Source organism: Arthrobacter sp. B0316-5-4, from assembly GCF_059090325.1.
The window spans coordinates 572,216-628,927 of record NZ_JBNHFN010000001.1; the positions used below are offsets into that span (position 1 = coordinate 572,216).

General features: G+C 63.7%; 53 protein-coding genes and 2 tRNA genes (2 of these 55 only partly in view). 21 read left to right on the forward strand and 34 right to left on the reverse strand.

Features of this window, described 5'->3' with window-relative positions; all coding sequences use genetic code 11:
- Positions 1 to 16, forward strand: partial view of a GNAT family N-acetyltransferase gene (locus AC5RU9_RS02655; protein ID WP_494015203.1) — the final stretch only. 734 nt of this gene lie to the left of the window's left edge; only the last 16 of its 750 coding nucleotides appear in the window; its start codon lies beyond the left edge, outside the window; its stop codon occupies positions 14 to 16.
- Between the two features lie 75 nt (positions 17 to 91).
- Here the strand turns inward: AC5RU9_RS02655 and AC5RU9_RS02660 are convergent, their stop codons facing one another.
- The 7 genes from AC5RU9_RS02660 to AC5RU9_RS02690 form a co-directional block, all read right to left on the reverse strand.
- Positions 92 to 1,612 (reverse strand): DHA2 family efflux MFS transporter permease subunit, encoded by a 1,521-nt coding sequence (locus AC5RU9_RS02660; protein ID WP_494015204.1) that lies wholly within the window; start codon positions 1,610 to 1,612, stop codon positions 92 to 94.
- On the reverse strand, positions 1,596 to 2,225 hold the full coding sequence (locus tag AC5RU9_RS02665) for a PadR family transcriptional regulator (protein ID WP_494015205.1): 630 nt from the start codon (positions 2,223 to 2,225) through the stop codon (positions 1,596 to 1,598). Before AC5RU9_RS02665 ends, AC5RU9_RS02660 begins: the two co-directional genes overlap by 17 nt.
- Before the next feature lie 104 nt (positions 2,226 to 2,329).
- The gene (locus AC5RU9_RS02670) at positions 2,330 to 2,743 is read right to left on the reverse strand and encodes an ankyrin repeat domain-containing protein (RefSeq protein WP_494015206.1); all 414 of its coding nucleotides are present in this window, start codon (positions 2,741 to 2,743) and stop codon (positions 2,330 to 2,332) included.
- The gene (ygfZ, locus tag AC5RU9_RS02675; protein ID WP_494015207.1) at positions 2,740 to 3,825 is read right to left on the reverse strand and encodes a CAF17-like 4Fe-4S cluster assembly/insertion protein YgfZ; all 1,086 of its coding nucleotides are present in this window, start codon (positions 3,823 to 3,825) and stop codon (positions 2,740 to 2,742) included. Before ygfZ ends, AC5RU9_RS02670 begins: the two co-directional genes overlap by 4 nt.
- Before the next feature lie 22 nt (positions 3,826 to 3,847).
- On the reverse strand, positions 3,848 to 4,570 hold the full coding sequence (locus AC5RU9_RS02680; protein ID WP_494015208.1) for a flavodoxin family protein: 723 nt from the start codon (positions 4,568 to 4,570) through the stop codon (positions 3,848 to 3,850).
- A 51-nt stretch (positions 4,571 to 4,621) separates the two neighbouring features.
- On the reverse strand, positions 4,622 to 5,221 hold the full coding sequence (locus AC5RU9_RS02685) for a nitrobindin family protein (RefSeq protein ID WP_494015209.1): 600 nt from the start codon (positions 5,219 to 5,221) through the stop codon (positions 4,622 to 4,624).
- Positions 5,222 to 5,387: 166 nt separating this feature from the next.
- Positions 5,388 to 6,122 (reverse strand): permease, encoded by a 735-nt coding sequence (locus AC5RU9_RS02690; RefSeq protein WP_494015210.1) that lies wholly within the window; start codon positions 6,120 to 6,122, stop codon positions 5,388 to 5,390.
- A gap of 261 nt (positions 6,123 to 6,383) precedes the next feature.
- On the opposite strand from AC5RU9_RS02690, the gene AC5RU9_RS02695 reads away from it, so the two are divergent.
- The 9 genes from AC5RU9_RS02695 to asd all read left to right on the forward strand — a co-directional run bounded on the left by AC5RU9_RS02695 (position 6,384) and on the right by asd (position 16,247).
- Positions 6,384 to 7,082 carry a winged helix-turn-helix transcriptional regulator gene (locus tag AC5RU9_RS02695; RefSeq protein ID WP_090817688.1) on the forward strand — a complete coding sequence of 233 codons (699 nt, stop codon included), beginning with the start codon at positions 6,384 to 6,386 and terminating at the stop codon, positions 7,080 to 7,082.
- A 239-nt stretch (positions 7,083 to 7,321) separates the two neighbouring features.
- Positions 7,322 to 8,293, forward strand: coding sequence for a mycothiol synthase (gene mshD, locus AC5RU9_RS02700; protein ID WP_494015211.1), 972 nt, complete (start codon positions 7,322 to 7,324; stop codon positions 8,291 to 8,293).
- 91 nt (positions 8,294 to 8,384) lie between these two features.
- A complete protein-coding gene (locus AC5RU9_RS02705) occupies positions 8,385 to 10,634 on the forward strand; it encodes an RNA degradosome polyphosphate kinase (protein WP_211712097.1) in 2,250 nt (749 codons plus the stop codon).
- An 8-nt stretch (positions 10,635 to 10,642) separates the two neighbouring features.
- Positions 10,643 to 11,611: an NUDIX hydrolase gene (locus AC5RU9_RS02710; RefSeq protein ID WP_494015468.1), complete on the forward strand. Its 969-nt coding sequence runs from the start codon at positions 10,643 to 10,645 to the stop codon at positions 11,609 to 11,611.
- 71 nt (positions 11,612 to 11,682) lie between these two features.
- Positions 11,683 to 13,359 (forward strand): hypothetical protein, encoded by a 1,677-nt coding sequence (locus AC5RU9_RS02715; protein WP_494015212.1) that lies wholly within the window; start codon positions 11,683 to 11,685, stop codon positions 13,357 to 13,359.
- Positions 13,356 to 14,159, forward strand: a complete 804-nt coding sequence (locus tag AC5RU9_RS02720) for a thymidylate synthase (protein WP_211712095.1) — start codon at positions 13,356 to 13,358, stop codon at positions 14,157 to 14,159. Before AC5RU9_RS02715 ends, AC5RU9_RS02720 begins: the two co-directional genes overlap by 4 nt.
- Positions 14,156 to 14,755, forward strand: a complete 600-nt coding sequence (locus tag AC5RU9_RS02725; protein ID WP_494015213.1) for a dihydrofolate reductase — start codon at positions 14,156 to 14,158, stop codon at positions 14,753 to 14,755. Before AC5RU9_RS02720 ends, AC5RU9_RS02725 begins: the two co-directional genes overlap by 4 nt.
- A gap of 10 nt (positions 14,756 to 14,765) precedes the next feature.
- A complete protein-coding gene (locus AC5RU9_RS02730) occupies positions 14,766 to 14,987 on the forward strand; it encodes an NF038396 family protein (RefSeq protein WP_211712093.1) in 222 nt (73 codons plus the stop codon).
- A 117-nt stretch (positions 14,988 to 15,104) separates the two neighbouring features.
- Positions 15,105 to 16,247, forward strand: coding sequence for an aspartate-semialdehyde dehydrogenase (asd, locus tag AC5RU9_RS02735; RefSeq protein WP_494015214.1), 1,143 nt, complete (start codon positions 15,105 to 15,107; stop codon positions 16,245 to 16,247).
- Between the two features lie 23 nt (positions 16,248 to 16,270).
- On the opposite strand, the gene AC5RU9_RS02740 is transcribed toward asd, so the two are convergent.
- Complete coding sequence (locus AC5RU9_RS02740; protein WP_494015215.1) at positions 16,271 to 17,269, reverse strand: DUF559 domain-containing protein; 999 nt, start codon at positions 17,267 to 17,269, stop codon at positions 16,271 to 16,273.
- 205 nt (positions 17,270 to 17,474) lie between these two features.
- The gene (locus AC5RU9_RS02745; RefSeq protein ID WP_494015216.1) at positions 17,475 to 18,599 is read right to left on the reverse strand and encodes a winged helix DNA-binding domain-containing protein; all 1,125 of its coding nucleotides are present in this window, start codon (positions 18,597 to 18,599) and stop codon (positions 17,475 to 17,477) included.
- 85 nt (positions 18,600 to 18,684) lie between these two features.
- On the opposite strand from AC5RU9_RS02745, the gene AC5RU9_RS02750 reads away from it, so the two are divergent.
- Positions 18,685 to 19,164: a hypothetical protein gene (locus AC5RU9_RS02750; RefSeq protein WP_235517162.1), complete on the forward strand. Its 480-nt coding sequence runs from the start codon at positions 18,685 to 18,687 to the stop codon at positions 19,162 to 19,164.
- 81 nt (positions 19,165 to 19,245) lie between these two features.
- Here the strand turns inward: AC5RU9_RS02750 and AC5RU9_RS02755 are convergent, their stop codons facing one another.
- From AC5RU9_RS02755 to AC5RU9_RS02785, 7 genes are read right to left on the reverse strand one after another with little or no spacing between them, the layout of a single operon-like run.
- Positions 19,246 to 20,313, reverse strand: coding sequence for a UDP-N-acetylmuramate dehydrogenase (locus tag AC5RU9_RS02755; protein WP_494015217.1), 1,068 nt, complete (start codon positions 20,311 to 20,313; stop codon positions 19,246 to 19,248).
- A gap of 9 nt (positions 20,314 to 20,322) precedes the next feature.
- Positions 20,323 to 21,606, reverse strand: a complete 1,284-nt coding sequence (locus tag AC5RU9_RS02760; protein ID WP_494015469.1) for an MFS transporter — start codon at positions 21,604 to 21,606, stop codon at positions 20,323 to 20,325.
- A 41-nt stretch (positions 21,607 to 21,647) separates the two neighbouring features.
- Positions 21,648 to 22,085 (reverse strand): MaoC family dehydratase, encoded by a 438-nt coding sequence (locus AC5RU9_RS02765; protein ID WP_494015218.1) that lies wholly within the window; start codon positions 22,083 to 22,085, stop codon positions 21,648 to 21,650.
- Between the two features lie 2 nt (positions 22,086 to 22,087).
- A complete protein-coding gene (locus tag AC5RU9_RS02770) occupies positions 22,088 to 22,537 on the reverse strand; it encodes an FAS1-like dehydratase domain-containing protein (RefSeq protein ID WP_416404920.1) in 450 nt (149 codons plus the stop codon).
- A 30-nt stretch (positions 22,538 to 22,567) separates the two neighbouring features.
- Positions 22,568 to 22,792: a DUF3188 domain-containing protein gene (locus AC5RU9_RS02775; protein WP_494015219.1), complete on the reverse strand. Its 225-nt coding sequence runs from the start codon at positions 22,790 to 22,792 to the stop codon at positions 22,568 to 22,570.
- 27 nt (positions 22,793 to 22,819) lie between these two features.
- Complete coding sequence (locus tag AC5RU9_RS02780) at positions 22,820 to 23,734, reverse strand: DUF2797 domain-containing protein (RefSeq protein WP_494015220.1); 915 nt, start codon at positions 23,732 to 23,734, stop codon at positions 22,820 to 22,822.
- A 2-nt stretch (positions 23,735 to 23,736) separates the two neighbouring features.
- The gene (locus tag AC5RU9_RS02785; protein WP_211712083.1) at positions 23,737 to 24,600 is read right to left on the reverse strand and encodes an HpcH/HpaI aldolase/citrate lyase family protein; all 864 of its coding nucleotides are present in this window, start codon (positions 24,598 to 24,600) and stop codon (positions 23,737 to 23,739) included.
- A gap of 375 nt (positions 24,601 to 24,975) precedes the next feature.
- Between AC5RU9_RS02785 and AC5RU9_RS02790 the strand changes: the two genes are divergently transcribed.
- From AC5RU9_RS02790 to AC5RU9_RS02805, 4 genes are all read left to right on the forward strand, one after another.
- Positions 24,976 to 26,010 carry an ABC transporter substrate-binding protein gene (locus tag AC5RU9_RS02790; RefSeq protein WP_494015221.1) on the forward strand — a complete coding sequence of 345 codons (1,035 nt, stop codon included), beginning with the start codon at positions 24,976 to 24,978 and terminating at the stop codon, positions 26,008 to 26,010.
- Positions 26,007 to 26,897, forward strand: a complete 891-nt coding sequence (locus tag AC5RU9_RS02795; protein ID WP_211712081.1) for an ABC transporter ATP-binding protein — start codon at positions 26,007 to 26,009, stop codon at positions 26,895 to 26,897. The genes AC5RU9_RS02790 and AC5RU9_RS02795 overlap by 4 nt, the downstream gene beginning before the upstream one ends.
- Positions 26,897 to 27,805: an ABC transporter permease gene (locus AC5RU9_RS02800; RefSeq protein ID WP_494015222.1), complete on the forward strand. Its 909-nt coding sequence runs from the start codon at positions 26,897 to 26,899 to the stop codon at positions 27,803 to 27,805. Before AC5RU9_RS02795 ends, AC5RU9_RS02800 begins: the two co-directional genes overlap by 1 nt.
- Positions 27,806 to 27,875: 70 nt before the next feature.
- Positions 27,876 to 28,805: a TauD/TfdA dioxygenase family protein gene (locus AC5RU9_RS02805; RefSeq protein WP_494015223.1), complete on the forward strand. Its 930-nt coding sequence runs from the start codon at positions 27,876 to 27,878 to the stop codon at positions 28,803 to 28,805.
- A 92-nt stretch (positions 28,806 to 28,897) separates the two neighbouring features.
- On the opposite strand, the gene AC5RU9_RS02810 is transcribed toward AC5RU9_RS02805, so the two are convergent.
- The 5 genes from AC5RU9_RS02810 to AC5RU9_RS02830 form a co-directional block, all read right to left on the reverse strand.
- The gene (locus AC5RU9_RS02810) at positions 28,898 to 29,857 is read right to left on the reverse strand and encodes an aldo/keto reductase (RefSeq protein ID WP_494015224.1); all 960 of its coding nucleotides are present in this window, start codon (positions 29,855 to 29,857) and stop codon (positions 28,898 to 28,900) included.
- Positions 29,858 to 29,873: 16 nt separating this feature from the next.
- Positions 29,874 to 31,628, reverse strand: a complete 1,755-nt coding sequence (locus tag AC5RU9_RS02815) for a glycoside hydrolase family 13 protein (protein WP_494015225.1) — start codon at positions 31,626 to 31,628, stop codon at positions 29,874 to 29,876.
- A 78-nt stretch (positions 31,629 to 31,706) separates the two neighbouring features.
- Positions 31,707 to 32,618 carry a carbohydrate ABC transporter permease gene (locus AC5RU9_RS02820; protein WP_494015226.1) on the reverse strand — a complete coding sequence of 304 codons (912 nt, stop codon included), beginning with the start codon at positions 32,616 to 32,618 and terminating at the stop codon, positions 31,707 to 31,709.
- Entirely contained in the window at positions 32,618 to 33,532 is a 915-nt protein-coding gene (locus AC5RU9_RS02825) for a carbohydrate ABC transporter permease (RefSeq protein WP_494015227.1), read from the reverse strand. The genes AC5RU9_RS02820 and AC5RU9_RS02825 overlap by 1 nt, the downstream gene beginning before the upstream one ends.
- Before the next feature lie 22 nt (positions 33,533 to 33,554).
- A complete protein-coding gene (locus AC5RU9_RS02830) occupies positions 33,555 to 34,829 on the reverse strand; it encodes an ABC transporter substrate-binding protein (RefSeq protein WP_494015228.1) in 1,275 nt (424 codons plus the stop codon).
- 230 nt (positions 34,830 to 35,059) lie between these two features.
- Between AC5RU9_RS02830 and AC5RU9_RS02835 the strand changes: the two genes are divergently transcribed.
- Complete coding sequence (locus AC5RU9_RS02835) at positions 35,060 to 36,277, forward strand: ROK family protein (RefSeq protein WP_494015229.1); 1,218 nt, start codon at positions 35,060 to 35,062, stop codon at positions 36,275 to 36,277.
- A gap of 34 nt (positions 36,278 to 36,311) precedes the next feature.
- Here AC5RU9_RS02835 and AC5RU9_RS02840 read toward each other — a convergent pair whose 3' ends face one another.
- The 9 genes from AC5RU9_RS02840 to AC5RU9_RS02880 all read right to left on the reverse strand — a co-directional run bounded on the left by AC5RU9_RS02840 (position 36,312) and on the right by AC5RU9_RS02880 (position 45,160).
- A complete protein-coding gene (locus tag AC5RU9_RS02840) occupies positions 36,312 to 37,880 on the reverse strand; it encodes a Na+/H+ antiporter (RefSeq protein ID WP_494015230.1) in 1,569 nt (522 codons plus the stop codon).
- A 95-nt stretch (positions 37,881 to 37,975) separates the two neighbouring features.
- Positions 37,976 to 38,632 (reverse strand): SDR family oxidoreductase, encoded by a 657-nt coding sequence (locus AC5RU9_RS02845; protein WP_494015231.1) that lies wholly within the window; start codon positions 38,630 to 38,632, stop codon positions 37,976 to 37,978.
- Between the two features lie 65 nt (positions 38,633 to 38,697).
- A tRNA-Met gene (locus AC5RU9_RS02850) sits at positions 38,698 to 38,771 on the reverse strand.
- Between the two features lie 61 nt (positions 38,772 to 38,832).
- Positions 38,833 to 38,904: transfer RNA gene (locus tag AC5RU9_RS02855), tRNA-Thr, on the reverse strand.
- A 118-nt stretch (positions 38,905 to 39,022) separates the two neighbouring features.
- A complete protein-coding gene (locus AC5RU9_RS02860) occupies positions 39,023 to 39,526 on the reverse strand; it encodes a LysM peptidoglycan-binding domain-containing protein (RefSeq protein WP_494015232.1) in 504 nt (167 codons plus the stop codon).
- A gap of 166 nt (positions 39,527 to 39,692) precedes the next feature.
- Entirely contained in the window at positions 39,693 to 41,867 is a 2,175-nt protein-coding gene (locus tag AC5RU9_RS02865) for a DEAD/DEAH box helicase (protein ID WP_211712071.1), read from the reverse strand.
- Between the two features lie 438 nt (positions 41,868 to 42,305).
- Entirely contained in the window at positions 42,306 to 42,959 is a 654-nt protein-coding gene (locus AC5RU9_RS02870) for an MOSC domain-containing protein (protein WP_494015233.1), read from the reverse strand.
- Between the two features lie 30 nt (positions 42,960 to 42,989).
- Entirely contained in the window at positions 42,990 to 43,664 is a 675-nt protein-coding gene (locus AC5RU9_RS02875) for a response regulator (protein WP_309992623.1), read from the reverse strand.
- Entirely contained in the window at positions 43,661 to 45,160 is a 1,500-nt protein-coding gene (locus AC5RU9_RS02880; protein ID WP_494015234.1) for a sensor histidine kinase, read from the reverse strand. Before AC5RU9_RS02880 ends, AC5RU9_RS02875 begins: the two co-directional genes overlap by 4 nt.
- A 151-nt stretch (positions 45,161 to 45,311) precedes the next feature.
- Between AC5RU9_RS02880 and AC5RU9_RS02885 the strand changes: the two genes are divergently transcribed.
- Genes AC5RU9_RS02885 through AC5RU9_RS02900 form a run of 4 tightly spaced genes read left to right on the forward strand, consistent with a single transcriptional unit; the run spans position 45,312 to position 49,967 of the window.
- Positions 45,312 to 46,043 (forward strand): Tat pathway signal protein, encoded by a 732-nt coding sequence (locus tag AC5RU9_RS02885; protein ID WP_494015235.1) that lies wholly within the window; start codon positions 45,312 to 45,314, stop codon positions 46,041 to 46,043.
- A gap of 2 nt (positions 46,044 to 46,045) precedes the next feature.
- Entirely contained in the window at positions 46,046 to 47,251 is a 1,206-nt protein-coding gene (locus AC5RU9_RS02890) for a glutathionylspermidine synthase family protein (protein WP_494015236.1), read from the forward strand.
- Positions 47,248 to 48,774, forward strand: a complete 1,527-nt coding sequence (locus AC5RU9_RS02895) for an APC family permease (protein WP_494015237.1) — start codon at positions 47,248 to 47,250, stop codon at positions 48,772 to 48,774. Before AC5RU9_RS02890 ends, AC5RU9_RS02895 begins: the two co-directional genes overlap by 4 nt.
- 17 nt (positions 48,775 to 48,791) lie before the next feature.
- Positions 48,792 to 49,967, forward strand: coding sequence for an acyl-CoA dehydrogenase family protein (locus tag AC5RU9_RS02900; protein ID WP_494015238.1), 1,176 nt, complete (start codon positions 48,792 to 48,794; stop codon positions 49,965 to 49,967).
- A gap of 75 nt (positions 49,968 to 50,042) precedes the next feature.
- Here the strand turns inward: AC5RU9_RS02900 and AC5RU9_RS02905 are convergent, their stop codons facing one another.
- Together AC5RU9_RS02905 and AC5RU9_RS02910 are read right to left on the reverse strand one after the other, a co-directional pair.
- Positions 50,043 to 51,392 carry an MFS transporter gene (locus AC5RU9_RS02905; RefSeq protein WP_494015239.1) on the reverse strand — a complete coding sequence of 450 codons (1,350 nt, stop codon included), beginning with the start codon at positions 51,390 to 51,392 and terminating at the stop codon, positions 50,043 to 50,045.
- Complete coding sequence (locus tag AC5RU9_RS02910; protein WP_494015240.1) at positions 51,389 to 51,919, reverse strand: winged helix-turn-helix transcriptional regulator; 531 nt, start codon at positions 51,917 to 51,919, stop codon at positions 51,389 to 51,391. The genes AC5RU9_RS02905 and AC5RU9_RS02910 overlap by 4 nt, the downstream gene beginning before the upstream one ends.
- Before the next feature lie 168 nt (positions 51,920 to 52,087).
- Here AC5RU9_RS02910 and AC5RU9_RS02915 point away from each other — a divergent pair, with 168 nt between their 5' ends.
- Positions 52,088 to 54,205, forward strand: a complete 2,118-nt coding sequence (locus tag AC5RU9_RS02915) for a phosphocholine-specific phospholipase C (RefSeq protein WP_494015241.1) — start codon at positions 52,088 to 52,090, stop codon at positions 54,203 to 54,205.
- Positions 54,206 to 54,281: 76 nt separating this feature from the next.
- Here AC5RU9_RS02915 and AC5RU9_RS02920 read toward each other — a convergent pair whose 3' ends face one another.
- The gene (locus AC5RU9_RS02920) at positions 54,282 to 55,445 is read right to left on the reverse strand and encodes a cystathionine gamma-synthase (protein ID WP_494015242.1); all 1,164 of its coding nucleotides are present in this window, start codon (positions 55,443 to 55,445) and stop codon (positions 54,282 to 54,284) included.
- 59 nt (positions 55,446 to 55,504) lie between these two features.
- Positions 55,505 to 56,712 carry the 3' portion of a cystathionine beta-synthase gene (locus tag AC5RU9_RS02925; RefSeq protein ID WP_494015243.1) on the reverse strand. Its footprint extends 178 nt past the window's final position, so the window shows 1,208 of its 1,386 coding nt (coding positions 179-1,386); the start codon falls outside the window, past its right edge; the stop codon is at positions 55,505 to 55,507.

Below are 56,712 nucleotides of genomic sequence, written 5' to 3' on the forward strand. Positions count from 1 at the left end.
CGTCCGACTCGGCTGACACCCCCGAGTTGTTGTACAGCTGACGCCCCTACGAAGGGCCCATAAGGACGTCAGCTGTACATGAACTCCACTACTAGCGCTGGAGTTCGGCGCTTGCTTCCTCAGTTTGCGCCGGAGCCTTGCCACCCCAGCCCGAAACTGACTTCGGCTTCCCAAAGAACAGCGCTACGACAGCGCCCAGCAGGATAGCAAAGGCGGGCAACAGGATGGACTGGCTCATCGCCGTCGAGAATCCCGCGTGAAGGGCTTCCGGCAGGACGCCACCCATGGACGCTTCACCAACCGGAGCACCGGCCGGCGCTGCCGGCAGCTCCGCGGCCAGGCGGGATTGGATCAAGGCAGCGATGGCGGCCGAACCCAGTACGGCACCGATCTGGCGCGTGGTGTTGAAGACACCCGAACCAGCGCCCGCCTGCCGCGGTTCCAGGTTGCGTGTGGTGGCGTTGGACACAGGGCCCCAGATAAAGCCATTGGCAACACCCTGCAAAGCGCTCGGCAAAAGGAACATCCAAATGGGGGTATCAGGTCCCAGCAGCGACGCTGTCCAGAACAGTGCACCCGACAAGCACACCAGGCCGAAGGCTGCGAACCAACGCGGATTCGCCCGGTCGATCAGCTTGCCCACGAACGGCGCCAAGGCACCTGAGATCACGGCCATGGGGATCATGAGGAGCGCCGACTGTGTAGGAGTCAGGCCGCGAACCGTCTGGTAGTAGAAAATGGTGGGCAACGGAAATGCCGTCACGGTGAAGCCAACGGCCATGATGGTGGTGTTGCCAAGCGAGAAATTCCGGTCCTTGAACAGGCCCAGCGGAAGCAACGGTTCGCCGCCGCGGCGCTCAAGGAGCCACTGCCAGGCGACAAAGAGGACCAGCACAACCAAGCCTGTGATGATGAGTCCCCACACCGAGATGAAACCGGAAACGGTTCCCCACTTGTAGGTTTGGCCTTCCTGAATGCCGAAGACCAGCAGGAACATGCCGACGGCGGACAGCAGCACTCCGACGACGTCGAACGTGTGGCTGTGCGTGGTCAGTTTCGGCACGAACCGGGTTACCAGGATGAACGCGACCAGTCCGATAGGAACGTTGACGAAGAAGATCCACTCCCAACCCAGGCTGTCCACCAGGACACCGCCGAGGATGGGGCCGACAAGGACTGCCATGCCTGCGGTAGCGCCCCACAGGCCCATGGCAGCACCCCGACGGTCCGGCGGGAAGATACGGGTGATCACGGCCATGGTCTGGGGTGTCATCATGGCAGCACCCAGGCCCTGGACCGCGCGGGCGGCGATCAGCATGGTGACATCGCCGGAGAGCCCACACCACAGGGAGGCTAGGGTGAAGACCACCAGGCCAATCAGGTAGAGGTTCTTGGGACCGAAACGGTCACCCAACCTGCCAGTGATCAGCAGGGGCACCGCATAGGCCAGCAAGTAGGCGCTGGTGACCCAGATGACGGCGTTGATGTCGGTATTGAGGCCCTCCATGATGCGCGGATTCGCGACCGACACGATGGTGGTGTCGATGAGGATCATGAAGAACCCTACGACGAGTGACCACAGCGCGGGCCACGGCTTAGCTACGTTTTCCAAGGGATTCCTTTGGCTTGTTTGAAAGTTCGGCAGGAGTTGGCCGGGGTTCGTCCCAGGGCAGTTGCCCGCTGCTCAACTCCTCGAGGAGACCGCGGATCCACGCGATCTCCGTTCGGCGCATGGCCTGTTGGTAGGTGATATCAATCCAGTACTTACGATCCAGTCCTTTGCCAGTCACGACGCCCTCGGCATGCACCAGGAAGTCGAGGTCGGCATGGAGCGCCACCAAGCGCTGCTCGAGCAATTCGGTCACCACCTGCGCCGGCAGGTGGTGGGCTTCAGCGATGGCGTGGGGAAAGAGCGGATATTCATTGACGGGAGTGGACAGCATGGCCTGCAGCCGGGAGTCCAGGGCCTCGTGGCCTGCGTCGGTAATGCGATACGTCGTCCGCTCTGGGCGGTTACCTTCCCGCTCGGTTCCGGTTGCCTCCACGAGTCCGTTTTCTTCGAGACGGCCTACCGAGTGGTACAGCGTACCCGGACGGACCTTAACCAGCCTGTCTTCATGGCGGGCCATGAGCAGTTGGTACATCTCGTACGGATGCATGGGCCCTTCGGCCAGAAGTGCCAGTGACGCCACACCGAGCGATGTCAGTTCTGCAGCTTTGGGCATACAGCGCCCTCCCTCATATATTCCACAACAACTATTCCACGTGGAATAGCCTGGCGCAAGAAAGCCCGGCCGCCATGGCGACCGGGCTGGCTTGGCAATCCGATTCAGCTCAGCAGCGCCAGGATTTCAGTTCGGGAAAACATCGCGGCAGCCTCGCGTGCGGTGGGTTGGCCGGCGTCGGGGTCCGCCCCCGCATCCAACAGGACCCGCGCGACGCTGGTGTAGCCCTTGAAGACAGCACCGGCAAGCGGGGTCTGGCCGCGGTCATTGGCCGCGTTGGCGTCCGCGCCGTGGTGGAGGATCAGCTGCACGGCTTCGTCGTGGCCGTGGTAGGCGGCCAGCATGAGGAGCGAATCCCCCGCAGCATTGGTCAGGTTCGCCGGAGCACCGGCGCCCAAATATCCCCGCAGCAAGTCCGTGTTGCCTTCACGGGCAGCATCGAACAGGGCATGGGCGAGGGCCAAAGCGTCGTCGTCTGCGCCGCCCTCAGTACCGGCGGCGTTGGTAGGTTGGCTCATCGGTGGGGTCCCTTCAGGAATCCGGTCTGGCGCCCGACAACCTGGCCGGCGTCGGGGGCGACAATCACTTCCTGGGCAGCGGCGTAAGGTTCGTCACCGTCCATCACTGTCAGGCTCTCTTCCGCCGACACTGAACGCTTGATGACAGCCAAAGCCACTGCTCCCATTTCAAAGTGCTGCGCCACAGATGTCAGGGTACCCACCTTGCGTTCCCCGGCAAATACAACACTGCCCACAGCCGGCAGCGTGTGCTGCGAACCATCCAGCTGCAGGAAGACGAGGCGCCGCGGCGGGTGCCCCAGGTTATGGACGCGCGCGATGGTCTCCTGGCCCTTGTAGCAGCCCTTGTTCAGATGAACGGATGTACGGAGGAGATCCAACTCGTGGGGAATGGTCTTCTCGTCCGTCTCGGCGCCAAGCCTCGGCCGCCACGCAGCAACACGGAGGGCATCCGCGGCCATCGCACCAGCCAAAGGCAGGCCATCCACAGCACGTTCCAGCTCGGCAAACGGAACAAGGTACTCGAACCAAGGCCGCTCAAGGCCCGGGTGGGACTCCTCCGCAACGATGCTGTAGGCGTAGCCACCGGGGCTGACATGCGGCCACGGGTCTTCCCACACCAGGTTCGACGACAACTGCTCAACAGGTTTGGTGGCGCCCACCACCGCCCACTGCTCTGAGACGTCCTGGATCTCGACGCGCAGCATGAACTTCATCTTGTTCAGCCATTCGGCCAAGGGAGCAGCTTCCGCCGCTTCGACGATCAGCCAGGTGGTCTCGCCGTCGTCAATGACCCGCGCATCAAATTCAATGCGGCCTTGCACGCTGAGGAGCAGCAACTCGCTCGCGACGCCGGGCTGCAGGTTGGTGAGCTGCTGCGAGGACAGCGTATTGAGCCAGCTGAGCCGGTCCGGGCCGGACACGGTCACCACGCCGCGGTGTGAAAGATCGACGACGGCGGTTCCGGTCGCCAGGGCGCGTTGCTCCCGGAGGGGCTCGCCGTAATGCGCCGCGACGCCGGCGTCGAGGCCGGTATCTTCGACCGCGCCAGGGCGCGACAACAGGGGGCTCTTGTAAGTCATATGTAGTAGAAGTCCTTGCGGCTTAGCGGTATTCCGGATTCTCGAAATCAAAACGGGTGCCGGCTTTCCACTCCGCAGGCAGGTTGCCATAGGCAGGGATTCCGCCGGCGTCCCGGAGGATCTTGGCCATGTGGAGCAGGTTCCAGGTCATGAACGTGGTGTTCCTGTTAGTGAAATCACTCTCGGGGCCACCCGATCCTTCGTCCAAATAGCTGGGGCCCGGCCCCACTGGACCGATCCAACCGGCGTCGGCCTGGGGCGGGATCGTGAAGCCGACGTGCTGGAGGCTGTACAACACATTCATGGAGCAGTGCTTGATGCCGTCCTCGTTGCCGGTGATCAGGCAACCGCCCACTTTCGGGTAGAACGCCCACTGGCCCTGGCTGTTCAACTCGCCGGAATGGGCATACAACCGTTCGATCAGCTTCTTGGTCTGCGACGAATTGTCGCCCAGCCAGATAGGGCCCGCAATCACCACAATGTCGGCGTCCCGCACCGCTGGGTAGAGGTCTGGCCATTCGTCGGTCGCCCAACCATGTTCACGCATGTCCGGGTAGACGCCGCTGGCGATGTCGTGGTCGACAGTGCGGATGAGCGTCGTGGAAACGCCCTGCTTTTCCGTGATGGCGCGGCTGATCTTAATCAGGCCATCGGTATTGCTCAGCTGCGGCGAGGGCTTAAGGGTGCCGTTGAAGAAGACGGCCTTCAGGCCCTCGTAGCCCTGGGGCTTGAGGTTGGTGTTCACTATCTGCTCCTTTTGCTGGTTGCTATGCGGAACGTACAGTGAGACCTCTTGTCAGGGAACCCTGTTGAGGAAAGCCGAGGCGTGCGCTTCGAGGGCCTTGCCACTGGCAGCGACATCCCAGCGCCACAGGAGGTTGCCGTCAACCAGGCCGAAGATCCGGGTAGCTGCGCTGTACTCCTTGGAGTGGCTCCCGCGCATCACCATGTCGGTGCTGAGCTGGATCTGGGGACCCTTGATCTGGCCATAGTAGAGCTCGGTGATGCCGCCGGGATGCGCAATCGACACGGAGATGTCGAAGCCGCCATCTTCGTTCCGGCGTTCTTCCACCTCGTCCGCGGTCTTGAGCACGGGGACGATATCGGCCGGGATCAGTCCCGGGCCGCCGTCGCCCTCTTCAAGCTTCCGCTCCAAAGCCCAGAAGCCCGTCTCAACCGTCAACGGGCGCAGCTTTGCGCCGGCGTCATCACTGAGCCAGGTTTCGGCCCTGTACTGCAAGTACGGAAGGCCGTTATGGGTGAAGGAGACATGCTGGACGAAATGCTCGGAATCCTCGTCACCACTGCCCAGCCGTCCGCGGCCTTCCCACTCACCAATGAGCCAGGAAAGCGGGACGAGTTCAGGCGTCAGGTCAGTTGGGATCTCAATAGGCACAACGGCAACCTTGCTTGGACTGCAGAACCAAAGGTCCTACTTCTGGCCCTGGAACAGACGGTAAACGACAAAACCGGCAAACCATGCCATCGCGACACTTGCCAGGCCGAGGAGAACGAGGAAGAAGATTTCAAATGCGAGTACAGACATGATGCCATCCTAACCGTTAGTAGATGAGAAGTTTGTCGATGAAGTACGCCAAGGCGCCCACAGCCCACACGGGTGCCACACCCATGCCCACCGCAGCAGCAATGTTAAGCCTGCCGCGCCTGAGCGTGGTCATCCTCCGGAAGCACACCAGCACCGATCCGACGACGACACCCACCAAAGCTGCGGGAAGTACTGCGATATCAGAGAAGACAAGCCCAGCCAGGGGACCCATCAGCCCAGCCATGACCACGCCCAGCGGGGCCACGATGCGGTCGGGCCAACGGATGATTCCCACGAGCAGGGCAACCGCAGCGCTCAGTCCCGCCACCAGGACCATTTCCTTGACGCCGTTGAAACGGGCACCCGCGATCCAGCCTGCGCCGAGGCAGTTCAACAGGACACCAGCGCAACAGCCAAGAGTGGATTCGAGCCGCTGGGCCTGGCCCGTGCCGCGGACAAGCTGGACGACGAACACTGCCATGACGCCCAGAGCCACGAAAGCGGGCGTGCCATCCAGGAAACCCGGTGCCGGCATGTAAGCCGCGGCCACCGCCGAGCCCGCACCCGATAGCCCAATGACGGCGGCCAGCGTCTTCTTGGCCGGAACCGCAAGGAAATGCGGCCACCCAATACCCACGGCCGCGGAAGCCGCGATACCCACGCCCACCATGGCCTCCCGGGAAACGAAGGTGCTGGCCACGATGGCTGCGAGCGCCACGAGTCCGAATACCCCGATGCTCCAAGACTTCACTGTGTGCCGACCTCAATCCGATGCGCCTTACGACCTCTCGACAATCCTGCCTTAACCCAGCCCAATATGTCGTAATTCCGCCCCCTGCCCGTCACGAATCCCTGTCTGGCGGGGCCCAGGTGGGTATACTCAGACTTCAACGGCGCACAGTGTATGCCTTGATCCCGTTACAACGGGCAGAGGTGGCCTGCGTGCTGTGACCGACCGGTGAGACTCCGGTTTCGACGCCCGATGATGCGCGTAAAGCCCATTGGAGGAACTATGTCGCACATCCTGCTCCTAACGAACAGCACCGGCTCTTCGGTGGACATTCTGCCTGCCTTGGAACTGCTGAACCACCGCGTGCACATCCTCCCGGCCGAACCCACGGCCCTCCTGGAAACTGATCCCACGGACATCGTCTTCCTGGACGCCCGCAAAGACCTGGTAGGTGCCCGCTCACTTACCCAGTTGCTCAAGGCGACCGGCCTTAGCGCACCCCTGATGTTGATCCTCACCGAAGGCGGCATGGCTGCCGTCTCTTCGGCGTGGGCTGTTGACGACATTGTGCTGGACTCCGCCGGGCCCGCCGAGGTCGAAGCGCGCATCCGACTTGCCATGGCGCGTGCTGTCACCGGCGAAGAGGAAACCCAGACCGAAATCCGGGCAGCCGGCGTCGTTATTGATGAGGCGAGCTACACGGCGCGCGTCAATGGCCAGCCGCTCAACCTGACCTTTAAAGAGTTCGAACTCCTCAAGTACCTGGCACAGCACCCAGGGCGTGTGTTTACCCGCCAGCAACTGCTGACCGAAGTCTGGGGCTACGACTACTACGGAGGCACCCGGACCGTGGACGTCCACATCCGACGCCTTCGCGCCAAGTTGGGCGTGGACCATGAAAACCTGATCAGCACCGTCCGCAACGTCGGCTACCGGCTGACGTTGGTTCGCCTTCCCGACGACGAACTCTCCGAGGCCTGAGCAAGTTTGGTGTAGGACCTGATGCACAAAAGAGGCCGGAATCCCTGCGGATTCCGGCCTCTTCTTTGTTTTGTTGTGGAGGACATACGGGTCGAACGTATCGAGGCCACCCCACTGGTGGATCCCCCTCGCGTTGACTGCTGCGGACTGGCCGCAAAGCCGAACGAGATACCGAGACTATCCCTGTTTTGCAGGGACTTCAAATCCCGGTGCTTGCCCGGGGCGTATAGCCTTGCATCATGAGTCACGCGCACCCGGAGAACTGGCCCGTACTGATCATCAACGGCGCCTTGGACGCCGAACTCCTCAAGGACTTCACCACCCTTGCTGCTGCCGCGGAGGAATCCGATGGGAACCCTCCCCTCTCCGAGCAGACCCTGGTGATGTTGCGCGGCGCCGACTCGGGGGAATCGTCCGTCCTGTCCTTTGCCGTGTATGCCCCGGACGAGGATTCCGATCCGGCGACCGGTGAAGATCTGGCGGGGATCGCCGTCGTGGTTGAAGACCCCGACGCAAGCGGCGTGCTGGAGCTGGCGGTCCACCCGAGCTACCGCAACCAAGGCGTTGCAGGCCGGCTCCTGGCCGCACTCCAAGAAAAGCGGAGCCTGGATGGGCTCAGTGCCTGGTCCCACGGAAACCATGAAGCCGCTGCGGAGCTTGCCACCCGTTTCGGATACGGTCCGGTGCGCGAACTGTGGAAGATGAGGCTGATGTCCTCCGCTTCTGCCCTGCCCGACGCCGGCCTTCCGGACGGTATTTCGCTGCGCGCCTTCGTTCCCGGCCAGGACGAGCAGGCATGGCTGGCCGCCAACCGGGCGGCGTTCTCGCACCACCCCGAGCAGGGTTCGATGACCCTGGCGGACCTTGAGGCCCGCAAGTCCGAAGACTGGTTCGATCCCCAAGGCTTCCTGCTGGCGGTCAACTCCGAAGGTGAGCTGCTGGGCTTCCACTGGACCAAAGTCCATCCCCGGCAGGGACCGCACCCGGCCATCGGTGAGGTGTACGTGGTGGGGGTTACCCCGGCAGCCCAGGGTCTGGGCCTCGGCAAGGCCCTTACCGTGGCCGGAATCACCTACCTGCAGGACAAAGGCTTGCACGCTGTGATGCTCTATGTGGACGCCGACAATGAGGCAGCGGTAGCCCTGTACCAGAAGCTCGGCTTCGTTCGGTGGGACACCGATGTGATGTATGGTCCGGTCGCCAAAGATTAACCTGGCGCGAATGCCGGGGACATCTTGGATTCGGGCATCGAAATTGCTTGTAATGTGGGAGGAAACCCCGTCCTGAGCTTAGGAGAAACCCATGCAGCCGGACCCCGTCGGCACCGCCGGATCCACCTCGAAGGGCGCTACGTTGCCTCCGCGCTTCGGATCATCGGAGGTCCCGGCCTCGCGAGCCACCCAAGACCGCATCGACATTCCTGAGTTCGCGCCGAGCCTGGAGCCTGAAGGGGACATCTCCCCGGACCGTTTCCTTGATCGCGAGCTGAGCTGGCTGGCGTTCAACTCCCGGGTTCTGGAACTTGCCGAAGATCCGGACCTTTACTTGCTGGAACGCGTCAATTTCCTCTCCATTTTTGCCTCCAACCTTGACGAGTTCTTCATGGTGCGCGTCGCTGGGCTCAAACGGCGTATCGCCACCGGGCTTGCTGTCCCGTCCCCCGCCGGACTGAGCCCCATCGAGGTACTGGAGCAGATCGGCGACGAGGCCCACAAGCTGCAGGAACGACACGCGCGGGTCTTTGCTGAACAGATCCGCCCCGCCCTGGCCTACGAGCACATCCACATCATGCACTGGAATGAGTTGGATGAAGACGCCAGGCACCGGATCAGCATCATGTTCCAGGAGAAGGTCTTCCCCATCCTGACCCCGCTGGCCGTGGACCCCGCCCACCCGTTCCCGTACATCTCCGGGCTTTCTCTGAACCTGGCCGTGATCGTAAGCAACCCGATCAGCGACAAGGAACTCTTCGCCCGAGTGAAGGTCCCGGACCAGCTCCCCCGGCTGATCTCCGTGGACGGGCCCCGTGCCGGCGCCATCCCCGGACGAGTGGCCCGCTTCATCGCCCTCGAAGAAGTTATCGCCGTGCACCTGGACAAGCTCTTCCCGGGCATGGAAGTCCTGGAGCACCACACCTTCCGCGTCACCCGCAACGAGGACCTCGAAGTAGAAGAGGACGACGCCGAGAACCTCCTCCAGGCCCTGGAGAAAGAACTGTTGCGCCGACGTTTCGGTCCTCCCGTGCGCCTGGAAGTCACCACGGACATCAACCCGAACATCAAGGCGCTGCTCATCCGTGAGCTTGGCGTCGAGGAGTCCGAGGTCTACTCCGTGCCGGCGCCCTTGGACCTGCGGGGGCTGTCCGCGATCAGCGGCATCGACCGCGCGGACCTTCACTACCCCAAGCACGTGCCACACACGTCGCGGTACCTGAACGAATCGGAAACGTCCAAGGCAGCCAACGTCTTTGCCGCGATGCGCCGCAGGGACATCCTGCTGCACCACCCGTACGACTCGTTCTCCACCTCGGTCCAGGCCTTCCTGGAGCAGGCTGCGGCGGACCCCAAGGTGCAGGCCATCAAGCAGACCCTGTACCGGACGTCCGGCGACTCCCCCATCGTGGACGCCCTGATCGATGCAGCAGAGGCCGGCAAGCAGGTCCTGGCCCTCGTTGAGATCAAGGCCCGCTTTGACGAGCAAGCCAACATCTCCTGGGCACGCAAGCTGGAACAAGCAGGCGTTCACGTGGTCTACGGCATCGTTGGGCTGAAGACACACTGCAAGTTGTCCTTGGTTGTCCGCCAGGAAGTGGACGGCCTGCGCCGCTACTGCCACATCGGAACCGGTAACTACCACCCGCGCACTGCCCGGTACTACGAGGACCTCGGACTTCTCACTGCCAACGAACAAGTGGGCGAGGACCTGTCCAAGCTGTTCAACCAGCTCTCCGGCTATGCGCCCAAGTCAACGTTCAAGAGGCTGCTGGTGGCGCCCCGCTCGGTGCGCGCCGGGCTGGTGGAGCGAATTGAAACCGAAATCCGGAATGCTCGTGCGGGGATTCCCGGACTGGTGCAGATCAAGGTCAACTCGATGGTGGACGAAGCCATCATCGACGCGCTGTACCGCGCCTCGCAGGCTGGCGTGAAGGTCGACGTCGTCGTTCGCGGTATCTGCTCGTTGCGCCCCGGGGTCCCGGGACTCAGCGAGAACATCACCGTCCGCTCCATCCTGGGACGCTTCCTGGAGCACTCCCGCGTTTTCGCTTTCGGTAACGGCGGCGAGCCTGTGGTGTACATCGGTTCGGCCGACATGATGCACCGCAACCTGGACCGCCGTGTGGAGGCCCTGGTGCAGTTGGCCAGCAAGGAAGACACAGCAACGGTCATGGACCTGATGCGCCGCTACGTTGACGACGGAACAGCGAGCTGGCACCTGGACAACCAAGGCCACTGGACGCGCTATCACCAGGACCCGGACGGCAAACCACTGCTGGACATGCAGTCATGGCTCCTGGAATCGCGTTCACGGCAGCGCGCATCGGCACGGCGGTAGAGAAGCAGTTGAACAGCGATACCCCCGTGGCCGATCAAACAGACCACCCTGGCGAGTCCGTGGCCGTCGTTGCGGCCGGAGCCATCCCCTGGCGGGTCAACAAGGGTGCCCTTGAGGTGCTCCTGATCCACCGGCCACGCTACGACGATTGGTCCTGGCCCAAAGGCAAGCTCGACGCCGGCGAAACGGTTCCCGAATGCGCCGCCCGTGAAGTATGGGAAGAGATTGGGCTCCAGGCCCCGCTCGGCATCCCGCTCCCACCTATCCACTACCATGTGGCTGCCGGGCTGAAGGTGGTCCGATACTGGGCCGTCAAAGTCAACGGTGCTCAGTTGCGCCCGGACGGCAAGGAAGTGGACAGCGTCATGTGGTGCAGCCCCGACCGGGCGGCCACGTTCCTGAGCAACCCGACCGACGTCGAGCCGCTGGAATACCTCGAAAAGGCCCACGTCCGTGGCGAGCTGGACACGTGGCCCCTGATCCTGATCCGCCATGCCAAGGCAAAGCCCCGGTCCTCGTGGACCAAGGCCGAAGGTGACAGGCCCCTGGCGGCAACCGGCCAGCGGCAAGCTGTGGCAGTGCAGCGCCTCCTCGGAGTGTGGAAGCCACAGCGCGTCGTCACCAGCCCATGGGTGCGGTGCGTCGCCACCATCGCGCCCTACGCCAAAGCCAGTGGGGCGAAGGTGAAGCTGGTGGAAGCCCTCACGGAACACCACCATCAGCGCTCCCCCAAAAAGACTGCTGCCGCTGTTGAGGCGTTGTTCGACAAGCAGGTACCCATCGCGGTGTGCACGCACAGACCCGCGTTGCCCACGGCGTTGAAACAGTTGGGTCAGCACATGCCTTCGAGTTTGCGGGCCGTCCTGCCGACCGCGGACCCCTACCTGGCTCCCGGTGAGGTCATCGTGTGCCAGGTCGCGCGGGGCGCCGACCGGAAGATCGTCTCCGTGGAACAGGTCAAACCCTTCGACGACTGACGTATGACTTGACCCCCGACTCTTTGTGGCGAATCGTAGGAACTTCGTTTCAAAGACTTGGGGGTCTTGTTTTGGTTGCAGTGCCCACGCTGTTCTTCCTGGGACCGGTTATCGGCGCTGCCGTGGTGTACCTGTTCCTGCGGATGCAGGTCTGGTCCAGGCCCGATGCCCAGTCCGTGGCCTCGCACGGGCTGTGGGTGGGAATCATCGGCTGGATGGCCAGCTCACTCCAAGGGGCCATGAACGCGGGGATCCTGCACGGGAATCCAACGTTGTCCTCTGCTCCGGCAACCGCTGAAGAGATCGGGACCGCCCTGGGATGGCCCATCCTCGCCTGCCTCGGCGTCCACGCCCTGGGCCAACTCAGCTATCCAAGATCCAAGGGAGAGCGCAGGTTCGCCAAACTGCCGGTCTGCGGGGTCCGGGACTTCGTCCCCCGGAAACTCGCCTGGACCACGGCGGCAATATTCGCGTTCGCGGCCTTGGTCATTGCGTGGATCGCCACACTCCCTGGTTACACTCCGGTGGCCCCTTCAGGTACCCCGCCGGAGCCCCAGAACGTCAATACCGGGTACTACGGCCAAGGACAGGACGGCAGGATTCCTGGCTGGGAGCTGGCCATGTGGCTCGGAGGCGCACTGCTGGTCCTCGCCGCCGGAACCGGGCTATTGCTGTTGGTGATCGCGCGTCGCCGTCAACTGGAGACACTCGACGTCGACGACGACCGGACGCTCCGTGGCATCGCAGCCAACCGGCTTCTACGCACCGTGGCAACCATTGCGGCCGGCCTAGCGAGCATCGCCGGGAATTTCGCGGCACAACCAGAGCCCGGGGCCGCCTGGCAATCGTCATGGTTCAATGCCCTGGGCTTCGTCAATATGGCCGTACTGCTGGTGATGTTGTGGTGGCAGGTTCCGTCCATGCCCTCGCTCGTCTCCGCGGGTCAGTCCACCAGCGTCCGGGCCCTCCGCGCTGATCCCGGAACTCACGGAGCCGCCAGGCTCACCATCAACATCGGGGTTGCACTCGGCACACTTGGAGGGCTGGCGGGAATCGGCGGTGTGGCTGCAATGTACGCCTTGACCCAGCCCCAGAATGCGTGGGTGGCGCCCCTCGCACTGGGGCTGGTGACCGCGTTCCTTCTGGCAACCATCTGGGGAGGAGACCTGCTGATAGGAGGAAATTACGGCACCCAGGAGGCACCTGTCAGGTGGCCGCTTCGTCCCGTGTCCCGCGGGTTGTCGTATTACGCCTCGGCCAGCGCACTTGTATTTCTTGCCTCCATCACCTTCACGGTGGCCATTTTCGACGGACAGCCACTCGGTGAGGCGGCATGGCCAGCTGCCTTAACCGCCACCTTGGTGGTCGCTGCGGTAGGTGCCTTGGCCATCCTCGCTGCCCGCCGACGTCGTGGTATCCCCGAAGGCGACGGCGACGCCGGCTTGGACGCCGCCTTGAGGGCAATCTCAATGTATCGGATCGTCAGGACGTTGAGCGCCTATTGCCTGGGGCAAACTGCCCTTCTCCTCATGACTTCAGGAAGTATCTGGTACCAGCTGTTCCTGCCCGCCCCGGGGGTTTACCCGCTCGGGCCAAGCCCTGCCGTCACCGTCGGAATGGTCCTGGCAGCGATAGCGGTCATCACCGCCATCACCCCTGTACGCGGGCTCATTCGCACTATTCCCCGCGACCGACATGCCAGCACCATGACCGGCAACCCGCCCCGGCAAAGTAAGCTGGACCCGTGAGTATCCCCACCCCCTATGAAGACCTTCTGCGCGACGTCATGGCCAACGGCACGCACAAGTCGGACCGCACCGGAACCGGGACGCGCAGCGTTTTTGGCCGTCAGTTGAGGTTCGATCTTGCCGAGAGCTTCCCGCTCATCACCACCAAGCGGGTCCACTTCAAGTCCGTGGCAGTGGAGCTCCTGTGGTTCCTGCGCGGCGACTCGAACGTCAAGTGGATGCAGGACCAAGGCGTCTCCATCTGGGACGAATGGGCGGATCAGGACGGCGAACTCGGGCCGGTGTACGGAGTCCAGTGGCGCAGCTGGCCAACCCCCGACGGTGGACACATCGACCAGATTTCGGAGGTCATGAAGGGCCTTGCCAGCAACCCGGATTCACGACGACACATCGTCTCCGCCTGGAACGTTTCCGAGCTCAAGGACATGGCCTTGCCCCCATGCCATGCGTTCTTCCAGTTCTACGTGGCCGACGGAAAGTTGTCCTGCCAGCTGTACCAGCGTTCGGCGGACACGTTCCTGGGGGTCCCCTTCAACATTGCCTCGTACGCCCTGCTGACGCGCATGGTCGCGCAGCAGTTGGGACTTGAACCCGGCGAATTCGTTTGGACGGGAGGGGACGTCCACGTCTACGACAACCACGTGGACCAGGTTGCCGAGCAGCTAAGCCGCGAACCGTACGAATACCCGCAGCTGAAGATCCTCCGCAAACCCGACTCAATCTTCGACTACACCCTGGATGACTTCGAGGTCGTGGACTACCGCCACCACCCCACCATCAAGGCACCGATCGCCGTATGAGTACTCCTTCCGCCGACGTTCCCGCGCAGCTCCCGGGCGTCATCTTCACCCAGGAAACAGCTGCCGCGATGACCGGGATCGGGATGATCTGGGCCCAGACCAAGGCTGGCGTGATCGGCAAGGACGGCAGCATGCCGTGGCACCTGCCGGAGGACCTGAAGCACTTCAGCCAGCTCACCACCGGCCACCCCGTCATCATGGGCCGCAAGACCTGGGAATCATTCCCCGCGAAGTACCGCCCCCTGCCCGGGCGCACCAACATCGTGGTGACCCGGAACGCTGAGTGGGCCTCCACGCCCGAGGCCGAGGGGGCACTGGTGGTCTCCTCGCTCGACGAGGCCCTCCTGGAATCCCAGTTCGCGCCCGGCGGCCAGAAAGTATGGATCATCGGAGGCGCGCAGATTTTCGAGCAATCCATGAACCTCGCCAACCTTGCCGTGGTCACTATCATCGATGCCGACTTCGACGGCGACACTTTCGCGCCCGAACTCGGTAACGACTGGACCTTTGACACCATGGCGCCGGCCGAGGGCTGGCTCACCGCCAAAAATGGCACAAACTACCGGTTCACCTCGTGGCGCCGGAACGAACGCTAGGAACGACTGCATGCTAAAGAAACCCGAAACCCTGTTCGTGCTGGGGTACATGCTGCTGCCGCTCTTTGCCCTGATCTCCGCCATCGTGGGCCTGACCATGATCCTGGGCGGCAACAAGATCGTGGGCATCATCATCCTGGTGATCGTGACCCAGGTATTCACATTTGGCTCATTCTTCGCCGTGCGGGCACGCAAAGCCGCGCTGGTGCAAGAGCACAAAGCCGGCAGCTAGCGTTTCCAGCAGTCCGCGTTGGGGTGGGGCAGCCGCTGGGCCGGGTGCCGTCGTCGTGCGTCGCTGCCGTGACGTAACCAACAGCGGCAGTTCGCTCCGAAAGTTTAGACTGGGTGAATGACTACAGCAGCTAATCCGTCCGTTGGACTGGTCGGTTGGCGTGGCATGGTCGGCTCCGTCCTGATGCAGCGCATGCAGGAAGAGAACGACTTTGCCAACATCAACCCGGTATTTTTCTCCACCTCGAACGCAGGAGGTGCCGCCCCTTCCTTCGCTGACGGGGCAGGCAAGCTCGAGGATGCGTTCGATATTGAGACGCTGGCCAAGCTGCCGATTATTGTCACCGCCCAGGGTGGGGACTACACCAAGCAGGTCCACGGCGAACTCCGCAGCCGTGGCTGGGACGGCCTCTGGATCGATGCTGCCTCCACTTTGCGCATGAACGACGATTCCATCATCGTGTTGGATCCCATCAACCGCGACGTCATTGACGCAGGCCTTTCCGGTGGCGTGAAGGACTTCATCGGCGGAAACTGTACGGTTTCCTGCATGCTGATGGGCCTCGGCGGCCTCTTCAAGAACAACCTCGTGGAGTGGGGTACGTCCATGACGTACCAGGCAGCTTCCGGTGGCGGTGCCCGCCACATGCGTGAGCTCCTGAACCAGTTCGGCACCCTCAATAACGAGGTCAGCAGCGAACTGGAGGATCCTGCCTCGGCCATCCTCGAGATCGACCACAAGGTCCTCGCGGCACAGCGCACCGGCGTTGACGCCACCCAGTTTGGCGTCCCGTTGGCTGGCTCCCTGATTCCCTGGATCGATGCCGACCTCGGCAATGGCCAGTCCAAGGAAGAGTGGAAAGCCGGAGTGGAAACCAACAAGATCCTCGGCACCGGAAACGGCACCGCAGGCAAGGACCACATCGCCATGGACGGTCTCTGTGTCCGCATTGGTGCCATGCGCTCCCACTCGCAGGCCCTGACGCTCAAGTTGCGTGAAGACCTGTCCGTCACCGAGATTGAGAACCTCCTCGCCAAGGACAACGAGTGGGCCAGGGTTGTTCCCAACACCAAGGAAGCTTCCATGGCGGACCTGACCCCAGTGGCCGCGTCCGGCACGCTGGACATCCCTGTGGGCCGTATCCGCAAGCTCGAAATGGGCCCGGAGTACATCAGCGCCTTCACTGTAGGCGACCAGCTCCTGTGGGGTGCGGCCGAACCGCTCCGCCGCATGCTCAACATCGCGACGGGCAAGCTCTAGGTTCCGCCCGCTCACACACTCCGCTAACCCGCTGTTCCGTTGCTGCCCTGCAACGGAACAGCGGGTTTTCGACTTCCTGCCTTAGCCAAGGCCGTTTTGAGTAGGCGCTCAACTTCCCAGGGCCTGCTGAGGTCTTCCCACTCGATCCTGATGACATTCCATCCCATCGCCATAAGGGCTTTCTCCCGCCGCCGCTCCTGAAAAATGACGTCCTCGGTTGGGGCGTAGTCGAAGTACTTGGCTCGACCATCGAACTCGAGGATGAGCTTGTGGTCCCACCAACCGAAGTCTCCCGTGTAGGTTCCGATTGGCGTGGTGACCTCTACCTGAAGGTCTGCACCAACGATGCCGAGCCGGTCCAGGAGCACGCGGGTGCGGGTCTCCCCCACTGATTCGGATCTGCCATCCATTGCCTCCAGGATCCGCCACAACCGTCGGGCACCCCGCGTGATCGCTCCGGTACTGAGATAATCGCGCATCACGCGCGGATCAGCACCCTTTCGAAGAGCTTGGTCCGCGATGACCAAAGCCCTCTCAAAGTCCAAGGTCCGCGCACAGTCCACCACGGTGCGCTCAAGGCTGGTGACCGGGATGGGCCGTTGCCAGGGGGCCAGCACCTCGACGATCTCAGCCCCAGGCAGCGGGCCTCCGTGCGCCTCAAGGTCGCCACCGGAGCTCCCTTGGGCCGGGGAAAACGGTGTGGTGACGTGAACGCGGGAACCACTGTCCCAAGGGGAGCATCCGTGCAACCGTGCGGCACTGGCATGACTATAGACACTGGTTGTACGCGCGCCGCGATGATGCGCCTCGATCCTCATCAAGTCCTGCTCCCATGGCTTCCGCCGATGCCAATCCTGGGCCCTGACGTAAGCCCCACGCCTAAGCCTGATGAGTTTCCCGGAGCGGACGCCAGCTGTCAGCACCCGATCACTAAAGCCCAGCCCGGACAAGTCTGCTGTTGTAGCCACCGAGGTGCCGGGCCAGAGGCGCGAGATGTGGTCGTCAAGTTTCTTTGTTTGCATCTGTCCATCGTCCGGGGCACGGGGATGCCTCACTAGGGTTCAGTTCCCGTATGTGGACAACCCGGATCAGCTCATCGGAGTCGGGGTGCCGAGGAATGCGCCGGCACCCCGCTGCCCCACTCAAAGCCGTTGCCAACCCGCACCCACGTCGCCGGCCAACCACGGAATAGCGAGCCAACCACGGACCACCCGTGCCGGCCGGCCCTCAGCTCGCCATGAACTTCAGGTATGCCCGTCCCTGGGCCTGGAACGAGCGCTCGGCGGCGGGTCCAAGCGCTCCTGCAAACGGTTCCGGAACCACGCTGACGGCCTTGCCGGAGACCGAGCGGGCCCACGTCCCCACCACTTCGCCGCCGGAAACTATGATGCGCTTGAAGACGCCGTTATTCCCGGGCACCACGCGTTCGGCGTACTCCGGGGCGAGGACCAGGCTTCGGTCTTGGTACCCGAGAAGGTATTCGTCGAATCCGGGCAGTGCCAGCAGCGAGCGGGAGCCGGGAACGCCGTCGTCGAGCATTGCGGCCGCTTCGGGTGACAGCCAATAGCTGGCGCCGCGGAACTGAATCTCGACCAGGCGGTCCCGCACGGATGCCAGGGCAGCGCGGGCCTCGGTGAGCGGCACTTGGCTCCACCATGCGAAGTCCCTGATGGTCGCTGGACCGTGGCCCCGGAAGTAGCGGAAGAGGAGCTCTGCAATCCCTTCGTCACGGCCCAGGTCCCTGGACTTCGGAATCCAGTCGTCGAAGGGCACAAACAGTTGCTGGACACCGGCTTTACCGGCCGAGGCCGCCATGGGCCCTTGTACGAGCCATGCTTCACGGCACAGACTTCCCAAGAGGTGGATGCCGCGCTGGGACTTGGTGAGTTGGCCGGCTTCCTCAAAAGCCTGGAACAGCTGCTCGCGGGTAGCCCCGGCGGTGCCCTCGCCTGTTCTGAGGACCTCGACGGTTTTGTACGCTATGTCGCGGCAGTGGCTGATGTCGTCGGCGGTGATGGCCAGTTCGCGGTGGCGGCCCGCCACAATGGTTGCCAGCCGACCGCTGGTGATACCCAGGATCCAGCGCAAGTCTTCGGGTGCCAGCAGGTGTAGGGTGCCGCGCATGGGCCAGGAGCGAACCACCGTCCCGGCGTCGAGTGCTGCGCGGACGTCCGAGGCCGCAACACCGGGCACCCGTTGCCCAACAGCCCAGAAAGCCATCCCGAGGTCCTGGGCTTGCATGGCCGTCATCCAGCGGACGGCATCGGCGATGCCGGGGAAGCCGCCGGCCAGAAGGCCCTGGCTGGCGAGCCGGAGCCGGCCCATGACGCGGGGAGTCAGCGGTGTAGGCATGCTTCATCCTAAGAGCGCACGCGGGCACAGGGAACCTTGCCGCGCCTCCCAGCCGTCACCCAGCAGGGGAACCTAGGATAAGTTCATGCTTTTTGGTGACCTCGCTCCGTTTGTGCGGCCGATGAGCCGGTGGTTGGCTACCGCCGGCTGGTTCTGCACGCTCGTTGGACTTGGTGCCGGGCTGATCGTGGCCGTCGGGACCGGGGTCAGCCTTTCCCCATCAATGCAGGCCATCCAAACCGTCAGCCTGGTCGCAACGGCTACGGCCGCGCTCCTCATTGGAACAGCTGCGGCCAGCCAGCCCGTGTCCGATCGTGATGATGACGCGCCCGAGCCGTGGTTCTACCCGGCCGCGGCCGCGCAAGTCCGCAGCTTCCTGCTCGGGTCCGTCGTCATGCTCCTGGGCTTGGTGGGCTTCGCTGCGGCCGGGCTGTTCATGCCGAGTGGTCCCTCGCCGCAGAGCATCGCGTTTAGCCAGATATTCCTTCTGGGCTCCATCAGTTGCGGGTTGACGTTCTTGCTGCTCAACAAGGTTTTGCCGATCGCCGAACGGCGAACGCGCTAGGAAACGCCAAGGGGCGGGACCCCGGGAGTATTCGGCATCCATAGAGCCGAGAGCCAACCCCTCGCGAACCCAATACGCGCCTTAGAGGGACACACCGATCAACAGCGGTTCCGGGTGCAGTTCAATACCAAAACGCTCGACGACGCCGGCCCGCACCTCGCGCGCGATGGCCACCATATCCGCGGCTGAGGCTGAACCACGGTTGGTGATAGCCAGCGTGTGCTTGGTGGACAGAGACGCCCGGCCTCCGGAAACGCTGCCCTCTTCGAGCCCGAAGCCCTTGCCGAACCCGGCTTGGTCGATCAGCCAGGCAGCGGAGAGCTTCACCAGCCCATCGGTTCCCGCGGGGTACTGCGGTGCGTTGGCGGGCAGCCCTGCCGCACGCTCCGCCGGCACGATCGGGTTGGTGAAGAAGGAGCCCGTGGAGTAGGTATCCCGGTCCTCTTTGTCCAGGACCATCCCCTTGGACGCCCGGAGCCGGAGGACTTCACGACGGACATCGTTGGAGTAGGCGCGCTTGCCTGCCTCCACACCCAGCACCCGGGCCAGCTCGGCATAGCGGATAGGGGCACTCATCCGGCCCAGCGGCAACTGGAACTCGACCGTCAGGACCACGTAGCGCGGCGACCCGTCGACGGTGGTTTGCTTCAGGATTGAGTCGCGGTATCCGAATTTGAGCTCGGAGTTGGTGAAGGTCTGCACGGCGTTGCGTCCACGGTCCCACGTCCGCACGGCCGCAATGGTTTGCGATACGTCAGCGCCGTAAGCTCCCACGTTTTGCACGGGCGTGGCTCCCGTGGCACCTGGAATACCGGAGAGTGCTTCCAGGCCGGACCAGGCGTGAAGCACGGCGTGCTGCACCAGGGCGTCCCAGTTGTGGCCGGCCTGCACCACGACGGACACGCCACCGCAGCTGTCCTCGGAGTTCACTGTGAACCCTTCGGATGCGATCTTCAGGACTGTGCCGGGGTAGCCGTCGTCCGAGATCAGGAGGTTGGATCCACCGCCGATGATCAGGAGTTTCTCGCCCGCTGCGTCAGCCGACCGTACGGCGTCGATGATTTCGGCCTCGGTGCGGGCCTCCACAAAGTTCCCTGCGGGGCCGCCGACAGCGGCTGTGGTCAATTCGGAAAGCAGCGTCTGGGTCACCAATCAAGCCTAACGGGCTTCGTTGGGCTGCATGGACTTCGCTGTGGTTTGGCCAGCGAGCGGAGCCAGGAAGAAGCTGACCACCAGCATCACAAGTGGCGCCAAGAGGGAATGGAGGATGCCAAAGTGTTCGGCAAGCAGGCCCAAGAGCGGCGGTCCGCACAGAAATGCCCCGTACCCGATGGTGGAGACCACGGAAACGCGGGCGGCTGCGTGCACGGGGTCGTCGGCAGCAGCTGACATCCCCACCGGGAACCCCAGCGAGGCGCCAAGGCCCCAAACGGCCAGCGCCACGAACGCGAGCCACGGCACAGGCGAAAAGACAAAAAGTGCCAGACCCACGACGGCGGTGGCCGAGCACCAGCGCATCACCACTACCCGCCCAAAGCGGTCAAGGATGGCGGTGCCGGCGAAGCGTCCAATGGTCATGAACGTGACGAACAGGCCGTAGCCAACCGCTCCTGCCGCATCTGACTGGCCGTAGCCGTCGGCGAGTGCCAGAGCCACCCAGTCTCCCGCGGCGCCTTCGGCCAGGGCCAGGCCGAGGACCAGTACGCCGATCAGCAACGTTCGTCGGTCACGCCAGGCAAGGGCCACGAGCCGTTTGTTGTCCAGTGGTGCAGCGGGGGTGCCGGTTTCCGCGGACCCCGGGGTGATGATGGGCAACGGACCTGTCGAGGGGTCCTGGAAGGTATCGGTTTCCTCCGAGAGGTGAGGGCGGGCCGGCGCCGCGGTCTTCTCCGCCCGGAAGAAGAATCCTGCGGTCACCACGGAGCCAGTCACCACGACACCCGCGATCAGGAAATGCCAGAAGACGGCAAGGTGCACGGCGGCGGCCCACGCACCAAACCCCGCAGCCGCGACAGTACCCAGGCTGAAGGCGCCGTGGAGGTGCGGCATGACGTGCCGTCCCAGTGCCCGCTCCATGGCTGCGCCTTCGACGTTGGACGCCGTGTTCCAGCTGGCTGTTCCCAGGCCCAGCACCACTAAACCTGTGGCCACAACGACGGGGTTCGCGGCGATGGAGGCCCCCACACCAATAGTGACCAGCCCTGCCCCCACCATGCAGCTCCCGATCCAGCTGGTGAGTTTGGGGCCGAGCCGCAGCACGATGAGTCCGGAAGCGGAGATCGAAACGAACGACGCCACAGTCATGCACATGAGCAGGAGCCCGATGCCACCGGGTGTCAGGTCCAAGCCGTCACGGATCGCCGGGAGCCGAGACACCCAGGTTGCGAACGCAACACCGCTGGCCGCATAGGACGTCAGAACAGCGACGCGCCACTGGAGCATCTGGGTCGCAGTGGCGCGTTGCTTGGAATCGTTCGGTTGGTTCAAGAGACTTTCACGACCGCCTGAGACTTCATGAGGACTTTCTGTCCGGCGGCGACAACAGTGAGGTCGATACGGGCGGTGCGGGCATCGGCGTCGAGGGCTCCCACCACGCCGGTCACGTCGATGACGGCGCCGGCATTGTCCGTGCCGGTGGTGTCCGTGACCAGGACAGGTTTGGTGAAGCGGGTCTGGTAATCGACGACGGCGGCCGGGTCGCCCGCCCAGTCGCTCACCAGCTGCACTGCGGCTCCCATGGTGAACATGCCGTGCGCAATGACTCCAGGCAGCTCAACCGAGGTAGCGAAGGCTTCGTTCCAGTGGATGGGGTTGAAGTCGCCTGAAGCCCCGGCGTACTTGACCAGGTCCTGGCGGGTGACGTCGATGCTGCGGGTGCCGATTTCCTGGCCAACCGCGAGGTCTTCGAATGTGGGGCTCATGATTACTGTCCCTCTCCGCGGACCAGGATGGATGAGGTGGTGGTGGCGACCTTTTCGCCCGCCTCGGTGGAAATTTCGGAGCGTGTGGTGATCATGGCTCCACCGCCCATGGCCCGGACGCCGTCGACATGCAGTTCGGCGACGAGGCGGTCACCGGCGACTATGGCGCGGTGGTGCGTGAAACGCTGGTCGGCGTGGACCACCCGGGAAAAGTCGATGCCGGACTCGGGGTCCTGCACGAGCTGCGCGTCAGCGCGCTGGGCGACAATGATGGCGAACGTTGGCGGGGCTACGAGGTCGCTGTGTCCGAGGGCTTTTGCCGCGTCCACGTCAAAGTGCGCGGGGTTGGTAGCCTTCACGGCTTGGGCAAATTCGCGAATCTTTTCGCGCCCGACGTCGTATACCTCTGCGGCAGGGTAGCTTCGGCCCTGCAGGTCCGGATTGATACTCATGATCCAACCCTATCGGCCCGCAGGGTTGGTTTACTTCCTGTAGTCCTTGCGGATTTTCTGGCCGCGGACCACAAGCCCCGCGACGTGCAGGAGCAAGCCGACGCCGATCAGCGGAAGCGATGCCAATGCCAGTCCCTGGTTGCCGGAGGTGTTGCCCACGATGCTCAGGATAATTCCGACGGCGATCAGGCCCATGGCGCCAAAGACCAGCACTTTGTAGGCCGTAGGGGCGGTGGCCCAGAATTGTTCAAGCACCGTCCAAGTCTACCGGCGCAGTGGGGGCTAGAAGAGCGAGTCCTGCAGGGCCGGGATCTCCGTCGTGTGCGGCCCGAACTCCACTTTGCGGCCCTTCAGCGCGCCAAGGTCTGCCACGAAACTGCCCTCTACCTCATTCCCGGAAGCGTCGGGCAGGCCGACCAAGGCGATCGCTCCGGACAGCGAGCGGACCCGCAAACCGTGCCCGCCGCCGTCGAACGTTGCAGGGTAAGGGTGGCGAAGGCCGGTGCGCGCGGTGCAGAGGGTATCGGCCAGCGCGGGCCTGTCCCACTCTTCCTCCACAACCGCGTAACCGGTCATGGCCAGGCCGCCCAACAGTTCCCGCACGCTCCCGGCATGCTGGCGGTTCACAGCGGCAAGTTCGACGCCGGTACGCGGCTCCACCAGTCCGGTCGCCTTGGCTGCCGAGCGGACTTGTTGGACGAGGCCGAGTTCGCGGGTTACAAGGTCCTCGAGGATGCGAACGATGCGGCCGTCCTCCGCGTGTGCCACGTAGAAGGCGTGCACGGCGCCCTGTTCAGCCAGGCGGTTCCACTTGCGTGGCGCGGAAGCCGTCCCCACCTTGGTGGCACCGTTCGCGAAGGTGGCCACGTAGAGCCAGTGCGGTTGCATGAGGTACGCCCGCAGTCCGGACGGGACGGAGCCGCCGCGGTGGAAGTCATGCATCAACCGCGAATCGTCCCGGGCAAAGCAGGCCCCGCATTGTTTGCCCCGCTCGGCCGGCGAACCACTGGGGCATGGAACGTGCGTGCGGTCGCCGGGTCCGTGAACCTTGGTATGGCCAAGGCACCACAAACCGGGGGCAACGCGAAGGCCCAGGGACGCACCCTGGGCCAACGCCACGTCAGAAAATTCCCCCTGCGGCGACATCAGCCTCAGCACAGGCACGGATGAGTCCCATGAGACTCCGTGGACCAGCATGCCTACAGGGAAGGCTGGACTCCGAAAGCCACTGCGAGCTTCATGATCTTCTCGGCGCGACCCAAACGCGGAAGGTCGGAACCATCGCGGATCACACGGCCGTTGGCTTCGAAGTCGTTCATGAAGTCAGTGGCCCAGGCGACGTCCGACGGCGTGGGGCTGATGACTTCATTGATAACCGTGGTCTGGTCGATGGCCAGGCAGAGCTTGCCGGTCATGCCCATGGTCACGGTGATGCCGGTCTGCTCGCGCAGGATGGGGTGGTTGGTACCCACGGTAGGTCCATCGATAGGGCCGGGCAGGTTACCGACGCGGCTGGCGACAACCAGCTTGGCACGCGGGTAGGCCATGGCCTCCGGCGTGGCCGCCATGCCGGTGTCGCGGCGGAAGTCGCCGGAACCGAAAGCGAGGCGGAAAGCGCCCTGCGCACGGGCGATGTGGTTGGCTTCCTCGATGCCGAGGGCCGATTCGACCAGCGCCACGACGGGCGTCTTGCCGTCCATGCGGTGGTAGGACTCGGTGACCTGGTCGGCGGACTCGGTCTTGGCGAGCATAACGCCTAAAAGTCCGGGCGTGCCGCGCAGGCCCGCGAGGTCATCGGCCCAGAACGGGCTGGTGGCGTCATTGATGCGGACCCAGGCCTGGCCACCGGCGGTCAGCCAGTTCACCACGTTCTCGCGGGCGGCATCCTTCTGGGAAGGGTCCACGGCATCTTCAATGTCAAGGATGATCGCGTCTGCCCGCGAGCCCGCAGATTCATCAAAAAGCTCCGTTTTCATGGCATTGACAAGAAGCCAGGAACGGGCGATATCGGCGGGAATGTTGCGGGTAGGCCGAATGGACTCGGCGGCGATGCTAGACGTCATGTATCTACCGTATCCGTCCAGCGTGCCGCAAGGCGAAGAATTCCGCCCGGTTGTGAGGATCAATACGAACTAAACCCCATATGACTGTGGGGTCCCGCAGTATGAACGCCCGACGACGGTACCCGCCAGTCGTAAAGGTCCCACCGGACGCTGTTGTTCACAGGGCTCAACGCGGCGTCTTGTGTCCCCCGGTTGCCGGGAATTGCCCTGGATTTCCTCCCGTGTCGGGCTGTTTCGCAGCGTTTCCAGGCGTTACCCGATCGCTTCCCACACGCCGTCGAAATGGGCTTTCATCGTTCCCAAGCCGTTGCACGGGTTTTCAAACTCCCGCAGCGGCCGACCACCCAACACCCCCATCATCTGAAAGTAGCTCCCATGAAACTGCATCTGCCCCTCCTGAGCGTCGCGGCCGCCGTCGTACTAGCGCTGACGGTGTCCGGCTGCGGCGGTGCAGCCGAAGCCGGACAAGCCAACCAAGCAGGCAACGAAGTCAAGGAACTCCGCTACCAGGGCTCAGCGAACAACGTGACCTTCCCCGAACTTGCTGCGGACCTGGGCTACCTGGGCGACCTGAAATTGAACTGGGTGGGCAACACCACCAGTGGGCCCCAGGACATCCAGTCCGCTGCGACCAACCAGACCGACTTCGGCGGCGCGTTTTCCGGCGCGGTGGTCAAACTCATCGAAGCCGGAGCCCCAGTCAAAGGCGTAGTCAATTACTACGGCTCGGACGAGAAGACGTTCAGCGGCTATTACGTCAAGGCGGACAGCACCATCAAGGAGCCCCGGGACCTGATCGGCAAGAAGATCGCCGTGAACACCCTGGGCGCCCACCACGAAGCAGTCATCAACACGTGGCTTACCAAGAATGGACTGAGCGCGGACGAGATCAAGCAGGTCCAGCTTGTCCCGTTGGCACCGAACGACACCGAGGAAGCCATCCGCCGCGGCCAGGTTGATGCCGGAACACTCGGCGGTGTACTGCAGGACAGGGCCATCGAAGCAGGCGGACTCCGCTCCCTGTTCAGCGATGTTCAGCTGTTTGGAAACTTTGCAGGTGGCCAGATCGTGCTCCGCAACGACTTCATCGAAAAGAACCCGAACACCACCCGCACCTTCACCACAGGCGTGGCCAAGGCGATCAAGTGGGCCGCTGAGACGCCGCGTGAGGAAGTCATTGCGCGGTTTACGAAGATCATCGAGGGCCGCGGCCGCAATGAGAGCACGGCCAACCTGAAGTTCTGGAAGAGCCCCGGAGTCCCCGACGCCGGCGTGATCAAGGACGAGGACTTCAGCCGCTGGGAGGCCTGGCTCAGCTCGGCCGGCATCGTCAAGGACAAGCTCACCCCCTCCAAGTACTACACCAACGAGTTCAACGAGCTCGCTGGCGACAAGAAGGGATCGTCATGACCTCGAAAATCAGTCTTCGGAACGTCACCAAGGAATTTACGGTCCGGGCCACCAAGACCACCGCCGCCACCCGGCTCACCGCGATCGATTCTTTGAGCCTGGACGTCCGTGACGGCGAGTTCCTCACCCTGGTTGGTCCCAGCGGTTCGGGCAAGACCACCCTGCTGGACCTTCTCGCCGGGTTGTCCACCCCGACCTCCGGAGAGGTACTGGTGGACGGCAAGCCCGTCACCGGGCCGGGCAAGGACCGTGCCGTGGTGTTCCAGCAGTACGCGTTGTTTCCGTGGCGGACGGCCTCGGCGAACGTCTCGATCGGCCTTGAAGGCGTAGGCCCTGATGGCAAGAAGCTGAACCGCCGGGAACGTGCGGCAAAAGCCAGCGAATATCTGGCACTGGTGGGGCTCGCCGGATTCGAGGACCGCTACCCGCATGAACTCTCCGGCGGCATGAAGCAGCGCGTGGCCATCGCCCGCAGCCTGGCGTACGAGCCGGACGTGCTGCTCATGGACGAACCGTTCGCAGCACTGGATGCCCAAACGCGCGAGCAGCTGCAGGACGAACTGCTCCGGATCTGGAAGGCCACAGGCAAGACGATCGTGTTTATTACCCACGGCATCGACGAGGCCGTGTATCTCGGCGAGCGCGTTGCCGTGCTGAGCGCGCGACCGGGGCGGCTCAAGGAGATCGTGGACATCAACATCCCCGACCGCGACGGCGACGAGGACATCCGCTCCCACCCCGCCTTCGTGGAGCACCGCCATCAGGTCTGGACACTCCTGCACGACGAAGTCCGCAGAGCCCAGGACGCCGGGCACCGCAAGATCCTGCCGGACGGCAGCGCACCGGATGAACCTGCGACCACCATCACTGAAAGGAGCGCGGCCTGATGACCACCACGCTGACACATCCGGATACCGCAACCTCCGCACCCGGCCAGACAACCGCCGTCGAACCTTCCGTGACGGCAGCCGCCGGGGAGAGTACGACGCCGGCACCCCGCAAAGCGCGCCGCGTCGCCGCTGTGCTTGGTTCAGCCGTGTGGAAGTCCGCCGCAATCCTGGCGTTCCTGGCGCTGTGGGAGCTGGGGCCGACGTACTTGGCCAGTCCCTCCACACGGGTGTTCCTGCCGCCGCTGCATGAAGTGCTCCTGGCCTGGGGCAAGCTCTTCGAATCCGGCACTATCCAGGGTCACATCGCGGCCAGCCTCACGCGCTCGGTAGCGGGCTTCGGTGCAGCGCTGGTGGCGGGTGTCTCGCTGGGTTTGCTCATTGCCTGGTACGGGCGGCTGAACTCAGTCCTGAACCCGCTGTTGGAGCTGTTCCGCAACACGGCCGCACTGGCGCTCCTACCGGTGTTTACGTTGCTGCTGGGCATCGGCGAGGAATCCAAGATCAGCATCGTGGCCTACGCGGCGTTCTTCCCGGTGCTGCTGAACACCATTGCCGGTGTAAAGACCGTGGACCCGCTCCTGATCAGGGCTGCGCGTTCGTTGGGGCTCAATAGCTTCCGGCTTTTCCAGAAGGTCATCCTGCCCTCCGCCGTGCCCACGATCTTCACGGGTATCCGCATGGCCGGTACCGCATCCATCCTGGTGCTGATCGCCGCCGAAATGGTCGGCGCGAAGGCTGGTCTGGGCTACCTGATTGTCAATGCGCAGAGCAGCTTCCTGATCCCGGACATGTATGCGGGCATCCTCACGGTGTCCTTGCTGGGGCTCGGTGTGAACTTCCTGCTGGTGGCCCTTGAACGGCACTTCTCCCGCTGGCGGACCGCTGTCGGTGCGGCCGCTTCCTGAGTTTTTACCCGTGGCATCCCAGCCACACCCATCACTGAAATCACTGAAATCACTGAAAGAAGGAAAACAAATGACCGTCATTACCGAAACCAAACTCGAGTTCGCCAAGCTCGGCTCCCGCATCGGCGCCGAAATCCGTGGGCTGGACATCAGCGGAGACCTGAGCCAGGAAACCGTTGCGCAGATCAGGGCAGCACTCAACGAACACAAGGCATTGGTGTTCCGCGAAGCAAACATCCTCACCGACGAGGCCCAGGTGAAGTTCGCTTCGCATTTCGGGCCACTCACCAAGGCTCACCCGACCGTTGCCTCGGTGGAAGGGGAGGAGAACGTCCTGCCCGTTGACAGCGAAAACGGCTCAGCCAACAACTGGCACACGGACGTCACGTTCGTGGTCAATCCGCCGCAGGCATCCACGCTGCGCAGCATCGACCTTCCGGCCTACGGTGGGGAGACCCTGATCGCGTCCTCGGCCGGCGCCTACCGGGACCTCCCGGAGGAGCTGCGCAACTTTGCGGAAACCCTGTGGGCCATCCACACGAACGACTACGACTACTCGGTGCCAAAGAACCTGGAGCACTCCAACGCCGAGGAACGTCGCAAGGAGTTCACGCGGCTGAAGTTCGAGACCGCGCACCCCGTGGTCCGCGTCCATCCCCTGACCGGCGAGCGCGGATTGTTCATTGGGGGCTTCGCGCAGCGGCTGCGGATCGTGGGCCTGTCCAACACCGAGTCCAAGGACATCATCCGCCTCCTCCAGGCGTATGTGACCCGTCCGGAGAACGTGGTCCGCGTGAACTGGGAGCCTAACCAGGTGGTCCTGTTCGACAACCGCATTACCCAGCACTACGCCCCGGACAACTACGACGGCCAGCCGCGCAAGCTCAACCGTGTGACCATCGCCGGGGACATCCCGGTCAGCATCGATGGAAAGCCCAGCCAGGCGATCCAGGGTGACTCCAGCACGTACTCCGTGGTGGCACCCGTGACGACCTCGTAGGGGGTCGCATGTGTTGCTGTCCTGACCCAACTGAGTCGCAGTTAAGCGCGTTTTCAGCTCTCATAACGCGCACAACTGCGACTCAGTTGGGTTTAAGGGATGTTGTTTCCCCGCGCTGCGACCCACAGGCCGTACCACTGGGCACGTGTCATGTTCTTCGCGACAATTGCGGCGTCGGCGCACGCCGTGATCCGTGCGACGTTGGTTGTGCCCACGACGGGCGAGATACCTGCCGGGTGCTTCATGAGCCAACCCAGCAGCACAGCTTCCGGCGTGGACCCCTGAGCCTCCGCCAGCTGTTCCAGCATTGCCGCGGTGGCCGACTCCGCAGCTGAGAGTTCGCCGGACTTGGCTCCGGTGTACCGGCCCTGGGCCATGGACCCGTAAGCCTGAAGCTCCACCCCGTGGGCCGTGCAGTACTCCACGGTCCCGTGCGGGAAGCTGTAACCCGCGCCCTCCGCATGGTTGACCAACACGGTGCTCTCCACCCAGTCCCGCCGGAGCAGGCTCATTTCCAACTGGTTCGCCACGATGGGTGTCTCCAACTGGTCTTGGAGGAATGCGATCTGGGCGCCGGACATGTTGGACACCCCCAGCTGCCGTACCTTGCCTTCGGCCATCAACTGCCCGACGGCGGCCGCCACCTCATGCGGGTCCATCAGGGGATCGGGCCGGTGCAGGAGCAACAGGTCCACGTAATCCGTTTGGAGCCGTTTCAGGCTCCCGTTGACCCGTTCAAGGATGGCTTCCCGGCTGAGGTCGTAGTGCGTATCCAACCCGCGCTCCCCCAGCCTGATCCCGCACTTGGTCTGCAACTTGACGTTCCCGCGCAGACCCTGCGAACGGGCGAGGACCTCGCCAAAGACGGCCTCGGACTTGCCGCTGCGGTAGATGTCCGCATGATCGAACAGCTCAACGCCAATCCCGCGTGCGGCGTCAATCACCGCAGCGGCCTGATCGATTTCCGTCGCTCCGTAGGACGTGCCGTCCCATGGACCGCCAAGTCCCATGCAGCCGTAGATGAGGCGTCCCCGCCCGTTCGCAAATGCCATAGCGTCAGTACTCCGCCTACGCCTTGCTGACAACCCAGGCGGTGGTGTCGGAAGGCAGTTTGCCCTCTTCCAATGGTCCGCTGGAGACCACCACCTCGCCCTCCGGCAGGTCAACGGGCTCACTGCCGAAGTTGGTCAGCGTGTGCCACCCGCCGGGACGGCTGAAGTGCAGCACGTCCGGGTTGCCGGTCTCCACCCATTCAAGTTCCTCATCGGCCTGGAGTTCGCTCCGCAGGTGCAGCGCCTTCCGGTACAGCTCAAGCGTGGAACCTTCGACGCCGTCCTGCTTGGCGACTGCGTACTCCGCAAACCACGCAGGCTGCGGGAGGTGTGCGCCGCCGGAGCCGAACCCAAACGACGGGCCCTCCGCTGTCCACGGCAACGGAACACGGCATCCATCGCGGCCGATTTCCACTCCCGGGTTGCGGAAGAACGACGGGTCCTGACGCTCGGAATCGGGAATCTCCGTCACTTCGCGCAAGCCCAGCTCTTCACCCTGGTACAGGTACGCGGAGCCCGGAAGCGCGAGCAACAAGAGCGTAGCGGCGCGGGCGCGACGCAAGCCAAGTTCGACGTCGAGCTCCTCAGCGGGTGCGCCGGCAAGCAGCCATCCTTTGCCGTCCTGGCCCTTGGGTTCGCCACCGGTGATGTCCTGCGCTGCATTGGTTCCCTGTGCCACCGAACCGCCCTTCGGCAGCCCATAGCGGGTGGCGTGGCGAACGACGTCGTGGTTGGAGAAGACCCAGGTGGAGGACGCTCCGGATTCCTTGGCGGCAACCAGGTTGTCCGTGATGATCTTCTTGAAGGATGCGGCGTCGAAGTCGGACTGCAGCAGGTCAAAGTTGAACGCCTGCCCGAGTCCCTCCGGGCTGGCGTAACGGGCACGGCGTGACTCGTGGACCCAGGCTTCGGCAACAGCAGTCCGCGGCGGGTTGTACTCGTTGAAAAGCTTGCGCCACTCTGCGTAAACCTCGTGCACCTCGTCGCGGTCCCAGAAGGGGTGCGATCCGTCGGTGAAGCCATCAGTTCCATGTGCCTTGGCCTCGAGGTCGGCCTTCATGGGCAGCGGCTCGGAAAGGTCCTTGGCCATGCCGTGGGCAACATCGATACGGAAACCGTCCACGCCGCGGTCGGACCAGAAGCGGAGGGTCTTCAGGAAGTCCTCGCGGATCTCCGGGTTCTCCCAGTTGAAGTCCGGCTGCTCCTTGGCGAAGATGTGCAGGTACCACTGGCCAGGCGTGCCGTCCGGTTCGGTGATGCGCTCCCAGATGGGCCCGCCAAAGACGGAATCCCAGTCCGACGGAGGAAGCTCACCGTTTTCGCCCTTGCCGTCACGGAAAATGTAGCGCTCGCGGGCGGCTGAGCCCTTCGGGGATGCCAGCGCCTCCTTGAACCATTCGTGGCGGTCAGAAGAGTGGTTGGGCACGATGTCCACCACGATCTTGATCCCAGCGGCGTGCAGGGCTGCGGCCATCTCGTCGAAGTCTTCCAGCGTCCCCAGCTTGGGGTCCACGTTGCGGTAGTCATCCACGTCGTAGCCGCCGTCGGCAAGGGCCGAAGGATAGAACGGGCTGAGCCAGACCGCATCGATTCCCAGTTCCTTCAGGTACGGGACCTTGGCTGTGATGCCCTTGATGTCTCCCAGCCCGTCCCCGTTCGCGTCGTGGAAGCTGCGGGGATAGATCTGGTAGACCGCTGCTTGGCGCCACCAGTTCGGATCAGCCATGCGTCCGGCGTCGGTACGGTGTGCCTGCGTAGTGGGGGTGCTCACGAAACTCCTTTGATTTAGATTCTAAATTTAGATCCCGGACCAGTATGAAACGCCGGACGCGGGAAGGTCAACAGTGGTTCAGCCCTTGACTGCGCCCTGGGTGACGCCCGCCATGACCCACCTCTGGGTGAAGAGATAAGCGACGATCGCGGGCGCCATGGCCATGAGGTAGGACGCGAAAGACACGTGGTAGTTGTTGCTGAATTGGGTCTGGAACAGGTTTTGCCGCACCGGGAGGGTTTGCAGGCCCGGATCGGAAATGATCAGCGACGGCATCATGAAGTCGTTCCACGCATAGAGGAAGGCAAAGATTCCGACCGTTGCGCTCATCGGGGCCAGAAGCGGGAAGATCAGCTTCCAGAACGTTTGCCATCTCGTTGCCCCATCGATCCGGGCGCTCTCTTCCAACTCCATGGGGATCGACCTGAGGAATGCGGTGAAGAGCAACACGCTGAAGCTCAGCTGGAACATGGTGGCGAGCAGGATCACGCCGAACGGGTTGTCCAGTCCCAGCCGGCCGGTGAGCTGGATCTGCGGCAGTGCCACCACGGGGAACGGGATGAACATGGCCGCCAGCAGGTAGAAGAACGAGTACCGGAACAGTTTGCGCTCCCAGTTACGCACGATCGCGTACGAAGCGAAGGCGGCCAGGATGATCGTAGCCACCACCGTGCCTGCGGTGACCAGCAGCGACATGGCGGCGCCCACGGGGAAGTTTGTCAACGTCCAGGCCTGGACGGAGCCGTCAAGGCTGAATGGTGCCGGGAACGAGAAGGCGTTGCCGTCCACCGCCTGCCCTTGGGTCTTGAAAGCCATGGAAACCGTGACGTACAGGGGTAGCAGAACAGTGACCGCACACAGCAGGAGGATGGCGGTCCCCGGCCAGTTGGCCCGCTCCCGCTTCGCTCTGGCAACGGGCCGGGAACTTCCGACGGCGGTACCTGGCTTGGCTTGCCGGGCTTCAGTTTGGATGGTGGCTTGTTCGGTCATCAGAGAGCATTCCGTCCGCGGGTCAACGAGAGCTGTACAAGGGAAATCAGGATGGCTACAACGAAGAAGATCGTTGCGTTGGCCATCTGGTAGGCGTAGTCGCCGCCGTTGAAGCCGGCGATAACGGTCATTGCGATGCTTCGGGTGGAGGTTCCCGGGCCGCCGTTCGTCAGCCCGACAATGATGTCGTAGGCGTTCAGGAAGCCCTTGAACCCGAGAATGATGTTGATGACCACATATCCGGCCACCAGCGGAAGGGTGATCTTCACCAGCTGCTGGAACTTGCTGGCGCCGTCGATGTCCGCAGCCTCGTAGACGTCCCCCGGAACAGCGACGAGGCCCGCGATATAGATGAGCAGCGCGCCGGGGACTGCCTGCCACGCGGTGACCAGGACAATGGCGATCCAAGCGAGGTCCGGGTTGGCCAACAGGCTGCTTTCCAGCCACGGAATCCCTGCTGCCGCCCCGGCTGCCGGCAGCGAGTTGGAGAACAGGAAGTTGAACACGTAGGCGATGATGATGCCGGAAACCACCATGGGGATGACAAAAACGGTGCGCAGCGCGGTCTTCATCCGGATCCGCGATGTCAGTCCCACGGCCAGGAGGAAGGCGACCACGTTGACTGCGATCACCGTAACGAGGGAGAACCCGAAGGTGAAAAGGTAGCTCTGCAGGATCGCGGGGTCACCAAATATCGCAAGGTAATTGGTAAGGCCTACGAATTCCCAATCACCGATGCCGATGGAATCCGTGAAGCTGAAGAAAATACCAATGATGGCCGGGATGGTGATGGCCAGGGTGAACAGGAGAAGGCTGGGTACCAGGAAGAAGTAGAAGATAGGTTCAACGGGTCGCCTGCTGCGTTGCCGGGGACGGTCCCTGCCGGAGGTGATTTTGTTGGTGAGGATGGACATTTCTTAGCTCCCGGGTCCGGCACTACTGGCGAAACGCCAGGCGCGCCCAATCTGCGTCGAGGGTTCGGAGGGTGGATTCAGGTCCTGCGCCGAAGACGAGCGCCTGGGTGTAGTTCATGATGGGGATGGTCTTTGGCACCAAGACCGAGGGACCTTGGTACACCTTTCCCTGCTCGTAGTAACCGGCCATGCCCGCGATCCGCGGGTCCGGAACCACCGCGGAGTCCTTGGTTGGGGTGAACCCAAGCTGGGACTTGTTGTAGGCGTCCATCACTTCCGGCTTGTACAGGTACTCAAGGAAGCCGCGTGCAGCGTCCTTGTGCTTGGATGCCTCAGGAATCCAGGCGGCGAGGTCCACGTTGACGCGGACGCGCAAGTCCTCCGGGTTCTCGGTCATTGGCAGGGGGAAAGTTGCCAGTTGGAGGTCGGGGGCGGTCTTGGCCAGTTCGCTGAAGGCCCACGGCCCCTGCAGGTACATGGCGGCCTTGCCTTGCGAAAACGCGAGGTTTCCGTCGCCATAGGCCCTGCTCGCTGCGTCTTTGTTGACGTAGTCCTTGGTCAACTGCAGCATCCTGGCAACCGGCTGGTCGAAGTCCTTCTGGAATGACACCGGGGAATCCGGACCGACTTCCGTCCCTTCATCGGCCAGCTTCTTGAAGAAGTCGATGGTGTCCACTTGGCCCCCAACGGAGTAGTCGAACCACCCCTGGGCTATCGTCCAGTCGTCCTTCCACGTGGCATAGAACGGCGTCACTCCAGCGGCTTTCAGTTTCTCGCAGGCAGCGATCAGCTGGCTCCAGGTCGTAGGCACACTGATGTTGTTGGCAGCGAAGATGTCCTTGTTGTAGATCACGGAGGAGGCCATCACCGAATAGGGAAGGGCGCTGGTACGGTCCGGGTACTTCCCGTACTGGTCCATCAGCGGTTGGAGGTCTTCCCGGATGCGGGAGGCAGCGTTGGTTCCGGACAGATCGCTCAGCGCACCACGCTGGACGAAACGGGACGATTCCATGTTGTAGTTGGCCAAAGCAATGTCCGGTGGATTGCCCCGCACGAAGCTTGCGGACACGACGTCGACGCCGGACGTGTCCATGACAACTTCTGCCTTGTCCTGCGAAGCGTTGTAGTCGGCAACGAGTTTGCTCATGAAGCCGATTGCCTCGCGTTTACTGAACGTAAACCGGATTGTTTCCTTGCCCGGTTCACCCGTGCACCCCGAGAGGAGGCCTGCCAGCAGGGCCAGCCCCAGCCCCATCGCTGCCAGGCGTCTCTTGCGTGTCGATTGTGCAGACACCATAGTCCTTTCATCCTGCGGACCCCGGCGGCCGCGTCACCATCCGGGGAGTCATTTACCCCGTCCAAGAGTTTAGATAGGAGATAAATTTATAACCTATCGCTAGTATTGAGTGATGGCCACCACACGGTCAAGACTTCGAAGGAAATGTGTCGGTATCTAAATTTATGCACTAAATTTAGATAGACCGCTGTCTCAGTTCCTGCAAGCGGTCGGGAAAGCGAGGAAGCAGCATGCTGACCGGTACCGCTCCGTCAACACAGCTGGTCCGCCGGGTCAACGCCAGCGCCATGCTCAAGGCAATGCGTGGCGCAGGAGTCGTTACGGGCACCGAACTGATGGCCTCCACCGAACTTTCGCGCGCCACCGTCATCTCCATCTGCGACGAACTGGTTCGCCTGGGATGGCTTCAGGAACTCGAAAATCAACGGGTGGCCGGAGACTACGTGAAAGGCCGCCCGGCGCGCCGCTTCGTCTTCGACAACAGCGCAGCCCACGTGCTGGGCATCGACATCGGCGCCACCAAGATCACCGCCATAGTGGCGGACATGGCCGGCACACCCCTGTCCCAGGTCACCATGCCCTTCCGGACCTACAACGTGCCCGCTGATGAACGCGCCGATGTACTGGACCGGATCGCGGCAGATGCCATGCTCAAGGCAGGTATCACGGCAGACTCCGTCCTCGCCGTATCCGTCGGCGTTGCTGCCCCGGTAAACCGCCAAGGCGAGGTCCTCACGGTCCAGGAATTCTGGCGCTCCTTCGATGTCCGCCGGATAGTTTCCGAACGGCATGGCTGGCATGTGCTCCTGGAAAACGACGCCAACCTGGCCGCCCTCGCCGAACGGTGGCAGGGAACAGCCCAAGGAGTGGACAATCTGGTGGTCATGCTTGCCGGCGACCGCCTGGGCTCTGGCATCCTCGAGTCAGGACGCCTGCTCCACGGCCAACTGGGCGGCTTCGGCGAACTCGGCTACCTCGACAACGTAGACGGCGTTGGCGACACGTACGGGATTGCCCACTACGCTGCCCTGTGGGGACGCGAAGCCCTCAAGGACGACGCCGCCTCGGCCCTTGGAACACTCTGTGGTGGCGACCCCGCAGCACTGACCGCCGGGATGGTCTTCACAGCGGCAGCCGACGGCGATCCCGCCGCACAAAGCGCGCTGGACCGCGTGGCACACCGAATGGCCCGGGTCATCGGCTCGATCAGCACCCTGGTCAATCCTGAACTGTTTGTCATAGCGGGAGGTGTCGCAGCGTCCGCCAACGCCCTGATCCCCGCCATTGAAAAGCAGCTCCCGGAGTTCACCTTCACTCCCCCGCGCCTGGCCAGCTCCACCCTCGGGGATGGCATCGTGTCCCTCGGAGCGGTTCGTCACGCACTGGACTATGTGGAAGAGAATGCATTGGACCTCTCGCCCGCTTCGTTAAACAAACACCTTCGTTGAACAAACCAGCGGGGAAGCCTAGGCCTGACCAGGACTAGTCCGGCATCGACAGGGTCCGGAGGTCCAGTTGCCGCAGTACCCGGTCCGCCACTTCAGGGTCAGTCCCAGGCTCATTGCGTGCTGAGACCACTTCCTGGCGTGCGGCGTCCAGGGCGATCGTTTGAACCGCAATTGACAATTCCCGCCCGCGCTTGCGCTTCTCGGCAGTCGTCTCATTCTGCAGGGTGCCATCCAACAGCTCGGCGTGGAGCCGACGCATCTTCTCCTTGATCAGGGCCACCTTCTCGGCGGGCAATTCCTTCATGAGGTCGTGGTCCTTCAGGGCCGCAACGGCGGCGGACTGGGCGCGCCGCGCCAGTACACGCGCTGCGTCCTGTTCGTGCGAACCATCCTCGGTGGCCTTCAGGACCCGCATCAGCCAAGGCAGCGTCAACCCGGGAAGGACCAATGTGGCCAGGAGGACGGCGCACGCAATCACCAGGATCTCGTGTCGGGCCGGGAAATCGCTGCCATCAGGCAAGGTCATGGGGAGCGCCAAAGCCAAGGCCAGGGTTGCCAGCCCCCGCATACCGCACCACGTCAGGATCAGTACTTCCTTGGGGGACGTCGGCAGGAGGTTGCGCCGTCGTCGTGCGGTCAGTGAGAGCAGGCCCAGCCAGAGGAAGCGCACCACGAAGACCAGGACGCAGATCACCACGGCCATGCCGATCATCCCGAAAATGGCTGTTCCTTCGTCCCGTATGACGTGACGGATCTCGAGGCCAACCAAGCCAAAGGCCAACCCCGTGGCGAGCAGCTCCACCACGTCCCAGAAAGCGGTCCGGGTGATCCGCTCGGCAGCGTCCTGGGGTCGCGTATGGCGCTGCAGTTCCAAGGCGGTCACGACGACGGCCACCACGCCTGAGGCGTGCAGCTCTTCCGCAAGGATGTACGCGGCGAACGGCACAACAAGTGTGACGGCACTTCTGGCCACCATGGACGTGACCAGCTTGGTGATGACCTTGGTCACCCAGCCCATCGCGATGCCAATGAGGATGGCCAACGCCGCGCCAACCACGAACTGCAGGATGACGTTCGGCCCTACCTCACTGCCTGAGACCGTTGCCGCGACTGCCGCCTGGAAAATCACGATTGCTGCGGCATCGTTGAACAGGCCTTCACTTTGGAGGACTGTGATGAGCCTCCGCGGCATATGAACGCGTCCGGCAACGGATTCCACGGCTACGGGATCCGGAGGCGCCACCATGGCGCCCAGGGCGATGGCGGCCGGGATCCCGATGCCCGGAATCATCAGCCACGCGGCGCCGGCCACCGTGGCAGTGGACACCACCACCAGGGCCACAGCCATCAGCAGCAGTGTCCGCCAACGCACGCGGAAAACTGCCCAGGAACTCTTTTGCGCCGTGGCAAACAACAGCGGCGGAAGGAAGATCGGCAGGATCAGGTCCGGCGAGATTTCAAGCTCGGGGAAGCCCGGAATGAAGGTCAGGGCCACAGCGAGCAACAGCATCAGCACCGGATAAGGAAGGCGCAGCCGGTCGCCAAGGCCCACAGCCACCACCGTTGCAAGCAGCAACCCGATTATGAGCGCCAACTGATCCATTTCCCTGCTTCCCCAGATGTTGTAAGGCCCTTCCCCGGCAACACCGGGAAAGTTCCCTACAAACATATCCCGGGGTAACCGCCGGGCAGGTCCGGTCAGTCCTTAGTGAGGGCGTCCACCACGTCTTCGGTACCGTCTTTGAAGGTGATCGTCCGATGGGCTGTCCCCGGAAGTTCCAGGACCGCAGCAGCCACCAGGGCCACGTTTGCCCGTGAAGTTTGGGTCCCGTCTTCGGGGGTGGCAGGGTCCGTTTCGATCAAACCCGTGGCCGGTTCATCCGTCAGTGCGCCCGGGCCCAGGATGGTCCAGTCCAAGTCAGTACCCCGCAGGTACTCGTCGGCGGCAGCCTTGGCCTCCGCGTAGGCGAAGAAAGGATTGTCCTGGGGCACGCCGTGGTCCTTGGCGGCCCCGAGGTAGGAAACCATCACATACCGCGAGACGCCGGCCTGCCCGGCGGCATCCATGGAGCGGATCGCGGCGTCCCGGTCCACCGCATAGGTCCTGTCCGGGTTGCCCCCGCCAGCACCGGCCGACCAGACCACCGCGTCGTGGCCGGTGAGCGCCTGGGCGAGTTCCGCCGTCGTCGAGTTCTCCACATCCAGCACCTCGGCGGAGGCTCCCGTTTCCGTGACATCCGGCACATGCTCGGGATTCCGGATGAAGGACGTGACGTCGTGACCTTCGCCACTGAGGATTTTGGACAGATGCAGGGCCACTTTGCCGTGGCCGCCAATGATTGCGATTCGGCTCATGGACCCATTCTGTCCCACGAAACGAAAAAAGACCCCGCAGGTGAATTCTGCGGGGTCTTGCTCTGTAGCGGTGGGGAGGCTCGATCTCCCGACCTCACGATTATGAGTCGTGCGCTCTAACCAACTGAGCTACACCGCCACGAATGAGAAAAACCTGTGTCAAGCCGGTCAAAACCGCCCTGACACAGGCCCTCATTCAGAGCCCCCCACCGGAATCGATCCGGTGACCTCGTTCTTACCAAGAACGCGCTCTACCACTGAGCTAGGGGGGCAACGAGTAAATACTCTACCGGACGTTTTCAGAAGCTACAAATCGGCGAAAGGACGCGGAAAATTCGCGTCGACACAATTTGCAAAGGCGCCCCGGAGTTGATCTACAAACGGAGAACATCAAGGCAAGCGGAGCACCTGCCCAGGGTAAAGGTGGTCGGGGTTTGGGACCGTGTCGGAGTTGCTTGCGATCAGAGCGCCGAGGTCCACGCCGAACTGGGCCGCGATACCGCTCATGGTGTCTCCGGGCTCCACCACCACCTCGGTGACCCTCCGGGCTCCCGAGGAACGCCCCGCGGAGCCCTCAGGGGCGCCTTCCTGAGCTTCCTGGGCCTGTTGGGCGCCGTCGATGTCTGCTTCCACCTGCCTGGCCGCCTGTGCCCCCGCCACGTCGGCAGCTTCCTGGTTGTGCGTTGCCTGCGCAGCTGCAGCTTCCGCAGCGTCCCGGGTGGAAGATGCAGCGTCGACGGCGGCTGCATCCTCGGCCGCCTGGCGGGCCGCAGTTTGGTCTACTTGAACGGGGTCCGGGGCGGCAACGGGGGTCGCGGAGGCACTGTGATCCTTTTCACCGTGATCCTTGTCGCCGATGCCGAGGGTTTTCTTCACGTTATCCAGCAGTCCCATGAAGCGATAGTACGGCGGCGGGCTGTTCCCCGTAACCCAATGCCGCCCCGAAATTCGTGCCGCACGGCTGGCGACCGGGGCCGGGGCCCGCGGTTAACGCAACAGGGGGCCGGCTCGAAAGCCGACCCCCTGCGGGAACTACTTGGTGTTTATCACCGGGCTGTGTTTACCACTTGCCCTTGCGGTTGAAGTCGCGGTGTCCGCCTTCGCCGCCACTGCGGGGCTTGCGTGCGCCGTCGCCGTGACCGCCGAAGCGGGATCCGCTGGCCTGGCCGCGATCGCGGTCGCCGAAGCTGCCTGCGGTGCGCTCAGAGCGGTCGCTGTAGGAGCGGCCGCCACGGTCAGCGGAGGTACGCTCGCCGTCGGACTTGCGGAAGTCCTTCTTGAAGCCGCCGTTGCCCTTGAAGTTTCCGCCACCACGGTTTTCACGGTCGCCGTAGCCACCGCGTCCCCCGCCGGAGTAGCCACCACGTTCGCTGCTCGGCCTGCGGCCGTTGTCCAGCTCGAGGTTGATCAGCTCGCCGCCGATGCGGGTGCGGGAAAGTGCGCGCAGCTGCTCGGGGCTCAGGTCTGCCGGGAGCTCCACCAGGGAGTGGTCCGAGCGGATGTCGATGCCACCGATCTGTGCGGACGAGATGCCACCCTCGTTGGCAATGGCGCCAACGATCGAGCCCGGCATGACGCGCTGACGGCGTCCGACGGCGATCCGGTAGGTAGCGTTGCCCTCGGTGAGTGCACGGGTCGGGCCACGGGAACCGAAGCCGTCCTTGGAGCGCTCGCGCTTCTGGTACTCAGGAGCTGCAGGCAGTTCCTTGACCAGCAAGGGCTGACCACCCTGGGCCATGACGGCCAGGGCAGCTGCGATCTCCGCAGCCGGAACGTTGTGCTCTTCTTCGTAGGAAGAGATGAGGTCGCGGAACGCTGCGACATCCTCGGACGCGAGGGTCTCGGTGATGCGCTCGGCGAACTTGCCCAGGCGCAGCGTGTTCACGGTCTCCGCGGTGGGCAGGTGCATCTGCTCGACCGGCTGGCGCGTGGCCTTCTCGATGGAACGCAGCAAGTACTTCTCGCGCGGCGTCATGAACAGGATCGCGTCACCGGAACGGCCTGCACGGCCGGTACGGCCAATGCGGTGGACGTAGGACTCGGTGTCGTGCGGGATGTCGTAGTTGATGACGTGGCTGATGCGCTCAACGTCAAGACCACGGGCTGCGACGTCGGTAGCAACCAGGATGTCGATGCGGCCTTCCTTGAGCGCGTCAACAGTGCGTTCGCGCTGCTGCTGCGGGATGTCGCCGTTGATGGCGGCAGCCTGGAAGCCCCGTGCCTTCAGCTTGTCAGCCAGGTCCTCGGTAGCCATCTTGGTCCGCACGAAGGCGATAACGCCGTCGAATTCCTCAACCTCAAGGATGCGGGTCAGTGCGTCCAGCTTGTGCGGGCCCATGACCTGCAGGTAGCGCTGGCGGGTGTTGGCGCCGGTGGTGGTCTTGGACTTCACCGAGATCTCAGCCGGGTTGTTCAGGTACTGCTTGGACATGCGGCGGATCTGGCCCGGCATGGTGGCCGAGAACAGTGCAACCTGGCGGTCCTCGGGGGTCTGCTGGAAGATCTGCTCAACGTCATCGGCGAAGCCCATGCGCAGCATCTCGTCAGCTTCGTCAAGGACGAGGTACTGGAGCTCGGAAAGGTCCAGGGAACCCTTGGCGATGTGGTCGATTACGCGGCCGGGGGTACCAACAACAACCTGTGCGCCACGGCGAAGGCCGGCGAGCTGCGGGCCGTAGGCCGAGCCACCGTACACCGGCAGGACAGTGAAGTCGTCAATGTGCTTGGCGTAGGAGGTGAAAGCCTCGGCAACCTGGAGGGCCAGTTCACGCGTGGGAGCCAGGACCAATGCCTGGGTCTTGCGGGACGGGCCGTTGAGGTCGTGAAGTTCAGCCAGGCGCGACAGGGCCGGGACAGCAAATGCTGCGGTCTTGCCGGTACCGGTCTGAGCCAGGCCAACGACGTCGCGGCCCTCAAGGAGCAGCGGGATGGTTGCGGCCTGGATGGGTGACGGCTTTTCGTAGCCGACATCCTGCAGGGCGGCCAGAACGCGGCCGTCGATGCCTAGCTCGGCAAAACGAACGCCTTCTTCTTCGTCCTCGTCTGCCTTGGGAGCAGGAGCTTCGGTGAAGGCGGGGGCTGCAGCCTCAGCTGCGGCAGTCTCGACGGGGGCAGCGGCAGCAGCCGGTGCTTCAGCTTCGGCGGGTGCGGCGGTCTCTACTGCTTCAGCAACGGGGGCTGTTTCAGCAGACTCATCGTTCGGGGCGTCGAAGTTTTCGTTGAGATTTTCGGTCATAAGGGGAAATTCCTCATCCATAGGGCATCGGCGCGACCCGGTTGGGCTGGCCGCAGTACTCGTCGCGAAGAGACAGGAAAAGGTGCCCTGCTATTCGCAAGAAGTCCGGCGCTATCGCAATCCCATGGCAGGACTTCCCGCTGCATCTCTTGGCTGCTATCCCAGCAGTCTGTACAGCGTTTTCTTTAGCCGGCTCTCCCTATGAAAATGCCCGCACACATTTGCGGGCCCCAACACTTACCAGTCCTGCCTCAAGAATTGGGCAGGATAAAGGGATTTCCGGAGTGGGGGATATTTCAAGTGTAGGGCACAGGGCGGGGTGCCCGCGACCCGGATTCCGGTGAGCTTGTTCACATTCCCGTTGTCGGGCCTTGAATGCGGGCTCACCACGGGTCCGGCAGGACCGCAAATCTGCGTCCAGGGACCGACTAGCTGCGTTCAGAGCTCGCTGCGGCGCAGGACCTTTTCGAACTTCGCGTGGTACTCGTCCTGGAGCCGGATCTCCCCATCCGCCTCGGCGTCCAAGAGGGCCTGGACGAGTTCCGCGGTGGGTTCGCTGAACCACTGGCCCACGGTGATACCGTGCTTCGGAACGAACGTGCGGTGGATGTGGTCTCCCGCCGAGATGGTGCCCGCCCGGATCACCCTAAGGTACGTGCCAACCCTGCCGGCCTGCGTGAACCTCTTCACCCACTGCGGCTCCCCGATCGCGCGTTGGAAGGTGGCGCAAGGAACCCGGGGCGAGGTCACTTCCAGCTCCACGTCCAAACCGATCCTCCAGCGTTCGCCGATCACCGCGCCTGTGGTTTCGGTTCCGGTGACGCGCAGGTTCTCGCCGAAGAAGCCTGGCGCGAGCTCCCGACCCAGCTCCCCTGACCAATAGTCAGCGTCCTCCTGCGAATAGGCGTACAGTGCCTGGTCCTCGCCGCCGTGGTTGGCCCGGTCCGCCTGCACATCACCGTGGAGCCCCAGTTTGTGGACCTTGACCGGCCCCTCGACGGGACGCTTGTCGATGGCGGTGACGCCCACGTTGCCGGGATCGGGCAACAACTGGTGGACACGGCAGACGGCGAGGAGGGATGCGGTGTTCATGGACAACAGTGTACGGATGCCCGCGCCTCGCTAGGGATCGAACCTGTAGCCCATGCCGGCTTCGGTATGGAGGTGGCGTGGCTCCGCAGGATCCCGTTCGAGTTTGCGCCGCAACTGGGCGATGTACACCCTGAGGTACTGGGTTTCCTTGGCGTACGCCTGACCCCAAACCTGGGTGAGGATCTGCTGTTGGCTCACCAGCTTCCCTTTGTTGCGGACCAGCAACTCCAGGATGTTCCACTCAGTAGGGGTCAGCCGGACGTCCGCGCCATCCCTGACGATCTTCTTGCCGGCCAGGTCCACCACGAAGTCTGCTGTGGCCAAGGTGGGTTCTTCTTCCCCGGTGACTACCCTGCGGGAGGCAACCCGCAACCGGGCAAGCAGCTCATCCAAACCGAAAGGCTTGGTCACGTAGTCGTCCGCACCGGCGTCGAGCGCTTCCACCTTGTCTTCCGAGGCGTGCCGGGCGGACAGCACGATGATGGGCATGCTGGACCAGCCCCGGATACGGCGAATGACCTCCACGCCGTCCATGTCAGGCAGGCCGAGGTCCAGGACCACAATCTTGACAGGTTGTTTCGCCGCGGCGTTCAGGGCATCGGCTCCATTTCCCACTGTCAGGGCCTGATAGCCGTGCGCCTGAAGGGTGACCTGCATGGCCCGCGCTATGCGTGCCTCGTCCTCAACGATCAAAACCAGCGTCACAGCTGCTCCCCGGTCCATAGCGGCAGCGTGACCACCAACGTCAGTCCGCCACCCGGCGTCGGCTCCGCAGCGAGGCTTCCACCCATGGCCTCTGTGAATCCCTTGGCGACCGCGAGCCCCAGCCCGATCCCACCGGCCGGCCCAGGGGTGGGCGCGTCACCGAAACGCTGAAACGGCTGGAACATGGTGAGGACCTCCTGTGGGCCTATCCCCTGGCCATGATCCACAATCCGCAGCTCGCTGGCGGGCCGCTCCCCCAAGGTGATGCCCGCACCAGCCGTGGCCCTCAACACCACGTCCGAATCCGGCGCATACTTCACAGCGTTCTCCACGATGTTCGCAACAACGCGCTCGAGCATGCCGGTATCGGCTAGAACCGGTGGGAGGTTAGGCGGCAGTTCGTTACGGAGACGGTCCCGGGGAATCCCCTGCAGCGCCTCCGGCAGCACGTCCGCCCATGCCGTACCGGTCAGCAACGGATTGACGGCGTCCGCGGTAATGCGCGACATGTCCAGGAGGTTGTCCACCAGGTGGTCCAGCCGGTCCGCGTAATCCTCAATGGTCTCCAACAACTCCCGCTCCACATCCGGCGGAAAATCAACGTCATCCTGGCGCAGGCTGCTGACCGCCAGTTTGATCCCGGCCAAGGGCGTCCGCAGGTCATGCGACACGGCACGCAGGATGGAGGTACGCATCTTGTTGCCCTCCGACAACCGCACATTGTCGCGCCGGCTCTGCACCAGCTGCTGCCGCTCGCGCACAGCAACCACAAACGCGCCAAATGCCGCGAGCATCCGCTGGTGATGCGGTGATAACGGGCCGCCGCGCAGCAACAGCGTGTAGTGGGGATCGACGACGGCGGCATGATCGGCGGCGGCATGGGTCACCGGCGGATTGGGGCCGGCGCTCGCCAGGACACGCCACTCCGGCGCCGCGCCCTGCGCCTGGATTCCCTGGCTTCCCAGCAATGTCACAGCCTCCATGCCCAGATTGCCGCGGACCTTCTCCAAAAACGACTCCAGGCTGCCATCGGAGCTGAGGATGCGCAGGGCCAGCTCACTCAGGGCCGTGGCCTCCGCTCCCGACCTCGCCGCTTCCTGCGCCCGCCGGGTGGCCAGGCCCACAGCAAGCCCCACGCCGCACGCAACGGCAAGGAAAACCACCACGGTGAACAGCGTGCTGGGGTCCGCGATGGAGAGCGAACCTACAGGGTCCGCCGAAAAGTAGTTAAGGAGGAAGCTGCCCAGCACGGCGGCCACCACCGCTGGCCACAGGCCCCCGATAGCGGCCACGGCCACTGCCACCGCCAGTTGCAGGAGCATGATCATCGCGAAATTACGGAAACCCAGCACCGTGACGAAAAGTTCGACGGCGGGGGGCAGCAAAAGTGCCAGGACCAACCCGGCGATCACCCGGCCCTGGCCGATGCCCCGCACCGACGGAAGCCGCAGCAGCACGCCGTCCTCGCCGTTGCTGTGTGCCTCAGGTGCCGCCATGGCTACATCCTTACATGGTTCGTTAGTGGGCAGTTCTCCCCATGTGGGACTGTCACCGGTGCCAGCGCTGCGCACAGGTACTAGGCTTGCTCTGAGCATTCTGGTCCGGCGTGGCGCCGGACACTTCCACGGTCTATCCAGGGGGATACGCATGGGCCCGAAAGACAACCCCGACGCTGCCGGCAACAACGGCAGCGGCGGGGACAACAACGCCGATTTTGGAGCGGGCAACAATCCGCCCAAGCCCCCGCCGTGGCAGGTGCCCAAACCCGAACTCCACCCCGAACTGTTCGCGCCCGTGGAAGAACCGGCCCAGGAACAGCCGGGCAAGAACCAGGACAAGAGCCGGGCCGCCGGCAAGGGCAAGAAGCGCCCTGTAGCCGCTGGGGCATCCCAGGGCCCGGCAGGAACACCGCAGCCCGGCCAGCCCATGCCCGTTATTGACCCCTTCGCCAAGGAACGCGAACGCGGCGCAGCGGAAGCAGCCAAGAAGAAGAAGCGCTCGCAGCGTCGCACCGTAGTGGTAGGCCTCGGCGTGACTGCCTTGTTGGCTGGAACCATCACCGCGATCGTTGCCAGCAACGAGCAGGAAGCCGACTACGCACAGGTCTGCTTCAACGAGGAAACCGGCGAGCGCGTTGACGACAACCAGTGCGACAACAGCAGCTCGGCGGGCCGCAGCTCGGGCATCTACGCCTGGTACTTCTATTCGCGGGGCGCCAGCGTTCCGGCCGTCGGCCAGAACAGGTCCGCCTACCCGAGCTACACCAAGAACGTGCCGTCCGGCGCCAAGTCCTCCACCGGGTACAGCACCAAGGGCGGCACTGTCAGCCGCGGCGGTTTCGGCAGCAGCTCCAAAAGCGGCGGAAGCTCGGGGGGCTAGGGATGCGTCGACTGCCCTCCGTGCCCCGTCCGGACTGGAAGAAGAAGATCGAAGAACAGGGCCTGGTCTTTTCCACCACCACCATGCCCGATGGCCGCAAGATCGAATACTGGAACGAATCGGCGTACTACGAATTCACCATGGACGAGGTGGAAGCGCTGGAAAAGACCGCCGAGGACATGCACATCATGTGCTTGGAAGCCGCGAAATACCTCGCTACCGGAGCCATGGGCGACATAGGCATCGGACAACAGGCGCTGGAGCTTGCCGGTGACTCGCTGTTGGCTGCGGACATGGACATTTATGGCCGCTTCGACTTCATTTATGACGGCAAGGGCGGTCCAGCGAAGATGCTGGAGTACAACGCCGATACCCCCACAGGATTGATCGAAGCTTCCGTTGCCCAGTGGTTCTGGCTCCAGGACGTCTTCCCGGAGAAGGACCAGTGGAACGGCATCCATGAAGCCCTGATCCGGCAGTGGAAGAAATTGCAGTTCCGCACCGGCATGAGCACCCTGCACGTGGCCCACTCCGAGGCTGAGGAGTCAGGCGAAGACTGGATGACGGCCGCCTACATGCGGGACGTCGCCAGCCAGGGCGGATGGACCACCATCGGCATCAACATGTCCGATATCGGCTGGGACCCGAACCTGAACCGATTCGTGGACCTGGACAACTTCATGATCAGCACCATGTTCAAGCTGTACCCATGGGAACTCATGATGAAGGAACCGTTCGGACAACGGCTCCTGCAGCGGGCCCACAACCCCCGCTGGGTTGAGCCCGCCTGGAAGATGCTGCTGTCCAACAAAGCCCTGCTGGCAGCGCTGTGGCACCTCTATCCGAACCACGAGAACCTGCTGCCGGCGTACCTGGGAGACCCGGGTCCGCTCAAGGAGTGGGTGGCCAAGCCGTTGCACGGACGCGAGGGCGACAACATCCGCATCCACGCCCCTGGCATCGAGATACAGCAGCCCGGCGGTTACGGCCGCGAAGGGTGGTGCTTCCAGCAGTACCACTCCCTTCCGGATTTCGACGGCAACCATCCCGTCCTGGGCCTCTGGGTAGTGGATGGCGAATCCGTGGGCTGCGGCATCCGCGAATCGGACGGCCCCATCACGGACTACTTCTGCCGCTTCGTTCCCAACACCATCGACGCCCCCGCGCCTGTCGCGCCCCCTGCTACTTCCTACGGAGCCGCACTATGAGCACTGAAACCTCGACGCCGGGTGGCGGCTCAGCGGGCGGCGACCGTTCCGCCGTCGTACCTTCCAAAGGCCTCCACGCAGGAATCCTGGACCTGGGCGACTCCGTCATGCTGGGCCTGGCCTCCACCGCGCCCGTGTATTCGCTGGCCGCAACGCTGGGCCTCATTGTCGCTGTTAACGGCAACTACACTCCACTGATCCTGGTCCTCGGCTTCATTCCGGTGCTGTTCATCGCCTATGCCTTCCGGGAACTTAACAGCGCCATGCCCGACTGTGGCACCACGTTCTTCTGGGCCCGCAAGGCCTTTGGTCCGTGGGCTGGATGGCTTGGCGGCTGGGGAGTTGCCCTCGCCGGGATCGTGGTGTTGGCCAACCTGGCACAAATCGCCGGCAAGTATCTCTGGCTGCTGGTCGGCGACGGTTCCTTGGCGGACAACACCTGGCTGGTGACGGCCACGGGCGTGCTGTTCATTCTGTTCATGACGTACGTGAACCACCGCGGGATCCGGCTTGGCGAGCACGTCCAGCGCACCCTGACGTACATCCAATACATTTCCTTGGGCATTTTCGCAGTAGCCATCATCTTCAGGATTGCCGGCGGCGCGCCCGAGGGGCAGCCCTTTGACTTCGAATGGTTCAACCCCGCGGGAGCCTTCGCGGACCCCGGCGCCGTGGTGCACGGGGTGCTGCTGGCGCTGTTCATTTACTGGGGCTGGGACACATGCCTGGCCCTCAACGAAGAAACCGAGAACCCGGCGAAGACCCCTGGCCGTGGCGCCGTCATTTCAGCGACGGTCCTCCTGGCGATCTACGTTTCCGTGGCACTGTTGGTCATGATGTACGCCACCATCGGCTCGGACGGCATCGGGCTGGGCAATGAAGCCAACCAGGATGACGTCTTCCTGGCCATGAAGGATGTTGTGCTGGGCCCTTGGGGCTGGTTGATTGTTGTTGCCGTGCTGGCCTCCGTCCTGTCCTCCACGCAGACCACCATTCTTCCTACCGCCCGCGGAACCCTGTCCATGGGTGTCCACGGAGCCCTCCCTCCCCGTTTCGGCAAGGTCCATGAGCGTTTCATGACGCCCGGGTTCTCCACGCAGGTCATGGGAGCGGTGGCCGTCGTCTACTACGTGGCCATGAGCTTCCTCAGCGAGAACCTGCTGTCCGATTCCATCAGCGCCATCAGCCTGTTCATTGCGTTCTACTACGCCTTGACCGGGTTCTCCTGCGTCTGGTTCTTCCGTTCCACGCTCCGTGATTCGGCCCGCAACCTGTGGTTCCGTGGCATCCTGCCGTTGCTGGGCGCGTTGTCCCTTACCGCCGCGTTCTTCGTCTCGGCGGTACAGATGTGGGATCCGGCCTACGGGGATACCCGCATCTTCGGGATCGGTGGCGCGTTCGTCAGCGGCGTCCTGCTCCTGGCCCTCGGCGTGGTGCTGGCCATTGTGTGCAGGTTCGCGCCGTCCACCCGCGGTTATTTCACGGGCGAACGAGCCGAGGTTGGGATAGTCCGCGGCGAGTAGCGGCCTAGGATGCTGGAATGAGCGATTCAACGACGAACCCCTCCGACATCCTGGCCCTTGACTCCCTGTTGACTGCGGACGAGTTGGCCCTCCGCGAGAAAGTGCGGGACTACACAGCGCAGCGGATCAGGCCGAACATCTCCCGTTGGTACGAGGACGCTGACTTTCCCAAGGAAATTGCCCCGGAACTGGGTGAGCTCGGGGTATTGGGCATGCACTTGGAAGGGTATGGATGCCCCGGCAGGACCGCGGTCGAATATGGCTTGGCAGCGATGGAACTGGAAGCCGGCGATTCAGGGATCCGCACCTTTGTCTCGGTGCAGGGTTCCCTGGCCATGACGGCCATCCATAAATGGGGTTCCGAGGAGCAGAAAGAGCGATGGCTTCCACGGATGGCGGCCGGCGAGCTGATCGGCTGCTTCGCCCTGACGGAGCCGACAGCTGGTTCGGACCCGTCGTCCATGACCACGTTTGCCCGACGGACCGCCGGCGGTTGGGTCCTGGACGGTGCCAAGCGTTGGATCGGCCTCGCCTCGATCGCCGACGTCATGGTGGTGTGGGCCAACACTGAGGATGGCATCCGGGGTTTCCTGGTCCCGGCGGGAACCTCCGGGGTGACCGCGACGCCGATCGAACCAAAGCTTTCCATGCGCGCCTCGATCCAGTGCGATGTGACGTTCGACGGCGTGGGGCTGGGTCCGGATGCGATCCTCCCCGGCGCTGCAGGGTTGAGGGGGCCGTTCACGTGCCTGAACGAGGCCCGTTACGGAATCGCGTGGGGTGCGATGGGTGCAGCGCGCGATTCCTACGAGGCAGCCCTGGAGTATGCCGCCACCAGGCTCCAGTTCGGGCGGCCATTGGCCGGGTATCAACTGACGCAGGAAAAGCTGGTGAACATGCTCGTGGAAATCCAGAAGGGCACGCTCCTGGCCCTTCACCTAGGCCGATTGAAGGACGCGGGACACTTGCAGCCACAGCAAATCTCGCTCGGAAAGCTGAACAACGTCCGGGAGGCCATCAAGATTGCCCGTGAGGCCCGGACCATCCTCGGTGGGAACGGCGTCACGCTGGACTACTCCCCTTTGCGGCATGCCAACAATCTGGAGTCCGTTCGGACCTATGAGGGCACGGACGAGGTCCACACCCTCATCCTGGGGCAGCACATCACCGGGATCGGGGCGTTTCGCGGCTAACCGTCCCCAGTTGCGAGGCCCGCTCTGCGCGTTTCCGGGCCGGAATAGCGTGCAGAGCGGGCCCAACAAGCGCGCTTAGGCCACCGCGGCCGGCACCTTCTTGGCGGCGTCCTTACGGATGGTGGCGCTGATGACGGCCGCCACGGTGCACATCGCGGCGGCGCCGAGCCACGCGTAGTTGTAGTGTCCGGTGGCGTCGCGAATGAATCCGGCCGCCAGTGCTGCCGCAGCGGCGCCGAGCTGATGGGCGGCGAACACCCAGCCGAACACCACCGAGCCGTCCGCGCCGAACACCGAACGGCAAATCGCCGCGGTGGGAGGCACAGTTGCAACCCAGTCGAGCCCGTAGACCACCACGAAGATGATCATGCTGGGCTCCACCGATGAGCCCAGCAGCAACGGCAGCACCAACAGGCCAATCCCGCGGAATTGGTAGTACACGGCCAGTAGGACTTTGGGGTTGAACCGGTCGGTCAGCCAGCCGGAGGCGATGGTCCCCACGATGTCGAAAATTCCGACGACGGCCAGCAAGCCTGCCGCTGTGGTTTCCGGCATGCCGTGATCGTGGGCCGAGGGGATGAAGTGCGTGCCGATAAGGCCGTTGGTGGTGGCCCCACAGATAGCGAACCCTGCTGCCAATGCCCAGAAAGTACGGACTTTGCTGGCACGCTTGAGGACCTGCAGGGCACGCACGGCAGCGTTGGCGGAGTCGGACGTTGCCGGCGACGGCGTGGCACCGGCGTCGGCGGCTTGAGCCGTGGGTTCTTCTGCACCATAAGGCAACACCCCGACGTCGGCCGGTGAGTTCCGCAACCAGCGCAGCACCAGCGGAACCACGGCGAGCGCACCCGCGGCGATGAGCAGCGAGGCACCCCGCCAGCCCGGATTCTGGGCGAGGGCTGCGATGAACGGTAGGAAGATCAGCTGCCCGGCGGCGCTTCCCGCAGTGAGGATGCCGATGACCAGACCACGGTTCTTTGCAAACCACGTGTTGGCAATTGTCGCGGCGAACACCAGGGCCATGGATCCCGTGCCGAGCCCGATCAGGACGCCCCACGTGAGCAGGATTTGCCAGGACTGGTTGACGAAGACGGTCAGTGCCGAGCCCAAACCGATGAGGCACAAGGCCAGCGAGGTGACCTTTCGGATGCCGAACCGTTCCATCAGCGCAGCGGCAAAGGGCGCGGTCAAGCCAAACAGGACCAGGTTGATGCTGACGGCCAGGGACAGCACCGTGGTTGACCAGCCGAACTCCTGCTGGAGGGGGACCATGAGCACACCTGGCGCCGCACGGAACCCTGCCGCGCCTACCAGCGCCAGGAAGGCTACCGCGGCAACGATCCAGGCGGGGTGCAGGCGTGGCCGTTTGCCGGAGGGGGCCCGTTTTGTCCCGGACGGGGTTCCTGTGAGGTCGGGAGCGGTCATGCGGAAATCTCCGATTCGTGGGCTGAAGCGTGGCTTTCGCGGGGTGCTACGGCGAGTGGGAGTGGATGGTCGCTCCGTTTGTAACTGTGCCAGCTGGTGTTGGCGGCGGTCAGGGCGACGCCGCAATGCGCGCAGGTGTCAGCCGACGAGGTTGCTTGCCCACAGTCGGTATGGATGACCCGCATGTGGGAGACCTCGTTGGGGGCGTCCAGGTGTTTTTCGGCCCAGATGATGATGGCATTCAGGACCGGGAGCGCGTCCTCGCCCTTAGGGGTGAGGACGTATTCCTGGCGGGTACGTGCTCCGTCCTGGTACGGGCGTTGGACGAGCAAGCCGGATTCAACCAACCAGGCGAGGCGTTTGCTCAGGACATTGTCTGAGACCTCAAGCCGCTGCTTGATGGCATCGAACCGACCGTTTCCGAAGAATATTTCGCGGAGGACCAGACTTCCCCATGGGTCGCCGAGGACATCCAGGCCGCGGGCAAGGCTGCACGTACGGTCGGACCAGTCAGATCGCAGGGGCATGAGCACCAAAGTAGCTGACTTCTCTAAAGAAAGCCAGAGTTCGAACCGCACGACACGCCCCCGCCGGTTTGCCGCGGTTTCATCATCGGTTCACTTCGGCTGCCTAGGCTGGCCGGGTCAACCTTGACCATGAAAGGCGTCTTGATGTCCTCGCACTCCCCTGATTTGGTGAAACGTTCAACCGACGGGTCCATCGGCGTGTCCCGCCGCGGCTTCCTCGGCACCGCAGCCGCGGCCACGGCATTGGCCGCAACCGGATCCCTGCTGCCTCCCTCTGTCCAGGCGGCGATGGCCAAACCCGTTCCGCCAGGAAACCTCCAGTCCATCAAGCATGTGATCGTGCTGATGCAGGAAAACCGTTCTTTCGACCATTACTTCGGCTCGCTTCGCGGCGTCCGCGGCTATGCCGACAAGTCCGTCACCCGCCTGCCCAACGGCAAGTCCGTGTTCGAACAGCCCCGCGCCACCGGAGAGACGGTATTGCCCTTCTCCCTCCGCAAGGCCGCCGAACTTGCCGGCAGGCCAGGCTCGGACATCCAGTACCTCGGCGACTTGGACCACTCCTTCGCCGGCACCATCACGGCTTGGAACAACGGCTGGTGTGACAAATGGATTCCCGCCAAGAGCGCCTCCACCATGACGTTCTACGAGCGCCAGGACATCCCACTGCAGTACGAACTCGCTGACACTTTCACCATCTGCGACGCCTACCACTGCTCCGTCAACGGTTCCACCAACCCCAACCGCACCTACCTTTGGAGCGGCACCACGGGCAACGAACCCGGCAGCAGCAAGAGAGCCGTCACCAACGCGGCCTACGGCTACGACCACGGCGGCTACGACTGGACCACCTATCCCGAGCGGCTGGAGCGGGCCGGTATCTCGTGGCGGATCTACCAGGACTGGGACAACTTCACGGACAACGCAGTGGAGTACTTCCAAACGTTCAAGGCCATCGGCAGGAAGATGTTGGCCTCCGTGGACGGCAAGCTCCGCACCACCGAGGAGTTCTACGACAGTCTTGCCGGCAAGGGCGCCGCCGAACAGGATCGTCTCCTCGCCCAATTGGAAGCCGGCAGGAGCACACTGACCGATGCCGAACGGTCGTTGTTCGACAAAGCCATGTGGCGTGGCCGCCCCGACACCCTCCTTGAACGCCTCAGCAAGGACATCGCCGATGGCACCCTACCGCGGGTCAGCTGGCTCGTCCCCTCGGCGGCGGATTCCGAACACCCCGGAGCTTCCACGCCCGTGGGCAGTGCCAACTTCGTTTACCGCCTGCTGGATACCATTGCCAGCGATCCCGGGACCTGGGACAGCACCGCCATCTTCCTGAACTTCGATGAGAACGATGGCTACTTCGACCACGTTCCGCCGCCCGTCCAGCCGCGCCCGGCCTCCGGAGAATCCACGGACTGGACCACCGCACGGCCTATCGGACTGGGCCCCCGCGTCCCCATGACCGTGGTCTCGCCCTGGACGATGGGCGGCGTCGTCAGCTCCGAGGTCTTCGACCACACGTCCGTCCTGAGATTCCTGGAGCGTTGGACCGGCGTCGAGGAACCCAACATCTCGCCATGGCGGCGCGAGGTCTGTGGCGACCTGACCGGCGTCTTCAACTTCGATTCCCCCGGCACGCCTCCAACCCTTGACCATCCCGCCCCGGTGCCCGCCAAGATCAGCCGCTGGCGCCCGAATCCCCCTGCCGTCCAGGTAGCCCCGATCCAGGAAACCGGCACCCGTCCTGCCCGGCCGCTGCCGTATCGGCCGCGGGTTTCCGCCACAGTCAAGCAAGGGAAGATCAACCTGGAACTGGGCAACAGCGGGTCGCGCTCCACCCACTTCACGGTCTACGGCTACGCGGGCGAAGTCTCCGAACCCCTGCACACGGACGTCGCAGGCAGCCGGACGGTGGAAGTCCCCGTAGCCGCGGGAACGTTCGACGTCGTCGTCACCGGGCCCAACCGGTACCAGTACGAACTGAAAGGCACGACGGCGGGTGCCGCCTCGGGCGTCGACGTCGCCGTCACGGGGCGCCGCGGCAAGAAAGCCGTGGAACTCGAAGTGCGTAACACGGGGTCGGCGGCAGTGACAGTATCGCTGGAGTCCCTGCAGTACTCAGCCGGGAAGGAAACGGTGAAGCTCAAGCCGGGCCAGAGCAGGAAGATCGGCTGGGACACTGCAAACGGCTGGTACGACCTCCAGGTCACCTCAACTGAGGATGGGTCTTTCAGGCGTCGCCTGACCGGCCGTGAGGAAGACGGGCAAGAGGGCATCTCCGGCTAGCGGGTACACCCATTCCGGCTCTTGTCCGTCACCCCCGCCTTAGAAGGGTGGGTGTGACGGACAAGGGCCGGCGGCGTTAGCTGATCTTGGCGAAAGCCTGCTCGAGGTCTGCGATCAGGTCCTCTGCTTCCTCGATGCCACAGGACAGGCGCAGGAGGTTCACGGGGACGGCCAGTTCGGTGCCCTTGACCGAGGCGTGGGTCATTTCCGAGGGGTAGTTCATGAGCGACTCGATGCCGCCCAGTGACTCTGCGAGCGTGAACACAGTGGTGTTCTCGGCAACGGTCCGGGCCGCTGCTTCGCCGCCCTTGAACTGGACGGAGACCATGCCACCGAACTTCTTCATCTGCTTCGCCGCGAGATCGTGGCCGGGGTGGTCCGGCAGGCCCGGGTAGAGCACAGCTTCCACCTCGGGACGCTGCAGCAGCCATTCAGCCACGGCCTGGCCATTCTCGCTGTGGCGGTCCATGCGGACGCCCAGGGTCTTCAGGCCACGGGTTGTCAGGAACGCGTCCATGGGACCGGAGACGGCGCCCACCGCGAACTGGATAAAGCCGATCTTCTCGGCCAGCTCCGCATCCTTGACCACAAGGGCGCCACCCACGACGTCCGAGTGCCCGCCGATGTACTTGGTGGTTGAGTGGACCACGACGTCGGCACCCAAGGCGAGCGGGGTCTGCAAGTAGGGAGAGGCGAAGGTGTTGTCGACCACCAGGAGGGCCCCGGCGTCGTGCGCTACAGCGGCGAGCGCCTCGACGTCGGTGATTTTCATCATCGGGTTGGACGGCGTCTCCACCCACACAATACGTGTCTTGTTGGCCTTGACTGCCGCAGCTACTGCATCGAGGTCGGACATGTCCACGGGAGTGTTGCCGATGCCCCAGTCCCCCAGGACACGGTTAATGAGCCGGTAAGTGCCACCGTACGCGTCATTGCCAAGCACGATGTGGTCACCCGGGCGGGCCAGCGCGCGGATCAGCGAGTCTTCGGCGGCGAGGCCGGAGCCGAAGGAAAACGCGGCCGATCCGCCTTCCAGGGCGGCCAGCTGTTCCTGTAGCGCATCACGCGTGGGGTTGCCACCGCGGCCGTATTCGTAGCCGGACCGCAGGTTGCCAATGCCGTCCTGCGCGTAGGTGGTGCTGAAATGCAGCGGCGGAACGACTGCACCGGTCCGGGGCTCGAAAGCCTGTCCCGCATGAACGGCTCGCGTGTTGAATCCGGCGTTGTTGTTGGCAGTCATGGAAGCACCTCTTTGTTTCTTGAAGGTTTGTTCGTTCAGCGGGTGGATTAGGCGCACGCTTAGTTGCTCAGGTACGCCAAAAGGTCGTGACGGGTCAGGATGCCCACCGGGGCGCCCGCGAAAGTCACCATGACGGTATCGACGTCGGACAGCAGCTCACGGGCCGCTGAAATGGTTTCCAGCGAGCCGATCACCGGGAGGCGGTCGCCCATGTGTTCGGAGATCTTGTCCGCCAGCTTGGCTTCGCCACGGAACAGCTTGCTGGTGAGGCTGCGTTCGTCCACGGCACCCAGGACCTCGCCCATGACCACAGGCGGTTCCTGCGAGAGAACCGGGATGTGGGAGACACCGAACTCGTTCATGATGTTGATGACGTCGCGGACGGTTTCGTTCGGATGGATGTGCACCAGGTCCGGCATCTCGCCGGTCTTGGACTTCAGGACTTCACCCACCGACGCTTCCTCGCCACCGGAAAGGAAGCCGTAGGAGCGCATCCATTGGTCGTTGAAGATCTTGGCAAGGTATCCACGGCCGGAGTCCGGAAGGATCACCACAACGACGGCGGACTCATCCAAATCCTTGGCCGCCTGGAGGGCCGCGACCACTGCCATGCCGGACGAGCCACCCACCAGGAGGCCCTCTTCGCGGGCGAGGCGGCGGGTCATGGAGAAGGAGTCGGCATCGGAAACGGCGATGACCTGGTCAGGGACGGCGGGATCGTAGTTGGCAGGCCACATGTCCTCGCCAACACCCTCCACGAAGTAGGGACGGCCGGTGCCGCCGGAGTAGACCGAACCTTCCGGGTCTGCCCCAATGACCTTGACCGGGCCGCCGTCGGATTCTGCCCGGTCAGCCGAGACCTGCTTGAGGAACCGCCCGGTGCCCGTGATGGTGCCGCCGGTTCCGGCGCCGATAACCACGTGCGTGACTTTGCCGTCGGTGTCGTTCCAGATCTCCGGACCGGTGGATTCGAAGTGGCTGCCGGGGGCTGCCGGGTTGGAGAACTGGTCCGGTTTGAAGGCGCCGGGGATTTCCTTGACCAAGCGGTCGGACACGCCGTAGTAGCTCTGCGGGCTTTCGGGAGCAACGGACGTTGGCGTCACCACAACCTCAGCGCCATATGCCTTCAGGACGGCACGCTTGTCCTCGCCCACCTTGTCCGGCACCACGAAGATGCACTTGTAGCCCTTTTGCTGGGCCACGAGCGCCAATCCCACTCCGGTGTTGCCCGACGTCGGCTCAACGATGGTTCCGCCCGGCTTGAGCC

Bases quoted from the DNA above. Each gene is read 5' to 3' on its own strand.
- AC5RU9_RS02665 (WP_494015205.1), bottom strand. From the start codon at position 2,225: ATGCCCAAAGCTGCAGAACTGACATCGCTCGGTGTGGCGTCACTGGCA.
- AC5RU9_RS02670 (WP_494015206.1), bottom strand. From the start codon at position 2,743: ATGAGCCAACCTACCAACGCCGCCGGTACTGAGGGCGGCGCAGACGAC.
- ygfZ (WP_494015207.1), bottom strand. From the start codon at position 3,825: ATGACTTACAAGAGCCCCCTGTTGTCGCGCCCTGGCGCGGTCGAAGAT.
- AC5RU9_RS02695 (WP_090817688.1), top strand. From the start codon at position 6,384: ATGTCGCACATCCTGCTCCTAACGAACAGCACCGGCTCTTCGGTGGAC.
- mshD (WP_494015211.1), top strand. From the start codon at position 7,322: ATGAGTCACGCGCACCCGGAGAACTGGCCCGTACTGATCATCAACGGC.
- AC5RU9_RS02705 (WP_211712097.1), top strand. From the start codon at position 8,385: ATGCAGCCGGACCCCGTCGGCACCGCCGGATCCACCTCGAAGGGCGCT.
- AC5RU9_RS02725 (WP_494015213.1), top strand. From the start codon at position 14,156: ATGAGTACTCCTTCCGCCGACGTTCCCGCGCAGCTCCCGGGCGTCATC.
- AC5RU9_RS02730 (WP_211712093.1), top strand. From the start codon at position 14,766: ATGCTAAAGAAACCCGAAACCCTGTTCGTGCTGGGGTACATGCTGCTG.
- asd (WP_494015214.1), top strand. From the start codon at position 15,105: ATGACTACAGCAGCTAATCCGTCCGTTGGACTGGTCGGTTGGCGTGGC.
- AC5RU9_RS02740 (WP_494015215.1), bottom strand. From the start codon at position 17,269: ATGCAAACAAAGAAACTTGACGACCACATCTCGCGCCTCTGGCCCGGC.
- AC5RU9_RS02745 (WP_494015216.1), bottom strand. From the start codon at position 18,599: ATGCCTACACCGCTGACTCCCCGCGTCATGGGCCGGCTCCGGCTCGCC.
- AC5RU9_RS02750 (WP_235517162.1), top strand. From the start codon at position 18,685: ATGCTTTTTGGTGACCTCGCTCCGTTTGTGCGGCCGATGAGCCGGTGG.
- AC5RU9_RS02760 (WP_494015469.1), bottom strand. From the start codon at position 21,606: ATGCTCCAGTGGCGCGTCGCTGTTCTGACGTCCTATGCGGCCAGCGGT.
- AC5RU9_RS02765 (WP_494015218.1), bottom strand. From the start codon at position 22,085: ATGAGCCCCACATTCGAAGACCTCGCGGTTGGCCAGGAAATCGGCACC.
- AC5RU9_RS02770 (WP_416404920.1), bottom strand. From the start codon at position 22,537: ATGAGTATCAATCCGGACCTGCAGGGCCGAAGCTACCCTGCCGCAGAG.
- AC5RU9_RS02780 (WP_494015220.1), bottom strand. From the start codon at position 23,734: ATGCTGGTCCACGGAGTCTCATGGGACTCATCCGTGCCTGTGCTGAGG.
- AC5RU9_RS02785 (WP_211712083.1), bottom strand. From the start codon at position 24,600: ATGACGTCTAGCATCGCCGCCGAGTCCATTCGGCCTACCCGCAACATT.
- AC5RU9_RS02790 (WP_494015221.1), top strand. From the start codon at position 24,976: ATGAAACTGCATCTGCCCCTCCTGAGCGTCGCGGCCGCCGTCGTACTA.
- AC5RU9_RS02795 (WP_211712081.1), top strand. From the start codon at position 26,007: ATGACCTCGAAAATCAGTCTTCGGAACGTCACCAAGGAATTTACGGTC.
- AC5RU9_RS02800 (WP_494015222.1), top strand. From the start codon at position 26,897: ATGACCACCACGCTGACACATCCGGATACCGCAACCTCCGCACCCGGC.
- AC5RU9_RS02805 (WP_494015223.1), top strand. From the start codon at position 27,876: ATGACCGTCATTACCGAAACCAAACTCGAGTTCGCCAAGCTCGGCTCC.
- AC5RU9_RS02810 (WP_494015224.1), bottom strand. From the start codon at position 29,857: ATGGCATTTGCGAACGGGCGGGGACGCCTCATCTACGGCTGCATGGGA.
- AC5RU9_RS02820 (WP_494015226.1), bottom strand. From the start codon at position 32,618: ATGACCGAACAAGCCACCATCCAAACTGAAGCCCGGCAAGCCAAGCCA.
- AC5RU9_RS02825 (WP_494015227.1), bottom strand. From the start codon at position 33,532: ATGTCCATCCTCACCAACAAAATCACCTCCGGCAGGGACCGTCCCCGG.
- AC5RU9_RS02830 (WP_494015228.1), bottom strand. From the start codon at position 34,829: ATGGTGTCTGCACAATCGACACGCAAGAGACGCCTGGCAGCGATGGGG.
- AC5RU9_RS02835 (WP_494015229.1), top strand. From the start codon at position 35,060: ATGCTGACCGGTACCGCTCCGTCAACACAGCTGGTCCGCCGGGTCAAC.
- AC5RU9_RS02840 (WP_494015230.1), bottom strand. From the start codon at position 37,880: ATGGATCAGTTGGCGCTCATAATCGGGTTGCTGCTTGCAACGGTGGTG.
- AC5RU9_RS02845 (WP_494015231.1), bottom strand. From the start codon at position 38,632: ATGAGCCGAATCGCAATCATTGGCGGCCACGGCAAAGTGGCCCTGCAT.
- AC5RU9_RS02860 (WP_494015232.1), bottom strand. From the start codon at position 39,526: ATGGGACTGCTGGATAACGTGAAGAAAACCCTCGGCATCGGCGACAAG.
- AC5RU9_RS02865 (WP_211712071.1), bottom strand. From the start codon at position 41,867: ATGACCGAAAATCTCAACGAAAACTTCGACGCCCCGAACGATGAGTCT.
- AC5RU9_RS02870 (WP_494015233.1), bottom strand. From the start codon at position 42,959: ATGAACACCGCATCCCTCCTCGCCGTCTGCCGTGTCCACCAGTTGTTG.
- AC5RU9_RS02880 (WP_494015234.1), bottom strand. From the start codon at position 45,160: ATGGCGGCACCTGAGGCACACAGCAACGGCGAGGACGGCGTGCTGCTG.
- AC5RU9_RS02885 (WP_494015235.1), top strand. From the start codon at position 45,312: ATGGGCCCGAAAGACAACCCCGACGCTGCCGGCAACAACGGCAGCGGC.
- AC5RU9_RS02890 (WP_494015236.1), top strand. From the start codon at position 46,046: ATGCGTCGACTGCCCTCCGTGCCCCGTCCGGACTGGAAGAAGAAGATC.
- AC5RU9_RS02895 (WP_494015237.1), top strand. From the start codon at position 47,248: ATGAGCACTGAAACCTCGACGCCGGGTGGCGGCTCAGCGGGCGGCGAC.
- AC5RU9_RS02900 (WP_494015238.1), top strand. From the start codon at position 48,792: ATGAGCGATTCAACGACGAACCCCTCCGACATCCTGGCCCTTGACTCC.
- AC5RU9_RS02905 (WP_494015239.1), bottom strand. From the start codon at position 51,392: ATGACCGCTCCCGACCTCACAGGAACCCCGTCCGGGACAAAACGGGCC.
- AC5RU9_RS02910 (WP_494015240.1), bottom strand. From the start codon at position 51,919: ATGCCCCTGCGATCTGACTGGTCCGACCGTACGTGCAGCCTTGCCCGC.
- AC5RU9_RS02920 (WP_494015242.1), bottom strand. From the start codon at position 55,445: ATGACTGCCAACAACAACGCCGGATTCAACACGCGAGCCGTTCATGCG.